This window comes from Shinella sp. GW835-FHT14H05, from assembly GCF_058793575.1.
Genome location: NZ_JBXAFY010000019.1, coordinates 54510 through 98027 on the forward strand (window position 1 = coordinate 54510; position 43518 = coordinate 98027).

The following is a 43518-nucleotide window of genomic DNA, read 5'->3' on the forward strand; positions in this document are numbered from 1 at the left end:
CCGGCGTCAGAACAGCCACGGTCGAACGGCAGAAAATCTCGCGTCGCGTGAGGGTTCCGGGCACAGTGCAGTTCGATGAGCGACGCGTCCAGTTCGTCTCAATGCGGACAGATGCATTCATAGACAACGTTGCGAACGTCACAACCGGTGACCGGATAAAGGCCGCTGACCACCTCTTCTCGTTCTACTCCGGCGATATCGCCCGGGCAGCTGCGGAGTATGCGGCATCCGTCCGAGCAGGTATCGGAGGTAAGGGCATCGATGGGGTGAGGCAACAGCTTCGCAACCTGGGGCTTCAGGACAGAACCATCGACATTATCGCCAAGGAAGGCGTCGTGCCTCGCTCCTTAGAGTATTACGCCCCTACCGATGGCGTCATTCTCGAACGACCAGCGCTCCCAGGCATGATGGCCGAAGCTGGTGATGCTCTATTCCGGATCGTCGACAACTCGGTGGTCTGGGTTATTGCCGATGTGCCGGAGTCTGACCTTGCTACCATCAAGGTCGGTCAACCCGTTTCGGTCAGATTCCCGAACTTCGCGGGCAAGGTCGTCCAAAGCACAGTCGCTCTTGTCTACCCGGACCTGCAAACACGGACCAGAACAGCAAAAGTTCGGATAGAGATTGCGAACCCTCAGGGCACGCTACTGGCAAACATGTTTGCCGAGGTAGAGGTGGAAACCGGTGCAGATGCACCGGTCGTCGCGATCCCAGGATCTGCGGTCGTTGATACCGGAAGTCGCCGGTTGGTGTTCGTAGATAAAGGGGAGGGACGGTTCGAAACGCGCGACGTGAAAATCGGTGCGCGCGGGAATGATACCGTCGAAATTACGGAAGGGGTTGACGTCGGAGACCGTGTCGTCACGGCAGCAAATTTCCTTTTGGACGCCGAAAGTAACCTGACGTCGGCTCTCAACTCTCTCGCAGCCACGGAAGGCAAGCCATGATCGCAAACCTGATCGCCTGGTCCGCTCGCAATCTCGTGCTGATTTTCGTTGGTGCGGGTCTCGCTGTTGCGGCAGGCGTCTACTCCCTCAGGACACTTCCCCTGGACGCGATACCCGATCTGTCGGATGTTCAGGTCATCGTCTACACCGATTACCCGGGGCAAGCGCCACAGGTCGTCGAAGATCAGGTCACCTATCCGCTGACGACGTCGATGTTGACCGTACCGCGCTCCAAGGTCGTGAGAGGCTTCTCCTTCTTTGGCGTTTCGTTTGTCTACGTCATTTTCGAGGATGGCACCGATCCTTATTGGGCGCGCAGCCGAGTCCTGGAATACCTGAACGCTGCCGCCAGCCGTCTTCCTGGCAACGTCGCGCCGAGCCTTGGTCCCGACGCGACCGGTGTGGGCTGGGTTTATCAGTATGCGTTAATTGCCAAGGAGCTGTCGCTCGCCGAGCTTCGCTCCCTGCAGGACTGGGTGGTCAAGTTCGGGTTGGCCAAAGCCGATGGCGTTTCCGAGGTGGCCAGTGTCGGTGGCTTCGTGAAGCAGTATTCGGTCGTCATTGATCCAATTCGTCTTCGGGCGCAAGGAATTACGCTCAAGCAGGTGACCGACGCTATTCGCGCCAGTAATCGCGATGTGGGTGGCCGGACGGTCGAACTGTCCGAATTCGAGTTTATGGTGCGAGGAAAAGGCTACCTGCAGGGCGGCTCTGACATCGAGAACATCGTTCTGGCGACTGAGATGGGTGCGCCACTTCGTCTAAGGGACGTTGCTCGCGTTGAAATTGTTCCGGACGAGCGGCGTGGCATTGCGGAGCTGAACGGGGAGGGCGAAGTTGCAAGCGGTATCGTTCTTCAGCGCTTCGGTTCGAATGCGTTGTCTGTGATCGAGGGCGTTAAGGAGAACCTCGCCGACATCAAGAAGAGTCTGCCGGAAGGCACTGACATCGTGCCCGTTTATGACCGGTCGCAACTGATTGAAGCCGCCATCGAGACGTTGAAAGTTACGTTGATCGAGGAATCGATAGTGGTCGCGCTGGTGACGATTGCCTTCCTGCTCCACGTGCGAAGTGCATTGGTCGCGATCATCATGCTGCCGGTCGGGATTCTCATGGCCTTTGTCGCCATGCGGGCGTTGGGCATTGGCGCAAACATCATGAGCCTGGGCGGTATCGCGATTGCCATCGGTGCCATGATCGATGCCGCCATCGTCATGATCGAAAACGCGCACAAGCATCTTGAACGTGCACCGCCTGACAGGAAGAGGACTGAGGTCCTGATCGCGGCGGCGAGCGAAGTCGGTCCGGCTCTATTCTTCAGCCTCCTCATCATCACGGTATCCTTCCTGCCGATCTTCACCCTGGAATCCCAGGAGGGCCGCCTCTTCGGTCCCTTGGCGTTCACGAAGACCTTCGCTATGGCAGCCGCAGCGCTGCTGTCGGTCACGCTCGTTCCGGCCCTGATGGTTGTTTTCGTCCGAGGAAAGATTGTTTCCGAACACCGAAATCCGCTAAACCGGTGCCTGATCTGGGTCTATCGCCCGATCATCACGGGAGTATTGAGGGCCAAGGTGGTCACCATTCTGTTGGCCGTCGTCGCATTGGCAGTCACGATCTGGCCTGCGCGCCAAATCGGAACCGAGTTCATGCCGAGCCTGAACGAGGGCACGCTGATGTACATGCCGACGACACTGCCCGGTCTGTCCGTCACCAAGGCAGCTGAACTGATGCAGACCCAGGACAGGATCATCAAGTCCTTTCCAGAAGTGGAAACCGTGTTCGGAAAGGCGGGGCGGGCACTGACCGCGACCGATCCGGCCCCGACCGAAATGTTCGAGACGATCATTGCGCTCAAGCCGAAATCGGGGTGGCGGCCTGGTGTGACTATAGACAGCCTTAAGCAGGAGATGGACGCGGCGCTCCAGTTCCCCGGCGTCTCCAATGCCTGGACCATGCCGATCCGGGCGCGTATCGACATGCTCTCGACGGGCATACGCACGCCTGTCGGGGTGAAAGTGTTCGGAACCGATCTCAAGGAAATGGAGCGTATCGCGCGCGACATTGAGACCGTCCTGAAGGCAGTTCCCGGAACATCGAGCGCATATGCGGAACGTGTAATCGGGGGATACTACCTCGACATCATTCCGGATCGCATAGCCCTCGGAAGATACGGGTTGACCGTGGGCGACGTTCAGGAGGTCATCGGCATTGCCCTTGGGGCCGAGGTCGTGACATCCACGGTCGAGGGGCGCGAGCGATATGGTGTGGCCGTCCGCTATCCACGGGCGTTCAGGAGCGATCCTCAAGCAATCGCGCGCGATGTTCAGGTCGATGTCCCCACTGGTGGGTCAGTCCCTCTTGGGCAGGTCGCAGAGGTGCGTCTGAGCCGTGGGGCAACAAGCATCAGGACGGAGAACGGTCAGCTCGCCGTTTACGTATTTGTCGACATCGCCGGGCGGGACCTTGGCGGCTACGTGCAAGAGGCACGAGAGGCGGTGGAAAAAAGCGTCGAGATGCCACCCGGTTATTCCGTCGCCTGGAGCGGCCAGTTCGAATATCTTGAACGGGCAAAGGATAGGCTTTCCATCGTCGTTCCGCTCACGCTCGCTCTAATTTTCCTTCTTCTCTACCTCAACTTCAGAGCGCTGACCGAAACGCTGATTGTCATGCTCTCGCTACCGTTCGCGCTCGTCGGGGGTATCTGGCTGATGTGGTGGCTCGGCTTCAATGCTTCCGTTGCGGTCGCCGTTGGGTTCATCGCTCTGGCTGGCGTTGCTGCAGAAACCGGGGTGATCATGCTGATCTACCTCGACCATGCTCTTCGTGAGAAACAGGAGGCCTGTCAGGTGCAGCGGCGTGCCTTGACCAAAGCGGATTTGCGGGACGCCATCATGGTCGGTGCGGTTGAGCGAGTGCGACCCAAGATGATGACCGTCGTCGCCATCATGGCTGGTCTGATCCCGATCCTTTGGAGCACCGGGGCTGGCTCAGAAATCATGCAACGCATCGCCGTTCCGATGATCGGCGGGATGGTGTCGTCGACCATCCTGACGCTGGTGGTCATTCCTGCCGTCTATGCGCTCGTGAAGGGATGGCAACTGCCTGCCTCGCCCGTCGAGCAAATCGAACAATCCAATCAAAATCTAGCCGAAGGAGTTCTCACATGAACAGGAGACAATTCGTCTGCACGGCAATGGCATCTGTAGTCGTTGCCAGCGCTCGCCCAGTAGGGGCGTCACAAACACGAATGACGGTATACAAGGACCCGAGCTGTGGCTGCTGTGGTGCCTGGGCGACCGCGATGGGCAATGCCGGTTTCCAAGTCGATCTGCGTGAGGTTGATGATCTCGACTCGATTAAAAGGAAGTACCGCGTACCCCAGACTGCAGAGGGTTGCCACACAGCTGTCCTCGGGCCGTATTTTATCGAAGGACATGTACCCCTCGATGCCGTTAAAAGGCTGCGGAACGAGGTTCCCGACATCCTTGGCATTGCAGTTCCAGCTATGCCGCTCGGCTCCCTTGGGATGGGTGATGATCCCTCAGTTGCCTCCTACGACGTTTTGAGCGTGAGCCGGAGTGGAGAAACCGCTGTCTACATGAGCGTTCGGCCGAAGAAAGTTTGACCTCGTTCATGGTCTCCAAAAGATGCTCGTCCCTTGCCGTGGGCGCTCGGCCCACGGTACTTCCGGCATAGCTTTTTGTGGGGACTGGGCATGGACAACACCGTTATCGTCGCAATCGCAATCGGTGTCGTCTCCGTCATTTACTCGGCAGCCGGTCAGGCCGGTGGAACTGCGTTCCTGGCGGTCATGGGACTGGCCGCATTTCCTTCTCTGGAAATGCGGCCGACAGCGCTCTTTCTAAATATTGTCGCGGCAGGATACGCCACCTGGCGACTGAATCGGCACGATCTAATCGACTGGCGCTTTCTGGCCAATCTCGCGGTTTCTTCCGTTGTGTTCTCGTTCATCGGTGGACTGATCGCGTTTGGGCAGGAGGCCTATTCAATGATTACGGGCTTGCTTCTTGTTGTGGCGGCAGTTCTCATGATCCGCCAACGCGTCGAGACCAGGGACGAACAGCGGCATCGATCCCAATGGGCAACTATCGGAGTGGGTGCGGTGACGGGCATTCTATCGGGGGTCTCAGGGATTGGGGGTGGTGTATTCCTCGTACCTCTTCTCATCACGTTGGGATGGTGCACGCCCAGGAAAGCCGCGATCTTGTCTCTACCATTTATTCTGATCAACTCGGCTTCTGGTCTGGCAGGCGCACTGTCGACCGGACAAGTGCTCGGAGCGAATGCCTTTTTTTTCGCAGTCGCCGCGCTTGCCGGAGCGGCCATTGGGACTACGGTCGGTCTAAAATTCATGTCTGATGGCATGACGCGTTACCTACTCGCGGCCATACTGATGGCTTCAGGCATGAAGCTGATTATCGGCGCGGAGGCTATCGGAGGTTTATGAACGATCCAGGTGCGTTCGGTGCCCGTCTGCCTGAAATTCAAACCGATTCAACATCTATCACGAGCATGAGCCCGCCACCCCCATCAATCTCGACGTTGTTGTTGGTGGTGTGATGGGAGATATGGCAATGAACCAGCCACTTACCCGGGCGTTGCGCTGTCCAAAGCACATCATATCGTTGGCCTGGAGCGACATTTACCGTGTCGGCTAGATATCGAGCGCTCGGCTGAAGCGTCTCACCATCAACTGCGGCAATCTCAAACGGGCCTCCGTGAATATGCATTGGGTGAATGGCGGTCGTATGCGAGCCAACGAAGCGAACCTTCAATTTCTGGCCGACCTTCATCTTAATCGTGTCGGTGGCGGGGAACGATTTGCCGTTAATCGTAAAGAAATTGGGAAGCGCCCCTTCCATGGGCATCGCAGGATAAGTTAACCATTCCCTCTTTACCCATTCCTGTAATTGCATCGTGTATTCGAGGTCGGCGGGAATAGCCTCCGCCGGGTCCTTCGGATCGATAATCAGCGCGCCGTACAAGCCAAGCGACTGCTGCCGATCCACATGGTCATGGGTGTGGTAGAAATAGGTGCCGGCCTGCTCAACCGTGTACTCGTATGTGAAGGTCTGTCCGGGCTGTATCGGCTCCTGGGTGATATGAGCCGGTCCATCCATTTCATTTGGCAGGATCAGACCATGCCAGTGGACGGTCGTGCTCTCCGGCAGGCGATTAGTGACGTTAATCCTGACTTTGTCGCCTTCGACAATCCGTAAAGTGGGACCGGGCACCTGATTGTTGTACGCGTAGGCTTCGACGGTTTCCCCTGGCAAGATCGACCAACTGATCACGGACGCCGTCAGGTCGAAGACCTTCACATCGCCCTCCATTCGCGGTTGAAGTACCTGACCGCCACTTGCGGTGGCGGGAGCGTTGAAGTCCACGAGCCGAGGGTCAATCGCCGCCATGTCACGCATCGCGTCGCCAGGTGTATCGAAGGTCATGATCATCCCGGGAGCCATTATCGCACCGCCCACATCATGGGCGCTCAGGTGCATGTTCACCTTCATAAAGGGGTAGGCGAAGCCAGCAATCAGCATGATCGAGGTGAACCCAGCCATTGCTCCGATCTGGATGCGGGTAGGGGCGAAAGCTCTGTTTGGCTGCGCGCCACCAGGTTCATGTTGCTGATGGCCCTTGTGCTGCTCATGGCAACCCGTCTGTCGCCCATACTGCGCATGGGATGCATGCCGCTGGTGTGCATCATGCGGGCGCTCGGTCATGAGCCCGTGCTTGAGGCCCTTCGCGACAAGCCAGACATTAAAGGGATATGCAACGGCAAAACCCACGCCAATACCCAGTGCCATGACGCCCCAGAACAACATTTCACCCGGCCACATCGCCCTCATGTCGCGTCCCATCATGAGGATTGCCATGACCGGAGCCATTCCCGCCATCATAGCATTCATGCTGATGAACTCGGGCACGAAGGAATTTTTGACGTTCTGCCAGTAGCTGCCGCCCATCATGTTTTTCATGAAGAGCGCTTGGAATACGAAGAGGCCTAGGGTGAAGCCCGCGATGTACTCGATGATGATGTCGATCCACATTGGGAGGCCGAGTACCGCCGTGATCGCGGCGGCAATTATGATGCCGGTGGCATCGCCTGCTACGCAGTGAATGGTGGACCCGATGCCCTGCTTCCACAGTGGCTTGATGAACTCTTCATGGGTTCCGGGCGCAGGCTCTTTGTCAGCCAGAACGTAAAGGAGCAGTCCAACTGGACCGAGGTAGAGCGTGACGAGGATGAAGCCCCACTTCATCACGGCCGGTTCTGGATTGTTCCTGAATTGATCCCAGGCAACATATGCCGTGCTCAAGCCTGAAAGGACGAACCAGATGAAAAGCAGGTAGTCGATGGGCTGAATAAACACAGTGCACTCCATGTCCGTGAGAATCATGACATGGAGCGCACCGTACCGATTCCTAGTGTTGGAAGGTCAAGGGCGGCGCCCCTATTTTGGACCCTCCATTTCTTGGACATCCCAACCCCGTCAAGCCAAAAGGAACCATAGGTACGCCGGTGGAGCGGGGGCAATAGCTTACCGAGGGCTATCAAAATGACAGAAACCGCTTCAAGCTCAAACCCGCCGACAGAATGTAAGGCGGCATAGCGAGTGAATAGTGACCACAGTTCAATTGCAAAATACTTGGTCTAGCGCCTGCGCAGGTCAGCCTCTGTATTAACCTCTCCGACAGCTCTGGCAACACCACTTTATCTCTCTTCGCCAGCACAACGTGAAGAATGAGATCCGGTCGTGCCAAACGATCCGCGTAATTCTCGATGTTAAGTTGCGCCCAGGCTCTCCTGAGATCAGTAAGCTCAATATCCGGTTCAAGGCTCTCTCGAATTGATCGCGTGGCACGGCCGGTCCAAACCATATCCGCGAGGCTTCCTGCCGCCAGAAACAGCGAGGCCTTAGAAACGGTCGCGTCGTGCGCCGCGATGAGGCCTGCGACCCAGGAGCCCAGGCTCATACCGAGAACAGAAATCTCTCTGTAGCCTTCACTCTTTAACCAACGAATGAGTTTGCGCCCATCCCATACCCCCTGCCTTATCGATTGGATCGTTCGACCGAGATTCGCGCTAAGCATGTAGTCGGCGTGCGTGGACCCCGGACGGCTGCGCTCGAGGTGATACGGCATAGCAATTTCCACAACCGTTATGCCTCCCTTGGAAAAGAACCTAGCAAGCTGATTATTCCGCGCACTTGCATTCCAATGGTGAAAAACCACCATCGCTCGGTCGAGCGATCCACTCTCGGTGATCCTCGCCCAAACGACATTATTCTCGTCGATGTCGGTCAGGGTGTCCGATGGAAACTTGAGCCATCCATCTCGCCGTTTAAAACCTTGATCGCTCCTAGTCGGCTCATCGAAGAAAGTCTGATCAGCCACGGCTTGGTCGGCGAGAAGACAAAACTCCTCGATACTCCCGATCTTCGCAGCGCCTGAAAAGGCCCGTTCCGCGTCGAGCGCGAAAACCGTTGCTTTCTTGCCTTCCTCACCGCGCTTTGCCCGCCGCTCATCCCAACGATCAAGCCAATTATGAAACATTCAGATTGGTCCCTACTTCACTCGCCCGCCAACGGCCGAACGCCGGATCAAACAGGCCGTAAAGCGCAAGAAGCACTCCAAGGCCCAAAAGGATCGAAAAACCAGAAAAAGCACCGATCAACAAGTAGCCTGCAACGAGCAACGCTACGACCGTCGACATCTTCCACAAAGGTACACGAAACCGGTTTCCGATACCCAAACCGATGGCGCCAAACAAAAAAACGATGCAGGTGGAAATAACGACAAGAAGGCTGCTGTAGTGCGTCGGCATTCTATAGCCGATCGTGCCGCTCAGATTGTCGAGCCCAAAAATAGCCGCTGACATATCTCTGATCAACCAAGCCGCAATATTCTCGCCGGCCGACGTCAGGTACGAGCTTTGGCCCTTCATGCATATGGCGACCAAAATCCCCAAAACAGTACACCTGAAAATTCCCCGGATCAGGGTCAGTCCGACTTCGTTGAGCTGGGATCGGCAATCCACCTCAGGTCGCGTTTCCAGTTTCTTTCTGATTTTGCAAAAATCATAAGCGATCGTGTAAAGCAAAATGAGGCCTGCAAAGAAAATATAGAAAGAGATCGCCATGTACAAATATGCAATCCCTGTGAATAGCATCGCCTCCGGCACTGATATGACATCAGGGCGCACGATCGCTAATTTTCCCCAGTCCATGGCATATTCGCCGCCGCCTTTCATTAGCGGGATCAAACACACTTCGATCCACTGAACAATCCCAGCGAATACAAAGCAAACCAGAAAAACCGCCCAATAGGTAGAGGAAGAGCTTTCTACGTTGCGCGCCCAAGCATCGTGGGAGTCCGTCCCGTCGGCCTGCGCGACAAGCTTCAGACGCCCCTCGAATTTCCAGAAGGCCAGAAGCTCTATCACGAACACGAAGAATAGTGGCAGGAACACCATGAAGACGAATGTCCAATTTGGCGCCCAGAGAAACCCGACCTGCTTAACGACCCCGTCCATTCGGTCGTAACTCGCGCTGTGAACCCCCGTAACATAGGACAAAAACCCAAGAGCGGTGGCGCCCGCAAACACCGCCGCTGGCAAATTCAAGGGAGAGCCGGAGCTAAAAAGCGCCTCTGATCTCATCGCCAAACCCAAACGCCGAACTGGCGTCTTGGCGTCCGCATCCCCTGCCAACCCTACCGAGGGCATCGTCTCATCAGGGGCGGTCGCATTTTGTGCTATATCTGGGGCTTCCGGTGCAACGCTGCTTCCGGCTTTCCTCCCGTCTCGCCTCTTGGCCGTTAATCGAGATTGGGCCTCACTCAACTCCATCTGCCATTCGCTGGTTGCGACCGGATCATCGCACCCAAAAATCCTTGCCAGCCAACGAATGTTGGCGGTGCTGATTCCCTTGTCGTTCTCTTGAAACCAAAGTTGCACCGTGCGCAGGTCGATCCCAATCCGGTTGGCATCAATCTGTGAAATCGCCTCTGCAAGTAGCTCCGGCGTCCATGGTCCTGCTGGAAATCCATCGCTGCCAAGCGGCCGTCCCGCTCCGGCCGCGGCCGTTCGTTTGAATAGTTCTTTGAAATCACTCCCGTCCTTCGGCGGAGGGAGAAAAAACTTTCCGTTGTTCAACAAAGACTTAGTGGCTCGCGTTTCGTTTCGTTTCGCTAGATTTCGTATCTTGTCGTGCCTTCGTTCCCAAATAGAGGCCTGTTCCCCCCGCAACAGATCCCACGATTACGCAGGCTGTTTTCGGTCGACGGTCATTTGTTTCGATGAACCCCCCTCAACCGATCATGCGGCGCGCCGCGGTACTTGGCAGCCGATTGTGTTTTCTCGTGGTCCAACGCGTGTGTGGAAATTCGAGAAGGTGTCATTATTATGGAACGAAATATGGGCAAGCCTTTGCGTGGTCAGACAGTCCTGGTCACCGGCGCGTCGGGCGGCATAGGGGCGGCAATCGTGGAGCGCCTCGCCTCGGAGGGTGCGCGGCCAATCATCCACTATTGCCAGGACGAGGATGCGGCGGAGACACTATTGGCCCGTATTGGTGGCGACGGCTTGATGGTGCAAGCCGATCTTTCGACTTCGGAGGGGCCATGCACATTGTGGCGGAAAGCGGTTGCTTTCGCGGGACGTATTCACGGTGTCATTAACAATGCGGGTATCCGTACCGAAATTCCGATAGAGAATTCAGCCGCGGCCTGGAAGGCCGCATGGCAAATGGAGTTTCAACTCAATCTCTTTGCTGCGGCCGATCTCTGTAGGGAGGCGATCAGGCATTTTCGAACCGAGGGTGGTGGGCGCATCATTAACATGGCAGGCCAAGCCGGTCAGCGTGGCTCCGCCGCCGACATACTGCCTCATGGCGCGACCAAGGCCGCGCTCATCAATCTCACCAAATCCATCGCCTCAAGCTTCGCTCGTGAGGGGGTGATAGCGGTGTCTATCGCACCTGGCCTCGTCCGAACGGAGATGGCAGAGAAATACATCGCCGCCCATGACAAGGGAGAAGCTGTAGGGGACATTCCAATAGGGGATATGGCCGAAGCATCCGAAATAGCTGAACTTGTCGCGTTTTTGTTGCGTCACTCTCAGGAGTCGCTCAACGGTGCCACCCTCGATGTCAATGGCGGCAGCTATATTCGCTAACCCGGGATAGCAACCAGAAGCAGTTTCAGCAAATCCGCGTGAAGCCGAAATCATTCATCGGCAAGCGCGAGCGTGACCTCTTTCCGGACCTTTTTCGCCGCCCGCTTCTTCGCGGGAGAGCTTTTGAATATGGTCAAGATCTTCTCGATAGATTGGTCTGCCCCGGCCTTTCGTAGAGCGCTTGCGTCCAACGCCGATTTAAAGTCCGGAGCTGGACTTGTGCAGGACGGGTCGCTGTTCTGGCCGGGGCGCGGGGTCTCATTGGCACCCTCGGGCAGTTCATGAAATTGCTCGGGTTGCAATTGACTCGGCGGCTTCCTGAGAACCGCCGAGCTATTCGCAGCAAATTTTGCTCCGGGTATCGATATGATCTGCGAAGCGCTGACAGGAGACGGCCCAGCCTCTGGTACTTCGAACTCGAAATTGCCAACGCCTTCAACCGACGTTTCCTTTGATGGCGCTCGCATCTGCAGCCATGCGCGCTTCGTAAGCTCCTTATCAGCATAATAGAAATTCCGTACGCCCAATATCGGCTGCTGATTTCGGAGCTTGATGATGCATCGTGTCTCGTTCATCGAACCCAATTCATCGGGGCGCATCAGGGGCCGCATCGCAGTCTTGTGGGACATCGTGGCACCCTTGCGATCGAACAGAGTCACGCCGGTCGAAACGGCCTTATCGACCGTAACTTCCTTCCGCTCGCCGAGAAGCTGGGACACATAGCGCTGATCCTCCGGGTCTTGCGCGCCGAGGAAGATCTGAGCGCGGGCGGAATTCACCAGCGTCTGCCGGCCTTCGCGGGTATAGACGTTGTCGATCGAGCGCAGCGACTGCACGAAGAACCAGCAAGGTATGCCATAGCCGCCAAGGACCGTCGCGACGGTCAATGCGTTTTCCAGCTTTCCCAGATTCTGGAACTCGTCGAGCAGGACCAGCACGCGGCGCTCGCCGCGCTTCATCATGTTGCGCGACATGTAGTCCATGAACTGGACCATCAGCACATTGAAGATCGGGCCGATTGAGGCGATCTGCTGGATACGGAAATCAAGATAGAGGCTCATGTTCTCGCGGCGCATGGCCCGGATGTCGAATGTCGATCGCGCCGTCGCGCGCAGGATTCGATTGTTCTTGAACGGTCGCACCGCTGCGGCGAGCGAACCATAGACACCGTCGAACTGCTTGCCGGCCATGACGGCGAAGCGGGCGAGGGTGGTATAGGTGAAGGGGCTGATCCAGGCCGCGCGAAGATCGGGATTGGCAACCTCCTCGAGCCATTCGCGAAGCGGCTGATCGCCGCCCTCGACGACATTGAGAACCGTTCCGAGGTTCTTGTCCTTGTCGAGAATATCCGGGTTTTCCAAGACCCAGGAGGTGACGCCGGCGAATAGGGCGCGGGCGTCGGAGATCCAGTAGGCATCGCCCTTCGGCGTCGGCAGCATCGCGGTGGCAATCGAATTGATATCGATATCGCGCTGGTCGGGATCGATGGCGACGAAGTCGAGCGGATTATAGCATTCGGTGTCGCCGTTTTCGTCGGCCGGCGAGAACCGCAGCACGCGCGAGAATTTTGAGCGAAAACCGGCCGTAGCCTCATAGGTCTCGCCGCGCATGTCGAGCACGACGATGCTGTCCGGCCAAAGCAGGCAATTCGGCACGATAAGCGAGGCGCCTTTGCCCGACCGGGGCGGGCCGATGACGAAACCGCCCACGTCATCGCCGTCGATCCAGAGCTTCTTGCCGCCGAACAGCATCGGCTTCAGGAACCGCCGCCGACCGGAGCCGCGCTGCGTGAAGCCGCCCGGAACCTTGATCAGGCTCCCGCCGATCCGGCCGACGAACACGCCACCGGTGCGCGTTAGGCCCAGGGCGCGCGCCTCCAGCGGGCTAAGAAACCGGGCGTCGGTCGACTTCTTCTTGCCCGTCATGGCGGCGACAAGCATGGCGCCGCCAGCAAGCAGACCAGCCGCGGCCGCTATCGCCGGCCGATGCCAGTCGCCGGCGGCGAGATCGAGGCGTGCTGCCTTGTAGGACGCCAGCATATCGTCCTGCAGGGCCCGCAACATCCAGGTTGAATTGTCGAAGGCATAATAGAGACCGGCATAGGCGAGGGACGCGACGAATGCGGCCGCAGCCCCAGCGATGACCAACCCGAACAGCAGGATCGCCGGATTCATAGCGTGTCGCCCTTGGTGAAGACGATTTCCGAAACGACGCGTCGGCCGTCCGGAAGGCGCGTCAGCTGGACGACTACGGGAATGACCTCCTTCAGGTAGTCGATGATCTCCTGCTTTTCGAGCACAACGCCGCTCTGCATCACCATCAGCGCCAGACGGTCATAGGCCGAACGCGCCGAGTTGGCGTGGACCGTCGTCAACGAGCCGGGGTGGCCGGTATTGATCGCCTGCAGGAAGGAAAACGCTTCGGCGCCGCGCAGCTCACCCAGCATCAACCGATCCGGCCGCATGCGCAGCGAGGCTTCGAGCAATTCTTGCGGCGTCACCTTGGCACGCCCCTGGTCGCCCTTGGAGGCCAACAGCGTGACCGTATTCGGCGTGATCGGCTTTAGCTCGCGGGTGTCCTCGATGGTGACGATGCGTTCCTCGTCCGGCACTTCCTTCAGGAGTGCATTGAGGAAGGTGGTCTTGCCGGTCGACGTGCCGCCGGAGACGGCGATCGAAACCCGCGATCGCACGGCCGTCCGAAGAAACAGCATCGCGTCGACATCGCCCTGCATCATCGCGGCAAGCTCTTCCTCGGCCGGCGAAAGCGTGAGCTGGCGTCCGACCTTGGTGTCCTCGAACGCACCGCGGTCTTTATAGACGTCCAGGCCAATGTCGTGGATCACCTGCTTGCGGATCGAGATGGCGCCACCATCGGGTGCAGCGGGCGGCAGGACGCATTGGAAGCGCTCCCCGGTCGGGAGCGACGCCGACAGGATGGGATGCTCGTCGTTGACGACCTGGTTGGTGGAGCCGGCGACGCGCTCGCTGAGCGTCCTTATCCATTCGGCAGAGAACTGCGCATCGACGACACGCTCCATGCCGCCGACGCCGAGACGTTCAACGAACAGCTCGCCCGGCCGGTTGACCGAGATTTCCGAGACGTGCTCGTCCGAGAGAAAAGGCTTCAGCCGCTCCAGCGCCTTGTCGAGAAACGGAAACTGCTTCATTTGTAAACCGGGGCCACCGGATAATAGGGCGTCGGATCGACGTTGCGGCGGATTTGCCCGCCGCGCTTCAGCCGCATCATCTCCTGCCGGATCGGATCGGAGTAGAAGACGGAGAAGTCGAGATCGCGGCGCAAATAGACGACGATCGACTCGCCTTGGGCGACATAGATCGTCGGCGGGATCTTCGAGCTTTCCTTGAACGCCTCATTGGCGATGTCCTGAAGGACCGCCGATGACTTCTCCGCGGCGATCGAGCGTGCCTCGGCGGCTGTGCGGCTGGGCTCGGTCGTGATCGTCGTGACCGCACCGGTGATCGGATCGACCGTCGAGATCGAACGGGCGCTTTCCGTCGCCGTGTCGCCGAGCGCCGAGACATATTCCGCCGCGCCGCCGATGACCGACAGCATGATCGCGGAACCGAAGCGCTCCCAGAAATGCGTGTCGATCTCGCCGGTCAGCCCGGCGCGGCCGAGACGGTCGGCGCCGGGCGACGCGATCTCGACGGAAAGGCCATCGGAGCGAATGACGCGGGACCAGACGACGAAGATGCGCTTCTGGCCGCGCGCCAGGCCGGACTTGTATTCCCCGATCAGCCGGGAACCTTTCGGTATGAGGACGCGAGCGCCGTCGAGCGACCGAACATCCTCGCGCACGACGGCGCGCACCATGCCCGGCAGGTCCGTGTTGATCGCTGTCTCCAGGAACCCTCGAATCATCGTGCCCTGTGCGACGAGCGCGTCGGTCCGGTCGAAGCGTGTTGCCTTGACGATGCCGGCGGTCTGCTTTTCCGACTGCGCGAGGAACGCCTTGTTGGCGTCGCTCTCCGCGCCGGGAACCGCGACAAGCTGACCCTCATCGGCGATCGTCACCGACTGGTCTCCGGCCGACAGGCTTTCGCGGCCGGAACCGTCGACGATGATCTGTTCAGAGCGCAGCCGTTCCCAGCGCGCCTTCTCTTCATCTTCCAGGCGTTTGGCCTCCAGCGCGGCAAGCCTCGCATCCTCTTCGGCACGCCGGCGCGCTTCTTCCGCCCGAAGCCGCTCCTCCTCGGCGCGACGACGCGCCTCTTCGATCTGGTGCAACTTTTCGAGATCGTCACCCTGATTGACGGTGACGTCGACAGTAGCGGAGTCCACCGGCTTCTTCTCTTCGACCGGAATCTGCACCAGGTTCGGATCGGCCGCCTGTTTCACCGGCTCGTCGGGGAAATCGCGGATGCTGGAGTTCGACGTCTCGAAGGTCTCGCCGGTGCCCTCAGTCAGATTGGAGGTCTGCGGGCCGGTCGGCCAGTTAACATAGGCGAGGATGCCGGCGCCGACGACAAGCAGGAGAGGGAGGGCGAGCTTGCCCAAGCGACCGTTGCGGTCGCTCGCCACGCTGCTTTGCCCGTCGAGGTGGTCGAAATCGATCTTGCTCATCGCTGGCGCTCCTCTTTGCTGCCGAGGCGCTTCGGCCCGTAGGCGTCTTCGATGAGATCGAAGGATTGGCGATTGGCCTGCCGATTATAGAGGCACAGCCACTTGTCGCCGGCGCGCAGCGTGAACTGCGCCGCGATCTTGTCGACCACCACGTACTTGCCCTGGGTGCGCAGGTTGACGAGCGATTCCTGACGCTTGCCCTCGACGACGAAAATGGCGGGGATTTCGTCGGGGAATTCCAGATACATATGCGTGCCGTCGTCGAAAGCGACACGCGGCTTCAGGCTGGTATCGCCCTTGAACACATAGTCGTAGTTCAGACGGCCTGGATCGAGATCCTTGAGCAGCGGATCCTTGGCGCTTTCCTGTGCGGCGGCCAGCAGCCGCGCGTTGACGTCCTCGTCCGGATATTTGAACCGCACCTGGAATGCCGCGCGCAGGTCGGCCGCCGCCGAGCCTTTCAGCAGCAAGGCATAAACGCGCTGGTTGGTGACGATGTTGACGTTCGTTTCGGCATTCTCGCGCAACGGCTTCACGAACAGGATGCCGGAGCCCTTCTTGGGGACGATCGACCAGCTGGCCGTGTCGCCGGCCGAGATCGTCTCGATCACCTCGGAGCTGCCGAGCTGGATCATCGTCGAGACGCCAAGCCCCGCCGGCACGGTCACGACGGAATTATTGTTGAAGGTGATGTAGCGGATGCGAGGATCGGCCGCCGTGGATGTGATCGCTGTGACGAGCAGCGCGAGCGTTGCGAGAGCAAGGAAGGATTTCCGCATCAGCGTGCCGCCTTGTCCGCCGGCAGGACTTCGGGCAGCGATTCCTGGTCGCGCCTGTATTCGACGACCTGAAAGCCGAGAGGATTGTCGAAGCGATATTCGTTCTTCAGCGGCGCCGTCGTATAGCGGAAGCGGACCACCGAGACCCAGTGCTCGCGGCGAAGGGTGTTGTCGCGCCGCGTCTCCGTCGAAAAGCGCACGGTCGCCGTGGAGGCGTTGAGGAACGAGACCGACTTGATGGTGACAGCGATGCGCGTGTCGCGGCCGAGCACCTTGTCCTTCGACTGCGGGTTCGACGGCTCGAACTCGTGTCGCAAGTCCGCCGAGGCCTGACCCGTCGAATAGAGTTGGGCGAGATCGTAATTGTCCTTCAGTGCCCGAGGATCGTAGGTCTCGCGCGCGCGGATGTAGCGCACGATGTTCGCCGTCTTGATCGCGTCGTTTTCGGAAAGCTTGCTCTCGTTCAGGGACCGGGCGACCTCGACGAAGCCGGTGGTCTTGTCGGCGATCACCACCACGGCCTCGAATTGCTTCAGAGGAACGAGAAGGTTGAGGGCCGAGAGGCTGAGCATCGTGGAGATGCCGGCGACTGTCGCAACCGTCCAGGCAATTTTCCGTGAGCGGCGCTCCTTGCGATAAAGCTCCGCCTCCCAAGAGGCGCCGGCTTTCCAGTAGGCGGTCAGGTCGATCGGCGGAGTTTGAGGTGTGTGTTCGGTTGGATCTGCGTTGCTCATTTGGGCTTCCGATAAACCGCCAAGACGACGGAATTAAATATAGTTTATTCGTCAGGCCGAGCGATCACCTCTACCGGCCAAATCGGTGCTGAGGTGAGGGCTGGTTTGCCTGGATTACTGGAGCGCGTTCAGCTCCGTGGCGCAGTCGTCCGAAGAGCTAGCTGCACCACTTCATCAGCGTTTTCTTCGACGCCGTATTGGAGAAGTAGAAAGAGCGATCATCCTTCACCTCGATGCGGACCGTGTCGGGGTCACCGTCTGATTCATCAGAGCCAGCCTCGACCCATAGGACATCGAGAACATAGGAATTGCCCTCGTTTTTGACGGATAGAACCTTCCCGGCGGTCTTGTTGGCGCCAATCCCCTTGTCCTCGATATAGATAAACGCGGCGGCCGCGGCTTCGCAGCCACCTTCGACCGGTGCATATGCGCCGGTCAGCACAGGCAGGATCGAGCTTGGCGATTGGGACCATGCCGTTCCGGGGAGCAGCAGGCCGACCGCAGTCATGGTCGAGGCGATTTTCTTCATGGAGAAGTTTCCCGCTCAGAATCCGAACATGCTGCCGACGCTTTGTGCATATCCGGCCAGCGTGTTGTAGAGGTCGATGCAATATTCGGCGAACGGTTTGAAGAAGATGACGGCGCCGATGAAAAGCAGGACGCCGAGACCTCCGCCCTTCTTGGCCTCGGCGCGATCGTTGTCTGCCATCTCTTCGTTGAGACGGTTTTGCGCGTCCATGGCGGCGAAGCGCCGACGGTCATCTTGCCAAGGGTGATCCACGGCTATTCTCCTTCGGATAAATTATAGTTACCAAGAATGCGCATAAGAGACTACCCTAAAGTTGCCCATTCTTTTCGGTTTCTCGCTGGATTGCGCGGGCTCGAGCTGCCTGAACATCCGTCGATGTGCGGCGACGACCAAGGCCGGCACGCAGGAGCCGAGCGCGTCCGCTGACCTGGCGTTCAGCATAGGCGACCGAACGCCGGCCGCCGATAAAGGCGGAATCGCCTTGCCCCAAAACACTGCCTCCAACGATGGATGCGGCGAAGGAGGGGATGAAGCGAAAAACGACGATCCCGAGCAGGCAGACGATCACGAACGGAGCGACATAGGAGAGCTTGCTTTCCGTAGCGGTATTGTTGGCCGTGTTGATCGCCAGTTCGATGAGTTGGTAGAGGAAGGCGAGGAACGCCATCATCAAGGTCTGCGTCACCATCAGGTTGACCATCAACAAGAGCCAGCCGTCGGTAAAGCGGAAGGTCCAGCGGTAGAGCGCCAGGATGATGAACACCGGCGCCAGTGCCAGGGTGATGAACAGCATCAGCTTGGCGGCGAGAATCGCGGCCGCCGCGACGGCGATGAAGATCATCGCGACGACAAAGACGATCGCACCGATGAGAGCGCCGACATATTCGAAGGTGCCGGTCGCCACCTGCTCATAAATCTTGCCTGCGGTCTCGAAGACGGCATCGAGGATCTTCACGACGCCCGTTGTGTCGCCCGTCCCGCCATCGAGCGCACCACCGGAACCAGCGATCGACTCGATGATCGTGTCGGAGATGAGGTTTGGCACCTCTTGGACGAGCTTGTAAAGCGTGGCGGAAAATGCCCCCCAGTTCGTCGCCATATAATAGATGAAGAAGGCGCGGCCGAGCCGCCAGGCCGCTTCCGGCACGGAGAAGCCGTCGCGACCGGCGAGGATCATGTAACCCCACCAGAGGACATAGAGGGTGAGCATCGACCCGAACAGGACGTTCACCTGTAGCGCGAGACCGTCATAGGCGTTCTTGATGAACGTCTCACCGATGGCGTCGAGCTTGGCAAAGATGTCCGAAATGATCGTGGTCGCCGCCATCCGCCTATTCCTTCAGGACGGGCGCGAAGACGTCATTGACCGGCATGGCCGGACCGCACAGGTCGTCGGCCTCGACATATCCCGAGATCGGCGGGCAGGGGGCTTTCTTCTCACCCTTGGTCTGGCAACCGGCGAGCACCGCCAGACCGGAGAGCATGATGGCAACGGGCAATCTCATACGGCCTCACTTGAACGGGTTGACATCTTTGTATTGCAGCATCTTGGCAGTCTCCGACTGCTGGGTCAGCCGCATCTGCATCTCGGTGTTCAGCGCCGAGACCGCGCCGTTGGAGACGCCGATCAGTTCGTTGATGGTGCGCGCCGTCTCCAGCTGCATGCGGGTGTTGGCGTCGACCGAACCTTTGACGTCCTCGGCCGAGCCGATCTGGCCGGTGGCCGACTGAAGCGATTGCTCACGCTGCGACACGCCCTTGGTTGCCTGCTGCGTCAGCGCCGAGAGCAGCGCCACCGTATTGACGGCGCCGGAAAAGGCGTTGTTCATCGCCCCGGCATCCTCGCCCTCGACGATCGCCTTGACCTGCTTCACCAGCTGCAGCCCGTTGATCAGCGTCGCAGCGATATTCTGGGCATCGGAGCCGAGGCCGCCGAAGGACAGCGTGCCGCCGTTCATGATCGAGGAAAAGGACGGTGCGGCCGAGACGGACATATTGCCGCCGAGGCCGGTCGAGGAAATGCCCATCGAGCCGTCACGGCTGCCGGAGAGCGCGCCGAGGATCTCCTTCGTCTTTTCCAGGATGTTGGTGTTGGTCTTCATGATCTCGCCGGTGTTCTCAGCATTCTTCTTGGCGATCGCGAGATTGGTGTTGTCGATCACCGGAATGTCGGCGAGCGCCGGCGTCGAGATGGCAATCGCAGCGGAGACGATAAGCAGCTTGTTCATGGGAATCCCCTTAATCGGCCGCGTTGGCGGCGTTCTGGATGGATAGAAGATTGTTGCCGATCGAGCGGTCCGTACCGCCGGACGAGAGAATTTCGGTATCGGCGTCGGCGGCCGCGACCACGGCGCAACGCGGCCAGTCCTCGCGCGGCACCTTCATCTCTTCGAGGATGACCGGGTCGCAGCTGTAGGGATTGACCTTGCTGTCGGATTTGAGGGTCTTGGCCGTCTCGGACGTTTTCGACAGGTTCATCTGCATGCGCGCCTGCAGCAGCTCGTTGAAGAGGTTGCGGGCGGTGATCAGATTGTTCAGAAGCTCGGCATTGACGGCCCGAGCCTGCGTGTTGTCGTCCCAGGCATCCTGATAAATCTCCGACGCGCCGACCGAAGCCCACAAAGAATTGATGCGGCGGCCCGCCTCCTGGACGCGCGCCGTGCTCGCGTCGATCCCCGAAACGGCACGGTCGACAGCGCCGGCCGCAGCACTGTTCGAGCTGCGGGTCGCACCGGAGCCGTAATCGACATAGGATTTATAGGAAGGCGAGGAGATGTCCTCGATGTTGGAGCCGCCGGCATAGGCGTTGAACCAGGTATGGTTCCGCCCGACCTTGCCGGCCCAGTTCTTTTGCTCGGCGGCGGTCGAGCCGTTGTACCAGGAGGCAAGGCAGGCATAATCGGTGCTGCCGCACTTGTTGACGCCCATTCCGAGATATTTGACGCCGCCTTCGATATTCTCCTCGTTGATGTCGCGGTCGAAGCCCATGCCCTTGCCGGTCCGCTTGGTCAGCTGCATCACGCCCTTCACGCCGGTCGGCGAGCCGGAGCAGGTCGAGATGCCCGATTCCGCATGCGCCACAGACAGGGCGAGGCCGACCGGCACATCGTACTTCTCCGCATAATGCTTGATCAGCTCGACGTTCTTCGCGTCTTCTTTCACCGCCTGCGCCGGTGAGCGATAGAGACGGCGGTTCTTCTCCTTCTGGGAGATATTGCAGTTCGTGACCGACTGTTCTTCGAGCTGGTCGGTCTGCGTTTCGGTGTCCTGTTTGGAGTGGGCCTCGTCCTCCGCACGCTTCTCCTTCACGTCATCGTCGATGACCGGAATGTCGGCCCAGGCCGAAGGTGCCGGCGCCCCGGCCATTGTCGCGGACACGAGAAGAATAATCGCCTTACGCATCAGTCGCCTCCGGGATCGTCCAGCCACAAAAATGCGGGAGCCAGGCGGCCGGCTCTTCGCCATATGTCTCGCGCAGCGTCTGGCACTCGCGCACCGTCTCCGGCCGCCCGGACAAGACCTTCACGACGTCGGGCATCGCCGACAGATCGAGCCGTGCGATCACCGAGTCCTGGGCGTGCTTGATGAGGAAGGTGCGGCTCGTCTTGTCCGCTTGCTTCACGAAGCGGAATTCCTTTTCGGACAGGCCGAACGCTTTGCGGTAGCTCTCCTCGTCGGCGGATGCATTCGGGAAGAAGATATTGGTCATCGTCTGTTCGATGATCGTGTTGCTCAGGTCGGAGCGCACCACGTCGGCCGCCGACTGTGTGCCGAAACCGACGATGCCGTTCATTTTTCGGATGGTCTTGAGCCAGTCCTTGATGAAGCCGGAAAAAACGTCGTCATCGAGCAGGCGCCAGCCTTCGTCGAGGAAGATCATCGAGGGACGGCCGTCGAGGATGTCCTGGATACGATGGAACATATAAAGCAGTGCCGCCGAGCGCGTGCGCTTGTCGGCGAGGATCTCCGTCATGTCGAAGCCGATCACCGAACCGGCGAAATCCAGCTTGTCGGTCGGGTTGTTGAACAGCCAGCCTTTGTCGCCTGTGGTCCATTCCTTCAGCCGGTCGGCGAGATCGCCAATGCCGGAACGCATGCGGCCGCGCAGGACTTCCGCCAGCATGTCGAGACGCCGCTGTGGCCGTTCGAAATCGGTGTAGATGCTGTCGACCGCATCCGAGATGACTGCCATCTCCTCGGCATTAAGGACCCGGTCCGACGGCGTGACGAGATAGGAGACCAGCGTCTTGCCGAAGCTGCGGTTGGCAGGCGTGTCTTTGAGCTGCAACGGCGCGAAGCCGGTCGGCTCGCCCGGTGATAGCTGCTCGTAGCGCCCGCCCATGGCGCGCACGAAGATCTCGCCGCCGCGATCCTTGTCGATGAAGACGCAGCGCGGCCGCGGCTCGACGCGCATGCCCTGGGCCAGCAGGAAGGACAGCGCAACCGTCTTACCCGAGCCGGTCGGGCCGATGACGGTGAAGTTGCCGACATCAGCCTCATGGAAATTGAAGAAATAGGCCGTCTGGCTGGTGGTCTCCAGAAGCGCGATCGGCAGGCCCCAATGGACCTTGTGCGTCTGCCCGGACGGAAAATTATGCGCGGAGAATAGGCCGGCGAAGTTGACCGACGAGATGAGCCCTTGCCGGGCGATATAGGAAAAGTTGGTCGGCAGCTGCGCCCACCATGCCGCTTCCTGATTGAGATCTTCGCGCACGGCGACGACGCCCATGCGCGCCAGTTCGGCGGTGACGTCGGCAACGGCGCGGTTCAGCCGCGACAGATCGCGCTCAAGCACAGCCACCGTCATGTGGTGTTTTCCGAACACGACCTCACCCGAGGCCAGCCGGTCCCGCGCTGTCTCAATATCGTCCTCGACGGCCGTGCCGCCGTCGTCGGAATTGGAAATCTGCCGGCTGATGGTGGCGATCGCTTCCGTGACCGTCGTCCGGTCCTCCGGGGCGAATGAATGGGTGACGATGAACTCGTAGGGCAGGCGCAACAGCCCGTCGAGCTGGCCGGGCGTCGTCATCGGCGGGTATTCCTTGATCGACACCATGGCGGCGACCTTTGAGGTCGCGCCGTCCGCCGACCAGATTTCCGTGGCCTTGCGACCGAACATGATCCGACCGGTCCCGACGTAGTCGGCGAGGGACATGCGGGGCAGGGGCATCGTCCGCTCGTCGCCGGCGGCGAGGATCTTGGCGAAGAACTCGGCCGGTTCGGAATAGAGGCCGCCATCGCGGCTGGCGCAGGTGAGGATTTCCGGGCGGTAGGAGCGGAAATCGCCGACGATGCCCGAAACCATGTCCTTCAGGTCGCGCAGCGCCTCGCCGCTGGCTTCGACCTCGTTGTCGGCCATGCGGAAGACATCGAACATGCGGTCGACCTTGCCGGCGCGCCCGGTCATCGGCCGGCGGATCACGGTCAGATACAGCTCGTTGATGAACATCGTCCGATGCTGCAGCCCATCCATGTAACGGGCGTTCAGCTCGTCGGCGAAGGGATTGTCGAACTCGCCGTCGATTGTCGGCTTGATCTGCCGGCGGATGATGGTGGCATAGAGTGCGAAGCGTGACGATCCGAGCGAGCGCACCGTCATGTTGCGGTTGGCGAGGCGGGCGTTGATCTCCGCCTGGTCCATGGTTTGGTAGGGCAGGCCGGAGAGCCGGATGACCTGTAGCAGGAGGCCGGACTTGGTGACGATCGTCTCCTCGTCGACATGGCGGAGATAGGGGACGTGCGTGCCGATCCCGAGATCGCGGGCACGTTCGCGGCCGAACTTGAGATCATGATTGACGATGTTCATTGGGCGTAGCTCCCCGCTTTCCAGAAGCGCCTGTTGCGGATCGCCCGCCGCATCGACAGGAACACCTGGACCACGCGGACGATGTGGATGTCCCGCTGGCAAAGGTACAGCGCGATGAAATGGACGGGCAGGACGATCAGCGGCGCCAGGAAATTCGACGAGGCGATGAAGACGACGATCCCGAAAATGCCGTTCACCACGAACACGATGATATCGACCCCGAAATACATCGGCGGCTTGGTCAGCGGCTGGATGAGCGGCTCGACATCGGGAACGTCGTCACGCATGTCAGACACCCCCGGCCGCCTTCATGGCGTCGACCAGTTCGGCGGCGCCGAAGATGATCGCAATACCGATGACGATGGAGATGGCGCCCTGCCAAGCCATGCGCCCGGTCAGGAACAGGAAGCCGAGGAAGCAAACGGCGATGATCGCGAGTGACCGGGCGACGCTGCCCTGTAGCACGCCAGTGAACCATTCGAGGATGCCTTCGACCGGCGCGGCCGACTGCGCATAGGCCAGTTCCGGAATCAGCGCGAGGGAAGTCGCAAGGACCGCCAGCGACAGGAAAGTCTTGCCGCGCAGGCGCGGCGTCATCGTTGAAATTGTCATGCGGATGTCCTTCTGATCTTGGGAGGATGAAGTTGAGGGGGACCGGCGCTAATCGGCCGTCCAGACGTGTTGGTCGCGCCAGGGGGAGGGTGCGAGCGCGACCGTCTCCTTGCGGGCGTCGCGGTTCCCGCGGCGCTTTTCCTCGGCCGCCGATGCCTTGGCGTTCAGCGTCCAGCGGTTCATCACCTTGACGATGTACTGGGCTGTCTCGTTGAACTCGGGGATGCCGCCCTTCTGGTAGACGCGCTCCGGACCGGCATTGTAGGCGGCCAACATCAGCAGGGGATCGTCGAACTCGCCATAGAGCTTCTTGAGGTAGCGGACGCCGGCGCGAATGTTCGATTCCGGATCGCAGCGGTCGGTGACGCCATAGTCGGAGGCGGTCTCGGGCATCAGCTGCATGATACCGACGGCGCCGGCGTCTGAGACCTGGTGCCTGCCGCCGGAACTCTCGACATCAACCACCGCGAGCGCCAGGTCGGGGTCCAGTTCTTCCTCTGTGGCGATGGTCCGCACCAGTTCCAGCACCCGGTCGCTATCGACAGAACCGCACGCTTGCGCGGTCGTAGCCGACGTCGAGAGGAGGAGAAAAATCAGGGTGGTTTTCAATTCGTTTATCCGGGTTGTCGCATCGAATAGTAAACTATAGTTAATTCGTATGGGATTCCTCTGTCAATTCGGAAATGGCATGGCTGCTATGCGACAACAACTCAAAGTAATCGGATTCGCCCTCATATCCCTCACGGGAGACGCCGCCACAGTCACCATGGCGCAGGGCGAAAATCCCTACGGGGAACCGCCTCCGGAATACCTCCGCCAATTTGTGGAGCAGGGGACGAAGGCATTCGTGCTGGAGCGTTTCGACGCCGATGGAAACCTGGTGGCGAGGTCGATCGAGAAGCTGAATGGGAGTGTCGAGATCGACGGCCCGGTCGAGCGAAGCATAGCGGGGCAAAGGATCAGTTTGCGTGGGCTGACCGCCTGCCCAACCGAAAACGTCGTTTATAATCGCGTGCAGACATGGCGTTGCACCGACGCGGCGCGCGACTACGCCGAGACGGTCTATAACAGGCGTGCCAAGGTCATTCTCTGCAAGACCCTGGTGCTGACCCCGGCTGAAAACGAGACGACCCCGGCGTCATGCTTCGTTCTCGTTGGTGGCGAAGGGGAGCCCTTCAAGACGGTCAATGACGATGACAGCATGGTGTTTCTCGGACTGGCGTCCATCGGACGAACACAGGACGGGCGCAGCCGTCGGCCTGACCTCGAAGCGTCGCAATCTCTCTCACGATCGATGGGGTTCCAGAATGCGGATTGAATTTTCGATGGTCATCGCCATGTTGGTCGCGTCCACAGCCGTTGCGCAGGACAAGGCCATTTCATTTCCGTCTGACGTAAGCTTTGAGACTGGCGATACCTGGGCTTACGAAGGCCGAAAATACAGGGTTTTCGGCGTTCAGGCATGTCTGCGCGGCACGACTTTTCGTTCCCCTGACGGTGACGAGGTCGACTGCGGGATGCGTTCGATTGCATCGATAGCGGCCCTGTTCTCGACGGGTTCGATCGGTTGTCAGCCTGTCGGCAACGCCAAGGATGGCGCCACGTTCGTCGTCTGCGCAGCCGAGATCGATGGGATGACGGTCGATGTCGGAACGGCGCTCATATCGTCGGGTGGGGCATTTGCGGCCGTGTTCCCTTCGGGCGCTCCGGTATCGGCATCCTACGCGATCGCGGAGAAAGACGCCAAAGACAGCCGCGCCGGCCTATGGGCGGGGCGCTTCGTTCATCCCGTCTCCCTGCTTCTGGGCCAGCAATGACCAGACCTCCGAAAGATCGATGTAAAGGCATTCCGTAATCATGGCGACTTCCCGCAGGGTCATGAGCTGCCATGCGCCTTCCTGCAGAAGCTCCAATCGCTCTTCAGCAATGCCGGTCAGTTCGGCAAATTCATGAGGTTTGGTGTCGCGGCGCCTTAGTTCGTCTGCGAGGAATTGCACAAGCTCTGCAGCACTTTCACTGGCCATTTGCGGTCATCCTTTCCGGTCACCGACGCAACGGTTTCGCGTCGTTGAGGTGCGGGGTTTGCTTTGCCTGCGTGCGCGCTTGCCAGTGCGAAGTCCGGCAAGGCGATGTCGGAACGGACGAGAGTGATTCCGCCGGCCGAATGTCTCGCTCAACCTTTCCACGAGTGAAAAGCGGCGTTTTCGCGGCGACCGCTGATTATGTTTGTTCGTGGAGTAAATTATAATTAACTTGGTGACTCGCCTTGTGGGCGAATGAGCCAGGGAGGTTTCATGCCGTAGACAAAATAAAACCCGCCTCGGAGAGACGGGTTCAGTGACACACGGAAATGTGCGCAAAAGTCTTATAGCCACTGATTTTTTCGCACATTGATGAGGCCGGTGCAAGTTAATTCTTGCCACGAATACGTGCGTCCTGCGCCCTGGATTTCTCTCCGCTGACCATAACGAGGAGAGAATATGCTTGTTGCATCACCAGCGGCCTACGGGCCGAACCTATTGTCGCGCCTACTCGCCGCGCGCACCCTCCAGCAGATTGACGACTGCGCGAAATCCGCCTGGATACTGAATGGGGAGGGCCTCGTAGACGACCGCGAGATGGCATATCTTGCCCCGGTCATCGAGCATCAGCGGCAGGCGATCCGCGCGCGACCTTGGCTTCAGGGCCATCCGATTGGTCATATCAGGCCGACGACAACCAAGCCGGTCCACCGACGCCCGTCAATTCCCGCAGACAGGCGAGCTGCATCCTGGGTGCGCCGCCGCTCGCTCGCCAAAAACTGCATCATCCCGACTTGCATCGCCGGAAGGTTGACAATCAGCAAGCTTGCCGTGCTTTCGGTCATTGCCCGAGCGGTGATGGACCGTGGAAAATCGAATATGTCTCTCCCTGAGATCGCCGCGCGTGCCGGCGTCGGATGCACGACGGCGCGGTATGCCATTCGGGATGCCTTGCGAATGGGGCTGATCAGCGTGTCCGAGAACCGGATCAACGGATTTTGGAGCCGCCCCAACACGATCAGGATCGTCTGTGGTCGTTGGCTTCGATGGCTGAAGGAGCATGCAGGGTTTTCGCCACGGAGAAAATCGGACGACGGAATTGCTGTCGATTGCGTCGGCACCCCCCTCAGAAATCTGATCCCCACGATTGAAATTATTTCATTCTCGCTGCGAGGCGCGGTTCATCATCGATGGGGAGCGCGTGCAAATGTGCCTTACTGGCGCGGGGATACATGCCTTGATAGGGGAGTGAGGGCTTTGGAATAGCATTGCGCTGGTTTCACGGAACCTCTGGTCATCGAACTTCCGGCTAGTGGAAGTGGAGCACCGCTCGCAATACATGATGCTGAAGCCCACCTTGCCGAAGCCGTCCGCGATGATCATTCCGTTCCGTCATGTCGAGACTCCATTCGAGTTCAGCTGGGAAGAATGGTCCTCGGTGTAGTGCTCGTTGAGGCGAAACGCCGGCTTGATCAGTTCCAGCCCGTCGGCTTTACGATCGGATGGAATGTCGGAGCCACCGGCGGCCAGCACATCTTCCATGCCCATATGCATGTGGTGTGTCGCTACGAAAGAGACGCCAAGGCTGGTCTCGGCATCCGCGACTTTCTGCGATCCTAGAAGGCGCGACCGTCAGGCGCAGCACTTTGAGCCGCCCGTTGCCGGCGCGCAGCAAGAGTTCGTTGCGGTCGCCTGCTCCGCCAGCCATCGGTCGCGCGGCTTGCAGCTCGACGGCCGCGCCGCCAGCGCCACCTCTAACCTGCCGTCTGCCAAGCGCGGCGACGATGCGCAATAGAGCGCCATCGGCCGCTTCCCATCGCTGACCTCAAAGGTGAGCTTGGCCGCCGGATCGAGCCGAACGTGATCAGAAACCTTGCGGATGATCGCGGAGAACTTTCCTGCAGGCATGTGGCTCCTGCCGTCCTCGTAGATATCCCAGAGCTGGACGAACATCTCCGACCAGGCTTCCGGATTGGCACCGCAGTCGAGCGCCGAGAATGCACCCGCCTTGACCTCGGTGACATGATAGCCTGCCTTCACCGGCTGACCATCGTAGAGAAACACCAGCGACGCCTCGGGCGCAGCCGCAAGGCCGTCAAGAAGCTGGCCAAGCGTGATATCGGACGAAACAGCCTTGTCGATCGCATTCATGTGCGATACTCCTATTGTTCAATGATTCAAGGATTATTGAAATATGAATGAGTGTCAAGCCCTCACATCATTCGCGGCCCTGTCGCAGGAAACCCGCCTCGCCATCGTCCGCACGCTGGTCGTCGCCGGACCGGATGGGTTGGCCGCCGGGCTGATCGCCGAGCGCATGGGCGTCTCGCCCTCAAATGTGTCGTTCCATCTGAAAGAGCTGGAGCGATCGGGCCTTATCGCGCAGCGGCGAGAATCTCGCTCGATCGTCTATAGCGCCAGCTACGATGCGCTGGCCGATCTCGTAAAATTCCTGATGGAGGACTGCTGCGCTGGCCATCCGATGGTCCGAGAGGGTGTCGAGCGATCCGATGGCTGCTGCAAGACGGATGTTGCCCGGAGCGAGGGCGACGTCATTGCGTGATCGGAAGGTACCTGTCGGCATTGTTGCCGCACTCGGCCTGACCCAGATCATCGGCTACGGCACCCTCTACTACAGCTTCAGCATCCTGGCGCCTGGCATGGCCGCGGATCTCGGCATCACCGTCGCGCAGGTTTTTGCGGTCTTCTCGACCTCGCTGTTCGTTGGCGGCCTGTCAGCGCCCTATATCGGCCGGCAGATGGATCGCATCGGCGCCGCGACGGTCATGGCGATCGGCTCGGCATTGTCCGCACTGACCTTGATCTTGTGCGCCTGGTCGCCATCGGTGGCAGTCTTCGCGCTGGCCATCGTCCTGTTGGAGATATCGTCCGGCATGGTCCAGTACCAAGCCGCTTTCGCGGCACTGGTCGAGGCCGATCCCCGGTCAGCGTCACGCAGCATCACTTATCTCACCCTGATCGCGGGATTTGCCTCGACGATCTTCTGGCCGATTGCCACGGCGCTGCTCGGCTATCTCTCGTGGCGGGAAATCTACCTCGTCTATGCCGTGCTCAATCTTGCTGTCTGTATGCCGTTCCATGTCTGGATCATGCGGAAGGGAAAGGTAGCGGCAGCCGGCGGGCAAAGACCTATGCGCGAGCCTGTCGTCGGAGCTGTTCCGCGCGAGCGTCGGCGCGGTACGGTGGTCGTCGTGTCGGCTGCATTCGCGCTGCTGAGCTTCACCCTTGGCGCGATGCTGGCGCATATGGTGCCGATGCTCGGGTCGCTTGGCTTCGGAAGTGCCGCCGTCGGCATCGGCTCCCTGTTCGGTCCGGCGCAGGTTCTTAGCCGCCTGATCAACATGATCTTTGGAACGCGCCTCGCGCCGCCGGGCCTCGCGGTTCTCTCCGCAGTCTTCATGGTGCTGAGCGTCGTTATTCTGGCGCTGTCCGGCAACTGGCTCCCCGGCGCGGTCGCCTTCTCGATCTGCCTCGGCCTCGGATCGGGCATCAACAGCATCGCGCAGGGAAGCTTACCGCTCTACCTGTTCGGCTCGGATGGCTATGGTGCGCTCACCGGCAAGATGGCCGCCTCGCGGCTGGCTGCCGGCGCAGCAGCGCCGTTTGCCTTCGCGGCGACGATGGAGCAGTTCGGCATAGGCGCATCGCTCGTCCTGAGCGCCGCGCTTGGCTCGATCGGTATTGCGGCGTTTGTCGCGGTAGCGATGGCGACGAAGCGGAGCCTCGTCACCTCGCCAAGCCCGTCAAATTGACCGCAGCGATACCCGCTTCTCAAGCTCGGCCGCCTGTTCCTTGCGCTCGCTGTAGCGGTCGGTGAGATAGGCCGAAGCATCGCGCGTGAGAATGGTGAACTTCACCAGTTCTTCGCAGACGTCCACGACCCGGTCGTAATAGGACGAGGGCTTCATCCGGCCGTCGGCGTCGAATTCCTGATAGGCCTTGGCGACGGAGGACTGGTTGGGGATGGTGATCATCCGCATCCAGCGGCCGAGAATGCGCATCTGGTTCACTGCATTGAAGGACTGGCTACCGCCCGACACCTCCATAACGGCAAGCGTTTTGCCCTGCGTCGGCCGGACCGATCCGACCGAGAGCGGAATCCAGTCGATCTGGGACTTCATTATCCCGGTCATCGCGCCGTGGCGTTCCGGGCTCACCCAGACCTGCCCTTCCGACCATTGCGAAAGATCGCGCAATTCTTGCACCTTCGGATGGCTCGCCGGCGCTTCGTCAGGGAGCGGCAGGCCCTTCGGGTCAAAGATACGAACCTCGCATCCAAGGCGTTCGAGCAGCCGGCGGACCTCGAATGCGAGCAGGCGGCTATACGACACCTCACGCAGCGAGCCGTAGAGGATCAGGATGCGCGGCTTATGCGTTGAGAACGCCGGACGCAGGGCATCGAGATCTGTCGAATATAGGTGATCGCCCTGCAGTGCTGGGAAAGTGTCAGGCAATGCGCTTTCCTTCCTGGTCGAGGATCTGTTCACCGTCCTCCTTGAAGAACGGTCCCCTGAAGGTGTCGGGCAGGATGTCGAGCACCGCCTCGGACGGACGGGCGAGCCGGGTGCCGAGCGGTGTCACGACGAAGGGGCGATTGATCAGGATCGGCGTTGCGATCATCGCGTCGAGCAACTGCTCGTCAGTCAGGTCTGGGTTGTCCAGACCGAGTTCGGCATAAGGCGTGCCTTTCTCGCGAATGGCTTCCCGAACGTTCAAGCCAGCGTCCGCGATCATCGTCGCAAGCTGCTCGCGCGTCGGCGGGTGCTGCAAATACTCGATGACAACAGGTTTGATCCCGGCAGCGCGGATCAGCGCCAGCGTGTTGCGGGACGTCCCGCAGGCGGGGTTGTGATAGATGGTCGCGTCCATGGTCAGTGCCTTTCGGTGGCGGTGGTTCTGGAAACAGCGGGGGCGGCCTCGTACCAATCTTTCGAGCGGTTCACGATCCACACGACCGAGAGCATGACCGGAACCTCGATGAGAACGCCAACGACGGTGGCGAGTGCTGCGCCGGACTGGAAGCCGAACAGGCTGATGGCTGCGGCAACTGCAAGCTCGAAGAAATTGCTGGCGCCGATCAGGGCTGACGGGCCGGCAATGCAATGCCGCTCACCGGTCATCCGGTTGAGTAGATAAGCCAGCCCGGAGTTCAGATAGACTTGGATCAGGATCGGCACGGCGAGCAAGCCGATGACGGCTGGCTGGGCGATGATCTGTTCACCCTGAAAGGCGAAGAGCAGAACCAGCGTCGCAAGTAGCGCCACCAGTGAGATCGGCTGCAACCTTGCCAGCACGCCATCCAGTGCCCGGGCCTTACCGCCAACCGTGAGGCGGCGGCGGATGACCTGCGCGATAATGACGGGCACGACGATATAGAGGGCGACGGAAAGAACGAGCGTATCCCAAGGCACGGTGATCGCGGAGAGGCCGAGCAGCAAGCCAACGATCGGAGCAAATGCGACGACCATGATGGCATCGTTCAACGCGACCTGAGACAGCGTGAACAATGGCTCCCCGCGCGTCAGGTTGCTCCAGACGAACACCATAGCGGTGCAGGGAGCCGCGGCGAGAATGATCAGTCCGGCGATATAGGAGTCGATCTGGTCGGCAGGCAGGTATGGGCGGAACAGCCAACCGATGAACAGCCAACCGAGGACGGCCATGGAGAACGGCTTGACGGCCCAGTTGATGAACAAGGTCACGCCGATACCGCGCCAGTAGGTGCCGACCTGCGCCAGAGACCGGAAATCGATCTTAAGCAGCATCGGAATGATCATCAGCCAGATCAGGATCGCGACGGGAATGTTCACCTTGGCGACCTCGGCCGCGCCGATGATCTGAAAGAGACCGGGCATGAGATGGCCGAGGGCGACACCGGCGATGATGCACAGGAACACCCAGATGGTCAGATAACGCTCGAACGTGGACATCAGGCGGACTTTCCTTGCGGCGACGTCGAACCTTCCATCGCACCGATCTGGCGAAGCTTGGTCTCAAGCGCCATGTGATCGAAGGATGCCAGCGGCAGGCTGACGAACGCCGCGATCCGGTTCTTGAGGAAACGCGCGGCCTGAGCGAAGGCGCGCTGGATCTCGATGTCCGAGCCAGCGACGGCGGCGGGGTCTTCGACACCCCAATGGGCGGTCATCGGATGGCCGATCCAGACCGGGCAGGCTTCGCCGGCGGCGCTGTCGCAGACGGTGAAGATGAAATCCATCTGCGGCGCGCCGGGCTCCGCGAACACATCCCAGCTCTTCGACGAGAAGCCCGTCGATGGATAGCCCAGCGCTTCCAGCTCCTTCAGGGCATGCGGATTGACTTCGCCCTTCGGCTGGCTGCCGGCGGAGAAGGCTTTGAATCGTCCGCCGCCCTCCTTGTTGAGAATGGATTCGGCGAGAATAGAACGAGCGGAATTGCCCGTGCAGAGGAACAGCACGTTGTAGGTCTTGTCGGTCATGGTCGTGGTCCGTGGTTAGGCCGGCGGCCGGGTGAGCCTCATGATGGTCGCCGACGATGGGCAGATGGAGGAAAGCTGACGGGTCGCCAGCACGGCTGCGGGAACGCTGTCCCGCTGGAATTCAGAAAATCCGATGCGCGTGAAGAACGGCGCTGCACTCGTCGTGGCAAGGAAGACGTCGCCGGCCTGATCGAGACCCGCCACCGCCCGCTCGACCAAAACGCTTCCCAGTCCTTGCCCCCGATGATCGGGAAGCACGACGACCGAACGGAGGAGAAAATCGTCGCCGCAGCGCTCAACACCGATGAAACCGACAGCCCTGCCGTCCGATGACTGCGCCCTGAAGAAGGTGCGACCATGATCCTCGATGTCGTCGGTGGGCAGATGCGCTTCCGTCAAGGCTGCCTTGAGGCCAGCGTCGTTGCCCTCAATCTGCTCCAACCTGATCGCGCTCATAACACCTTCGCCTCCGGGGCGCAGCACGGCGTCAACTCGGCGATGAGCGGAGCGCAAAGCTCCGTCGATCCGCCGCAGCAGTCTTTGAGGAGGAACAGCGTCAGCTCGCGCAAGCCATTGAGGTCGGCCCGGTAGATGATCGATCTGCTCTGCCGCTCGCTCGTCACCAAGCCTGCCCGCGAAAGCGTTGCGAGATGCGCCGACATGGTGTTTTGCGGTACATCGATAAGGCGGGCGAGTTCGCCGGCCGGGATGCCATCGGGTTCGTGCCGCACCAGAAGCCGGAAGGTCTCCAGTCGCGTGGTCTGTGCCAAGGCGCCGAGCGCTGCGATTGCTGTGATATTATCCATATATCCAGAATATCGGATATGTTTTCGATGTCAAGACGAATCCGGGCCTCGACGTCCGGCGGATAAAGGTCGAGAACGGCTGCTACGAGGTCTATGCGATCGATGCCAAGGGCGCCAAGGTCGAGACGATCTTCAATCCGCAGACCGGTGAACCGGTCGGCTCGGAAGGAGCGGAATGATGGCGCCACTCTCCCGAACCAGCGGGGCGGGGGAAAGCGTCAAGGTGTGGGACCCGCTCGTGCGGATCTTTCACTGGTCGCTTGTCTGCCTCTTCGTTTTTTCCTTCGTTACCGGCGACGAATGGAAGAAGGCTCATATCCTCTCCGGCTATGCCATCGCAGGGCTGATCGCCCTGCGCCTGGTCTGGGGGCTGCTCGGGCCGCATCACGCCCGCTTCGCCAACTTCCTCTATTCTCCTCCGACGATCCTAGCGTTCCTCCGTGACAGCCTCGCCTTCCGCGCCAAGCGGTATCTCGGCCACAATCCGGCGGGGGGCGCGATGGTCGTCCTGCTGCTCGTTGCGGTGTCCGGTATCGTGACCACCGGCTACATGATGACCACGGATGCCTATTGGGGTGTCGGCTGCGTGGAGGATACGCATAAGCTCCTGGTCTATTCGACCATCGGGCTGATTGCCCTGCACATCGCCGGCGTCGTCTTCGCCAGCGTCGAGCACCGGGAAAACCTCGTGCGCGCCATGGTGACGGGAAGGAAGCGCCGCGAAGGTTGATGTGCGGCTGTCTATATGGCATGTATTTAGAATTATTCTAAATACATGCCTGACGTCATAATGCAACCACAGTAGATCTGCTGAAATCGGAGATGTTATGCGCGCCGTTCACAAGGAAAGCCACCTCATCGAACGTATCGGCTGGCTCCGCGCGGCGGTGCTGGGCGCCAATGACGGGCTGATCTCGACGTCGAGCCTCATCGTCGGTGTCGCGGCGGCGACCGCGGCATCGCAGGAAATCCTCGTCGCCGGTGTCGCCGGTTTGGTGGCCGGCGCGATGTCGATGGCGGCGGGGGAATATGTCTCCGTCAGCTCGCAAGCCGATACGGAACAGGCCGACATGGCGCGCGAGCGCCACGAGCTGGCCACCCAGCCGGAGGCGGAGCTGGCCGAGCTTACCGCGATCTACGAGCAGCGTGGCGTCTCACCGGATCTTGCCCGCCAGGTTGCCGAACAAATGATGGTGAAGGACGCCTTCGAAGCCCATGCACGGGACGAACTCGGCCTGTCGAGCCAAGTAATGGCGCGGCCTGTCCAGGCGGCGCTGACATCGGCGGTGACCTTCGCGACGGGCGCGGCCCTGCCGCTGGCGGTCGCCCTGCTGGCGCCGTCGGGAACGGTCGTCTGGGCTGTGTCCGTTGCCTGTCTCATCGGGCTTGCCGTCCTCGGCGCGATCGGCGCGCGTGCCGGTGGTGCTGGCATCTGGAAGCCGACCGTCCGGGTCGTCTTCTGGGGCGCGGTCGCCATGGCGTCGACCGCAGCCATCGGCGCGCTTGTCGGCCGGGCGGTCTGATCATGAAACGCCTGTCGTTCGATACGCCCACGGTGATGTCGCTGCTGACGGTGCTGGGCATGGTCCTCGCCACGGCTGGAACCTGGCCGCCGGCCGAGGGGCTTGCCGTCCTGCGCTGGCCGGGGCTGGCGCTCGTCTATCTCGCCGGCGGACTGCCGGCGACGGGGAGCGCGCTTCTGGCCCTGTGGCGGCAGCATGTCCTCGATATCGACCTCCTGATGGTGGTTGCCGCGGTTGCCGCGGCCGTCGTCGGAGCGCCGTTCGAAGGTGCGGTGCTACTGACGCTGTTCAGCGTGTCGACAACGCTCGAGCATCAGGCGCTCGGCCGCGCGCGCCGCGCCGTCGAGGCGCTAATGGCGCTTCGTCCCGAAACGGCGTTCCGCAGGCAGGCCGATGGCTCGGTGCTGGAGGTTCCCGCAGCGGAGCTTGCCGTCGGGGATGTCGTGATCCTGCGGCCCGGCGCCCGCGTGCCGGCCGATGGCGTCATCCTGCTGGGACGTGGTGGCATCGACGAGGCCAATATCACCGGCGAATCCATGCCCGTTTCCAAGGAGCCGGGCCAGCAGGTGTTCGAGGCCACCGTCAATCTGGACGGCATTCTGGAGGTGGAGGTCGCAAGAACGATCGGCGATAGCACGATCGCCCGCATGATCCGGCTGGTCACGGAGGCCCAGGAGGCCAAGGCCCCCTCCGAGCGTTTCAGCGCCTGGTTCGGACAGCGTTATACCGTCGCGGTTCTCCTCGGCGCCGCTCTCGCCTTCGCCGTTTTCTATGGGGTCGGGCGCGATTGGGAGCAGGCGCTTTATCGGGCCGCGACGCTGCTGGTCGCCGCCAGCCCCTGCGCGATTGTCATATCGGTACCGGCGGCGATCCTGTCGGCGCTTTCGGCGGCCGCGCGCGGCGGCGTTCTGTTCAAGGGCGGCGGCGCGCTCGAAACGCTGGCCGCCGTCAATATCTTCGCCTTCGACAAGACCGGCACCCTCACCAACGGCCGGGCGGCCGTGACGCGGATCGTCGCGCTGGACGCGGACGAATGCGGCTTCCTGTCGTTGCTCGCCGGGCTCGAAGCCCATTCCGAGCATCATGTCGCGGCGGCCATCCGCCGGGAGGCGGCTGCACGTGGCATCGCGCCGGCGCATGTCGTGGATGTCAGCGCGCGCCCAAGCGCAGGGATCGTCGGGTCGGATGCGCTTGGTGTCCTCTGGGCCGGCAATCTTCATCTCGTTCGGGACATGGGGGCGTCGGTTGATCACGCCCGGCTTCGGGAACTGACCGACAGCGCCGAGACCGTCGTCTATCTGGGACGAGGACCGGCTGTCCTCGGCGCCGTCGGAGTGGCGGACGAGGCGAGGGCGAGCTCGGCCCCGGCGCTCGCCGCGCTGCGGGCCGGCGGCGTGCGCCGCATCGTCATGATGACCGGAGACCGCCGGCCGGTGGCCCTGCGGATTGGCGGGCAGCTCGGCCTTGCTCCCGACGAGATCCACGCCGAAATGCTGCCGCAAGACAAGGTGCGCCATGTGGGGGACCTGGCGAGCGGCGGCACGGTGGCCTTCGTCGGCGACGGCGTCAATGACGCGGCCGCTCTTGCCCGCGCCGATGTCGGCATCGCCATGGGCGCGGCCGGCTCGGATGTCGCCCTTCAGGCCGCCGATGTCGCCCTATTGTCGGAAGACATGAAGAAGCTGGCCGATGCGCAGCGTCTGGCACGACGGACCGCCGCGATCATCCGGCAGAACCTCGTCGTCGCGATCGGCGCCATGCTGGTGCTGGTAACGGGCGGGTTGTTCTTCGATCTGCCGCTGCCGCTGGCGGTGGTCGGACATGAAGGCGGGACCGTGCTCGTGGTCCTCAACGGCTTGCGGCTGTTGTCGGATCCGATCCGGCGGCCAGTGGACAGGGCCGCATCCGTCCGTGCGCTGGAGGACGGGTTGGCGACGTCGCCACCGGTTGCGGCCACGTCGCCGGCCGACACGCCGGTATAGGCGCCGGCCGCGTTCTGCGGATCAACAGGACAGGAAGCGGGTGCGCGTGTTCTCTTCGAGAAGCAGACCCGTGATTCCGCCGAACACCCATTCCCGCAGGCGGCTGTGACCATAGGCGCCGGTGACGACGATATCGGCGTCGCTTTCGTCGACGAATTGCAGAAAGCCGATCGTTTCGTCGGCGCTTTTGATCATCTGCGGCCTGGCTTTTACATTGTGCCGGGCGAGATAGGAAACGATATCGGCGAGGCTCTGCCTCTCGGCCGGTGCGGGCTCCGGGGAAACGGAAACGACGGCGACGTCATAGGCGACCGATAGCAGGGGAAGTGCATCGGCAATCGCGCGGCGGGCCTCACGGGTGTCCTTCCAGCCGATGACGATCTTTCTTGTCGCAATCGCGTCCCGGTCCCTCCCGACCACCAGCAGCGGCCGGCCGGCGCGCAGGACGATGGCCGCCGGGTCCGCGCGCTCTTCGGCCGCCATCAATACGAGATCGGCGATACGGGCGGCGGCCACGACCGCCTCGGTCGGCGCCATTGTTTCGCCGCGCCATTCCGCCTCGATCCTGTTTGCCGCCAGATGGAGGAACGCGGCGCGGGCCTCCTCCATGCGCTCTGCGAGCGTTTCGGCGGCGCAAAGCCCGACGAGCCGCGCGCCCGAGCGGGATGCCAAATCGATGGCGGCCTCCGTTATCGGCTCGAACGGCCGGTCGATATCGAGATTGACGAGAATGGATCGATAAACCACGCGTAGATTCCTTCCGGTCCAGGTAAGCGGTCGGAAGCATAGCGCCGATAGCGCGGTAGATATTGATCCTGGTCAAGTATCGCGTAGGGCCTGCCAAAGGGCCGGGTCAGCCGCCCCGTTCCGCCTCCGGAGGCCTTACCTCGGATTGCGAGCATGCGCTCCACGTTCGCCGAGAGGATCGGGGGCAGGAACGGCCGCAGAAGTTCCAGCCGGGCGACGATTGCACCGTGAGCGGGTCCAGCAATTTCCCCGACGCCCCGGTGAAGACGGACACGTTTTAACGGGCCATTGCAAAGATTTTGGGCGCTCCTATCTCTTGCTAGAGATCGTTGGAGACACCCGCGATGAAGACCATCCCTATCGAAACTCTCATTTCCGACGCGGCTGAAATTATGTTGCCGCGGCGGTGCGCCAAGGCAACCCGACCGGCTGTGGCCTGTATCTGCTGCGGAAACGCTGATCGGGCAATGGACGACGACGGGTGCGGCATCTGCGATGCTTGCCTCGATGCGCCGCTGCAGGCGATTTGTAATCTGGAAGGATTTGATTTGCCGGAAGTCTTTCCTCATTTATCGCGGCGACGGTAGCCGTCGCGCGTTCGCAACCATACGGTTCGGAAGGGCGCTCTCCGAATGGGTCGAGCGCCCTTCGGCATTACTGGAAGGTGCGCCCGGCGGATCATGCGGGTCGCCGCGAGCGTTCCATCTGATTACCTCTCGCCTATCATTTCGATACCGCCGCGAAGCTCCACCACGAATATGTCCGGCGGCTCGGTGTCTTCGACGCGGACCTCGCGGGCGGGATAGGCATGGCTAAGCGGGAAGGACAGGCACATCAGCCGACGTGCTGCACGGACAGGGCACGGGCGGAAGCGGCCTGATCAGCGATTTTGCGGAGACGGAAGGGTCGAGCCAGTCCGCCCAGGTGTTTCGCTCAAGGATCACGATTTGCCGATCGTGGTAGGGAGCGATATCGGGGCCGGGCGGCATGGTGAAGGCCTCACCGACCTAATCGGTGGCCCGCCAGATGCCGACAATAGCAAAGATCAGCTCCGCGATCTTGCGAAATAGCCACTAATCCTTGCGTTTTTTTTGCCTTTCTCGGCCGGTTCGGTGAACTCAGTTATGCGGACCCCCTTTGTTTTTCCCGCGGCGTTTTTGGCGAGGTCCGCCTTGCGAAGCCTTCAATTCTACCTCAGCGCGGCGGGCCTCGATAGCAAACCATCGCAATTTTGGCGCCCGCGAGCCACTAATGCCGCCACACCTTCACTGCGGAGATCAGCAAGATGATCGCTAGGGCTGGCAGCAGTACCGCGTTCGGAACGATCCCGAGAAGCAAGCCGCCGACAAAGGTGCCGACAATCGAACCGGCAGCCATGATCAAGAGAAAGGCCTTGTTGCGGCTGATAACAGAGAAGCTCCGATCACGGCTATAGCGAGTGAACCCGACCAGCATGGTTGGCAGGCTTATGGCAAGCGAAAGGCTGCCACCGAGCTTGATGTCCGCTCCAAAGAGGAGAACCAGTGTCGGGATCAGTAGTTCGCCGCCCGCTACTCCCAGCAGTGATGCGACGATGCCTATGATGAAGCCGGCGAAAACACCCGCGATGAGCTGGCTGACGCCGGTCAACATCGGTTGGCCGGCTGTCGCGTCGTGCCCGAACACCAGGACGATCGCGATTGCCACGAGCATGATGGCGATAACCTTGTAGAGCGTCTCCGACCGCAGCTTTGTCGCCCAGCCTGCGCCGAACCAGGCGCCGATCAGGCTTCCGGCGAGAAGATTGAGGACGATCGGCCAATTGTCGGCGACGGCGCTGAACGGAACGGTTCCTGCCCGAAAAGGAAGCGCGGTCGCAACGACCACGAGGCTCATCGCTTTGTTGAGGATGACAGCCTCAAGCGCTGCAAAGTTGAAGAGCCCGATCAGGATTGGGAGGCGGAACTCCGCGCCGCCGAGCCCGATGAGTCCTCCAAGAGCGCCAATAATCGCGCCAATTGTGAATTAGCCCCGAAAGGCTCTCGTGTCGCCCCCCAATTTGAACGGACAGTTGGCATAAGCAGAAAGGCATAGCGTCTGAACGCTGCAACCTGCGTATGTCGGAGCGTTGGACCCAAGGTAGCACCTTGTCTGTAGCGCCCATTATTCCCGGCGTCGTGAGTGGAACGCCACGCACAGAGGCACCGTGGCGGACATTGTGATCAAGCCATCGTCGGCCCCCAGCTTCGGTAGAAGATGTAGCCAGCGACGACGAAGATGAGCGCCGCGAACAGACGGTTGAGTGTGTTCTTGTAGCCACTCAGTCGAGTTGCCAGCCTCATTCCGAGGATGCCGCCTGCGATGCCTCCACCGATGAACTCCGTTGCAAGCCACCAGTCCACCAGCCCGGATGCCGCATAGTTCAGCGCGGTCGCCAGTCCGAAGGCGCCGACGGACAGAAGCGACGTGCCGATCGCATTGATCATCGGCATGCCGGTTGCCAGCATCAGACCTGGCACAATCAGGAACCCCCCGCCGATCCCGAAGAAGCCTGACGCCGCTCCGGCGGCCAGCGCCACGGCTGCTGTGACAAAGCACATCTTAAGGTCGATCGGCCGGCTTTCGACCGACGGCGGCTTCCTGGGCTTAAGCATCAGGGCGCCGACGACGACCATCAGAATGCCGAACAGGAGAATCAGTCGGTCTCCGTCCATCGCCTTTCCGAGGCTGGAGCCTGCTAGCGCGCCGAGGACGCCGAGCGCTGCAAACACCGCGGCGCACCGCCACCAGACGTGTCCCTTGATTGCGTGGCTCGTAAAGTTCGCGAAAGCGTTGACCGAAACTGCAAGCGCACCGGTTCCAATCGCGACATGAGGCTGCGCGACTCCGACGACGTAGAGGAGGAGCGGGGTCGCCAGGATCGAGCCGCCGCCGCCGAGAAGGCCGAGCATGAAGCCGACGATCCCGCCGGAGCCGACAGCCGCTAGAACGGAACCAATCATGTTCTTCTGCTCCACGCTCTGTCGTAGACTGCCATACCGATTAACATGGCGGCGACGAACAACACCGTTTGTGGGATGCCAACCGATAGGGAGGCGACTGCAGGGCCGGGACAGAAGCCGCCGATCCCCCAGCCAATTCCGAACAAGGCCGATCCGATGAGCAGCGGCGCGTCGATCTTCCGGGTCGTGGGCACATGGAAACTGTCGTCGAAGGTGGGATGGCGCATCTTCTTCATCACCTGAACGCCGATGAAGGCGACAGCGACGGCGCCGCCGAGGACGAAGGCAAGACTTGGATCCCAGTTGCCGAAGACGTCAAGGAAGCCTCGGACGCGAACCGGATTGAGCATGCCCGAAAGCGACAGGCCGAAGCCGAAGACGATGCCGGATAAGAGGGCGGCGCCGAACTGATAGATGGTCCTGTTCATAGTCCGAAACCTCGTAGAATGGCGACCGCGACCACGCCCGCGGACAGGAATGTGGCAACGGCCACCATCGATCGCGGCGACAGGCGGGCAAGCCCGAGCACGCCGTGTCCGCTGGTGCAGCCGGATCCCATCCGCGAGCCGAAGCCGACCAGCAGTCCGGCCACGATGATCAGCGGCCAGGCTGTGATGATCTCAACAGTCGGCCAGCCACCAATGACCAGCAGGTAGACGAGCGGCCCGAGCAGGAGGCCAAGAACGAACGCAAGATTGGTGGTCAGGCCGACGCCTTGAGCCAGACGCCCGACAATGCCGCTGATGCCGGCAATCCGGCCGTTCAAGAGCAGGAGCATGACCGCGGAGGCGCCGATCAACATGCCGCCGCTCAGCGACTGGAAATAGATGCTCATGTCTCTTCCTTTACGCAGAAGATGTCATAGAGGGCGGAGACCAGCTGTGCGGCTTTCTCCTCGGTCAGGCGGTAGAAGATCTGCTTTCCCTCCCGCCGGGTTTCGACGATGCCAGAGCTCCGCAGCACGGTCAGATGCTGCGAAAGATGCGGCTGATGGACGTCAAGCTTTTCCTCGAGTTCGCCGACCGAGAACTCGCCCTCGACCAGCGTGCATACGATCATCAGACGCGCCTGGTGGGACAACGTCTTCAGAAGATCGGCGACGGCTCCGGCTCGGCCCGCCATCTCGGCGGGAGAGAGCCGCGCCTTCATCATTTTCTCTGAGTCGGTGCTCATTCCCATGCGGCTCCCTGCAATGCGTCGAGCGGAAACTTCAGGTAGCGCTTGCCGTTCGCTTCCGGCTCCGGCAGTCGCCCACCGCGGATGTTCACCTGCAGGGCATGCAGGATGAGCTTCGGCATGGGCAGCGTCTTGTCACGCTTCGTCCGGAGCGTCACGAACTGTTCTTCTGTCACGCCAGCAAGATGCTCGTTGAATTTCTTCTGCTCGGCCACGGTGCTTTCCCAGCGCGGAGCACGGCCGTCCGGCTGGTAGTCGTGTCCGGTGAAGATGCGTGTCTCGTCCGGGAGAGCGAGGATATCCTGAATCGACTTCCATAGGATGCGGACATCACCGCCGGGGAAGTCGGCGCGCGCCGTGCCGCTGTCGGGCATAAACAGCGTGTCATGAACGAAGGCCGCGTCGCCGACCACATAGGTGATCGAGGCAAGTGTATGCCCTGGCGAGAACATCACCTTGGTGTCGATGGAGCCGACCTTGAACGTCTCACCATGTGCGAAAAGCCGGTCCCATTGCGAGCCGTCGATCGCTAGCTCAGGCCAGTTGTAGATCTCCTTCCAGAGCTTCTGAACATCGACAACGCGTTCGCCGATCGCGGTTCTGCCACCGGTCTTCTCCTTCAAATACTGGGCCGCGGAGAAATGGTCGGCATGTGGGTGGGTATCGAGGATCCACTCCACCGTCAGGCCATTCTCCCGGACATAGTCGAGGATCGCGTCGGCGTTTATGGTGCCAGTGGCTCCGGCCTTCTCGTCGAAATCGAGCACTGGATCGATGATGGCGCACTTGCCCGTCGCTGGATCGGACACAACATACTGGACGCTCCAGGTGCGCCTGTCGAAGAAGCCCATCACCTTCGGGCGACGCGTTGCGTTCTGCTCGAGCCATGCCGCAGCTGCACTAGTGTCGAAGCCGTTGGCTCGTCCGAATTCGACGACGTCCTCAGCAGCCATCCGGCCGTCGAGGACCTCCCCGATCAGGTACAGGCTGAGAGATCTCGTGCCGGACTTGCAGTGTGCGAAAACCGGTCCGCCGGAGTCGTCGAGCGCCTTCTGGAACGACCGCACGTCCGCTTCGGTGATCGTGCCGAGCGTGACAGGAACGAAAGAGTAGGACAGGCCGCAATGCTCGCCCGCCTGTTTTTCGGCGTCCGTTCCCGGCTGGAGAGCGTCTTCGGCGTCCGGTCGGTTGTTGATCAGCGTCGTGAACCCCAAGCTGCGCAGGGACCGAATGACGTCGACGCTCGGCTGCGGCGAGACCGATAGCTTCTCAGAAATCTTGATGGCAGACATGCCTGACTCCATGTTTCGATACATTATACAATATAATATAATATATAATGAAGAAATTACAACGGGGTTCGATGACCAGATTGTCGCAGCGGGTTGTCGAGAATGTGCACCGGCCTACACCTGACGGCGTTGTGAGTTGCTCCGACTACTATGAGGCCTGCAGCACGCTGAAAATGCTGTCATTGTTTCGCGAGCGATATAAGCCGCGGTTCCATAATAGAACTTATGCAATATGTTATATGTAGCCGCAAAGTTAGAATGTCCTGTTTCTGCAAAGTTGGAATGTCACACTCCCCGGGTCTGAATGACGTCTGGGA

General features: G+C 60.7%; 50 protein-coding genes and 1 pseudogene (1 of these 51 cut by a window edge). 16 read left to right on the plus strand and 35 right to left on the minus strand.

Features of this window, described 5'->3' with window-relative positions:
* The 4 genes from AC1Q6Z_RS31200 to AC1Q6Z_RS31215 form a co-directional block, all read left to right on the plus strand.
* Nucleotides 1-947, plus strand: partial view of an efflux RND transporter periplasmic adaptor subunit gene (locus tag AC1Q6Z_RS31200; RefSeq protein WP_050746975.1) — the 3' portion only. 469 nt of this gene lie to the left of the window's left edge; 947 of the gene's 1416 nt are visible here — the last part of the coding sequence; its start codon lies beyond the left edge, outside the window; the stop codon is at nt 945-947.
* Entirely contained in the window at nt 944-4114 is a 3171-nt protein-coding gene (locus AC1Q6Z_RS31205) for an efflux RND transporter permease subunit (RefSeq protein ID WP_050746974.1), read from the plus strand. The genes AC1Q6Z_RS31200 and AC1Q6Z_RS31205 overlap by 4 nt, the downstream gene beginning before the upstream one ends.
* Entirely contained in the window at nt 4111-4572 is a 462-nt protein-coding gene (locus tag AC1Q6Z_RS31210; protein WP_082342935.1) for a DUF411 domain-containing protein, read from the plus strand. The genes AC1Q6Z_RS31205 and AC1Q6Z_RS31210 overlap by 4 nt, the downstream gene beginning before the upstream one ends.
* Nucleotides 4573-4662: 90 nt before the next feature.
* A complete protein-coding gene (locus AC1Q6Z_RS31215) occupies nt 4663-5415 on the plus strand; it encodes a sulfite exporter TauE/SafE family protein (RefSeq protein WP_492650224.1) in 753 nt (250 codons plus the stop codon).
* Nucleotides 5416-5452: 37 nt separating this feature from the next.
* Here AC1Q6Z_RS31215 and AC1Q6Z_RS31220 read toward each other — a convergent pair whose 3' ends face one another.
* From AC1Q6Z_RS31220 to AC1Q6Z_RS31230, 3 genes are all read right to left on the minus strand, one after another.
* Entirely contained in the window at nt 5453-7372 is a 1920-nt protein-coding gene (locus AC1Q6Z_RS31220; RefSeq protein WP_492650225.1) for a multicopper oxidase domain-containing protein, read from the minus strand.
* Nucleotides 7373-7526: 154 nt separating this feature from the next.
* A complete protein-coding gene (locus AC1Q6Z_RS31225; RefSeq protein ID WP_492650226.1) occupies nt 7527-8528 on the minus strand; it encodes an alpha/beta hydrolase family protein in 1002 nt (333 codons plus the stop codon).
* The gene (locus AC1Q6Z_RS31230) at nt 8518-10131 is read right to left on the minus strand and encodes an RcgA family putative transporter (RefSeq protein ID WP_226923697.1); all 1614 of its coding nucleotides are present in this window, start codon (nt 10129-10131) and stop codon (nt 8518-8520) included. The genes AC1Q6Z_RS31225 and AC1Q6Z_RS31230 overlap by 11 nt, the downstream gene beginning before the upstream one ends.
* Nucleotides 10132-10389: 258 nt before the next feature.
* Here AC1Q6Z_RS31230 and AC1Q6Z_RS31235 point away from each other — a divergent pair, with 258 nt between their 5' ends.
* Nucleotides 10390-11148, plus strand: coding sequence for an SDR family NAD(P)-dependent oxidoreductase (locus AC1Q6Z_RS31235; RefSeq protein ID WP_298103138.1), 759 nt, complete (start codon nt 10390-10392; stop codon nt 11146-11148).
* Between the two features lie 50 nt (nt 11149-11198).
* On the opposite strand, the gene AC1Q6Z_RS31240 is transcribed toward AC1Q6Z_RS31235, so the two are convergent.
* The 15 genes from AC1Q6Z_RS31240 to AC1Q6Z_RS31310 all read right to left on the minus strand — a co-directional run bounded on the left by AC1Q6Z_RS31240 (nt 11199) and on the right by AC1Q6Z_RS31310 (nt 24804).
* Nucleotides 11199-13088 carry a type IV secretory system conjugative DNA transfer family protein gene (locus AC1Q6Z_RS31240; protein WP_492650227.1) on the minus strand — a complete coding sequence of 630 codons (1890 nt, stop codon included), beginning with the start codon at nt 13086-13088 and terminating at the stop codon, nt 11199-11201.
* Nucleotides 13089-13318: 230 nt separating this feature from the next.
* Nucleotides 13319-14317, minus strand: coding sequence for a P-type DNA transfer ATPase VirB11 (gene virB11, locus AC1Q6Z_RS31245; RefSeq protein WP_226923690.1), 999 nt, complete (start codon nt 14315-14317; stop codon nt 13319-13321).
* Nucleotides 14314-15735, minus strand: coding sequence for a type IV secretion system protein VirB10 (gene virB10, locus AC1Q6Z_RS31250; RefSeq protein ID WP_226923688.1), 1422 nt, complete (start codon nt 15733-15735; stop codon nt 14314-14316). The genes virB11 and virB10 overlap by 4 nt, the downstream gene beginning before the upstream one ends.
* On the minus strand, nt 15732-16514 hold the full coding sequence (locus tag AC1Q6Z_RS31255) for a TrbG/VirB9 family P-type conjugative transfer protein (protein ID WP_226923687.1): 783 nt from the start codon (nt 16512-16514) through the stop codon (nt 15732-15734). The genes virB10 and AC1Q6Z_RS31255 overlap by 4 nt, the downstream gene beginning before the upstream one ends.
* The gene (locus AC1Q6Z_RS31260; RefSeq protein WP_226923685.1) at nt 16514-17248 is read right to left on the minus strand and encodes a VirB8 family type IV secretion system protein; all 735 of its coding nucleotides are present in this window, start codon (nt 17246-17248) and stop codon (nt 16514-16516) included. Before AC1Q6Z_RS31260 ends, AC1Q6Z_RS31255 begins: the two co-directional genes overlap by 1 nt.
* A 157-nt stretch (nt 17249-17405) precedes the next feature.
* Nucleotides 17406-17777: a hypothetical protein gene (locus AC1Q6Z_RS31265; RefSeq protein WP_226923682.1), complete on the minus strand. Its 372-nt coding sequence runs from the start codon at nt 17775-17777 to the stop codon at nt 17406-17408.
* Nucleotides 17778-17792: 15 nt separating this feature from the next.
* Nucleotides 17793-18029 (minus strand): hypothetical protein, encoded by a 237-nt coding sequence (locus AC1Q6Z_RS31270; RefSeq protein ID WP_226923680.1) that lies wholly within the window; start codon nt 18027-18029, stop codon nt 17793-17795.
* A 55-nt stretch (nt 18030-18084) separates the two neighbouring features.
* Entirely contained in the window at nt 18085-19104 is a 1020-nt protein-coding gene (locus AC1Q6Z_RS31275; protein WP_492650228.1) for a TrbL/VirB6 family protein, read from the minus strand.
* Nucleotides 19105-19108: 4 nt separating this feature from the next.
* Complete coding sequence (locus AC1Q6Z_RS31280) at nt 19109-19282, minus strand: hypothetical protein (protein WP_272792073.1); 174 nt, start codon at nt 19280-19282, stop codon at nt 19109-19111.
* Nucleotides 19283-19288: 6 nt separating this feature from the next.
* A complete protein-coding gene (locus AC1Q6Z_RS31285; RefSeq protein WP_272792074.1) occupies nt 19289-20005 on the minus strand; it encodes a type IV secretion system protein in 717 nt (238 codons plus the stop codon).
* 10 nt (nt 20006-20015) lie between these two features.
* The gene (locus AC1Q6Z_RS31290; RefSeq protein WP_492650229.1) at nt 20016-21179 is read right to left on the minus strand and encodes a transglycosylase SLT domain-containing protein; all 1164 of its coding nucleotides are present in this window, start codon (nt 21177-21179) and stop codon (nt 20016-20018) included.
* Nucleotides 21172-23583 carry a VirB4 family type IV secretion/conjugal transfer ATPase gene (locus AC1Q6Z_RS31295; RefSeq protein ID WP_492650230.1) on the minus strand — a complete coding sequence of 804 codons (2412 nt, stop codon included), beginning with the start codon at nt 23581-23583 and terminating at the stop codon, nt 21172-21174. The genes AC1Q6Z_RS31290 and AC1Q6Z_RS31295 overlap by 8 nt, the downstream gene beginning before the upstream one ends.
* Nucleotides 23580-23870, minus strand: a complete 291-nt coding sequence (locus tag AC1Q6Z_RS31300; RefSeq protein WP_492650231.1) for a VirB3 family type IV secretion system protein — start codon at nt 23868-23870, stop codon at nt 23580-23582. The genes AC1Q6Z_RS31295 and AC1Q6Z_RS31300 overlap by 4 nt, the downstream gene beginning before the upstream one ends.
* A gap of 1 nt (nt 23871) precedes the next feature.
* Entirely contained in the window at nt 23872-24195 is a 324-nt protein-coding gene (locus tag AC1Q6Z_RS31305) for a TrbC/VirB2 family type IV secretion system protein (RefSeq protein ID WP_492650232.1), read from the minus strand.
* A 48-nt stretch (nt 24196-24243) separates the two neighbouring features.
* Nucleotides 24244-24804, minus strand: coding sequence for a lytic transglycosylase domain-containing protein (locus AC1Q6Z_RS31310; protein ID WP_492650233.1), 561 nt, complete (start codon nt 24802-24804; stop codon nt 24244-24246).
* Between the two features lie 79 nt (nt 24805-24883).
* Between AC1Q6Z_RS31310 and AC1Q6Z_RS31315 the strand changes: the two genes are divergently transcribed.
* Together AC1Q6Z_RS31315 and AC1Q6Z_RS31320 are read left to right on the plus strand one after the other, a co-directional pair.
* Entirely contained in the window at nt 24884-25513 is a 630-nt protein-coding gene (locus AC1Q6Z_RS31315) for a hypothetical protein (RefSeq protein ID WP_050746480.1), read from the plus strand.
* On the plus strand, nt 25503-26012 hold the full coding sequence (locus tag AC1Q6Z_RS31320) for a thermonuclease family protein (protein WP_492650234.1): 510 nt from the start codon (nt 25503-25505) through the stop codon (nt 26010-26012). Before AC1Q6Z_RS31315 ends, AC1Q6Z_RS31320 begins: the two co-directional genes overlap by 11 nt.
* On the opposite strand, the gene AC1Q6Z_RS31325 is transcribed toward AC1Q6Z_RS31320, so the two are convergent.
* On the minus strand, nt 25959-26219 hold the full coding sequence (locus AC1Q6Z_RS31325; RefSeq protein ID WP_492650235.1) for a hypothetical protein: 261 nt from the start codon (nt 26217-26219) through the stop codon (nt 25959-25961). The genes AC1Q6Z_RS31320 and AC1Q6Z_RS31325 overlap by 54 nt on opposite strands.
* Nucleotides 26220-26675: 456 nt before the next feature.
* Here AC1Q6Z_RS31325 and AC1Q6Z_RS31330 point away from each other — a divergent pair, with 456 nt between their 5' ends.
* Complete coding sequence (locus AC1Q6Z_RS31330; protein WP_492650236.1) at nt 26676-27482, plus strand: hypothetical protein; 807 nt, start codon at nt 26676-26678, stop codon at nt 27480-27482.
* A gap of 126 nt (nt 27483-27608) precedes the next feature.
* On the opposite strand, the gene AC1Q6Z_RS31335 is transcribed toward AC1Q6Z_RS31330, so the two are convergent.
* A complete protein-coding gene (locus AC1Q6Z_RS31335; RefSeq protein WP_226923758.1) occupies nt 27609-27758 on the minus strand; it encodes a hypothetical protein in 150 nt (49 codons plus the stop codon).
* On the opposite strand from AC1Q6Z_RS31335, the gene AC1Q6Z_RS31340 reads away from it, so the two are divergent.
* Nucleotides 27714-27836 carry an HIT family protein gene (locus AC1Q6Z_RS31340; RefSeq protein ID WP_226923756.1) on the plus strand — a complete coding sequence of 41 codons (123 nt, stop codon included), beginning with the start codon at nt 27714-27716 and terminating at the stop codon, nt 27834-27836. The two genes, AC1Q6Z_RS31335 and AC1Q6Z_RS31340, sit on opposite strands and share 45 nt — an antisense overlap.
* 12 nt (nt 27837-27848) lie before the next feature.
* Here AC1Q6Z_RS31340 and AC1Q6Z_RS31345 read toward each other — a convergent pair whose 3' ends face one another.
* Nucleotides 27849-28367, minus strand: coding sequence for a DUF6428 family protein (locus tag AC1Q6Z_RS31345; RefSeq protein ID WP_050746477.1), 519 nt, complete (start codon nt 28365-28367; stop codon nt 27849-27851).
* A 43-nt stretch (nt 28368-28410) separates the two neighbouring features.
* Here AC1Q6Z_RS31345 and AC1Q6Z_RS31350 point away from each other — a divergent pair, with 43 nt between their 5' ends.
* The gene (locus tag AC1Q6Z_RS31350) at nt 28411-28779 is read left to right on the plus strand and encodes an ArsR/SmtB family transcription factor (protein ID WP_050746476.1); all 369 of its coding nucleotides are present in this window, start codon (nt 28411-28413) and stop codon (nt 28777-28779) included.
* Entirely contained in the window at nt 28745-29989 is a 1245-nt protein-coding gene (arsK, locus tag AC1Q6Z_RS31355; protein WP_088016577.1) for an arsenite efflux MFS transporter ArsK, read from the plus strand. Before AC1Q6Z_RS31350 ends, arsK begins: the two co-directional genes overlap by 35 nt.
* Here the strand turns inward: arsK and arsH are convergent.
* The 6 genes from arsH to AC1Q6Z_RS31385 are packed head-to-tail and all read right to left on the minus strand — an operon-like array spanning nt 29981 to nt 33500.
* Nucleotides 29981-30691, minus strand: coding sequence for an arsenical resistance protein ArsH (gene arsH / locus AC1Q6Z_RS31360; protein WP_278026467.1), 711 nt, complete (start codon nt 30689-30691; stop codon nt 29981-29983). The genes arsK and arsH overlap by 9 nt on opposite strands.
* Nucleotides 30684-31106 carry an arsenate reductase (glutaredoxin) gene (gene arsC, locus AC1Q6Z_RS31365; RefSeq protein ID WP_050746474.1) on the minus strand — a complete coding sequence of 141 codons (423 nt, stop codon included), beginning with the start codon at nt 31104-31106 and terminating at the stop codon, nt 30684-30686. Before arsC ends, arsH begins: the two co-directional genes overlap by 8 nt.
* Before the next feature lie 2 nt (nt 31107-31108).
* The gene (arsB, locus tag AC1Q6Z_RS31370) at nt 31109-32167 is read right to left on the minus strand and encodes an ACR3 family arsenite efflux transporter (protein WP_050746473.1); all 1059 of its coding nucleotides are present in this window, start codon (nt 32165-32167) and stop codon (nt 31109-31111) included.
* On the minus strand, nt 32167-32694 hold the full coding sequence (locus AC1Q6Z_RS31375) for an arsenate reductase ArsC (RefSeq protein ID WP_050746472.1): 528 nt from the start codon (nt 32692-32694) through the stop codon (nt 32167-32169). The genes arsB and AC1Q6Z_RS31375 overlap by 1 nt, the downstream gene beginning before the upstream one ends.
* 15 nt (nt 32695-32709) lie before the next feature.
* On the minus strand, nt 32710-33150 hold the full coding sequence (gene arsN2 / locus AC1Q6Z_RS31380; protein WP_050746471.1) for an arsenic resistance N-acetyltransferase ArsN2: 441 nt from the start codon (nt 33148-33150) through the stop codon (nt 32710-32712).
* Nucleotides 33147-33500: an ArsR/SmtB family transcription factor gene (locus tag AC1Q6Z_RS31385; protein ID WP_050746470.1), complete on the minus strand. Its 354-nt coding sequence runs from the start codon at nt 33498-33500 to the stop codon at nt 33147-33149. Before AC1Q6Z_RS31385 ends, arsN2 begins: the two co-directional genes overlap by 4 nt.
* Nucleotides 33501-33511: 11 nt before the next feature.
* Here AC1Q6Z_RS31385 and AC1Q6Z_RS31390 point away from each other — a divergent pair, with 11 nt between their 5' ends.
* The 4 genes from AC1Q6Z_RS31390 (at nt 33512) to AC1Q6Z_RS31405 (ending at nt 37005) form a co-directional block, all read left to right on the plus strand.
* Nucleotides 33512-33679, plus strand: a complete 168-nt coding sequence (locus AC1Q6Z_RS31390; RefSeq protein ID WP_256364427.1) for a PepSY domain-containing protein — start codon at nt 33512-33514, stop codon at nt 33677-33679.
* Nucleotides 33676-34230: a cytochrome b/b6 domain-containing protein gene (locus AC1Q6Z_RS31395; protein WP_492650237.1), complete on the plus strand. Its 555-nt coding sequence runs from the start codon at nt 33676-33678 to the stop codon at nt 34228-34230. Before AC1Q6Z_RS31390 ends, AC1Q6Z_RS31395 begins: the two co-directional genes overlap by 4 nt.
* Before the next feature lie 97 nt (nt 34231-34327).
* Nucleotides 34328-35023 carry a VIT1/CCC1 transporter family protein gene (locus tag AC1Q6Z_RS31400; protein WP_050746469.1) on the plus strand — a complete coding sequence of 232 codons (696 nt, stop codon included), beginning with the start codon at nt 34328-34330 and terminating at the stop codon, nt 35021-35023.
* A gap of 2 nt (nt 35024-35025) precedes the next feature.
* On the plus strand, nt 35026-37005 hold the full coding sequence (locus AC1Q6Z_RS31405; protein WP_082342770.1) for a heavy metal translocating P-type ATPase: 1980 nt from the start codon (nt 35026-35028) through the stop codon (nt 37003-37005).
* 21 nt (nt 37006-37026) lie between these two features.
* On the opposite strand, the gene AC1Q6Z_RS31410 is transcribed toward AC1Q6Z_RS31405, so the two are convergent.
* Nucleotides 37027-37752 carry a universal stress protein gene (locus AC1Q6Z_RS31410; protein WP_050746467.1) on the minus strand — a complete coding sequence of 242 codons (726 nt, stop codon included), beginning with the start codon at nt 37750-37752 and terminating at the stop codon, nt 37027-37029.
* Between the two features lie 344 nt (nt 37753-38096).
* Here AC1Q6Z_RS31410 and AC1Q6Z_RS31415 point away from each other — a divergent pair, with 344 nt between their 5' ends.
* Nucleotides 38097-38339 (plus strand): hypothetical protein, encoded by a 243-nt coding sequence (locus AC1Q6Z_RS31415; protein ID WP_082342768.1) that lies wholly within the window; start codon nt 38097-38099, stop codon nt 38337-38339.
* A 247-nt stretch (nt 38340-38586) separates the two neighbouring features.
* Here the strand turns inward: AC1Q6Z_RS31415 and AC1Q6Z_RS31420 are convergent.
* The 7 genes and pseudogenes from AC1Q6Z_RS31420 to blh all read right to left on the minus strand — a co-directional run.
* Nucleotides 38587-38872, minus strand: a pseudogene (locus AC1Q6Z_RS31420) (SOS response-associated peptidase family protein); the annotation flags it as partial.
* Nucleotides 38873-39000: 128 nt separating this feature from the next.
* Complete coding sequence (locus AC1Q6Z_RS31425; protein WP_082342766.1) at nt 39001-39750, minus strand: sulfite exporter TauE/SafE family protein; 750 nt, start codon at nt 39748-39750, stop codon at nt 39001-39003.
* A 203-nt stretch (nt 39751-39953) separates the two neighbouring features.
* A complete protein-coding gene (locus tag AC1Q6Z_RS31430) occupies nt 39954-40733 on the minus strand; it encodes a sulfite exporter TauE/SafE family protein (RefSeq protein ID WP_197284035.1) in 780 nt (259 codons plus the stop codon).
* Nucleotides 40730-41161, minus strand: a complete 432-nt coding sequence (locus AC1Q6Z_RS31435) for a YeeE/YedE family protein (protein ID WP_050746464.1) — start codon at nt 41159-41161, stop codon at nt 40730-40732. The genes AC1Q6Z_RS31430 and AC1Q6Z_RS31435 overlap by 4 nt, the downstream gene beginning before the upstream one ends.
* Nucleotides 41158-41568: a YeeE/YedE family protein gene (locus AC1Q6Z_RS31440; protein ID WP_050746463.1), complete on the minus strand. Its 411-nt coding sequence runs from the start codon at nt 41566-41568 to the stop codon at nt 41158-41160. The genes AC1Q6Z_RS31435 and AC1Q6Z_RS31440 overlap by 4 nt, the downstream gene beginning before the upstream one ends.
* Nucleotides 41565-41912: a sulfite-sensing transcriptional repressor BigR gene (gene bigR, locus AC1Q6Z_RS31445; RefSeq protein WP_088016576.1), complete on the minus strand. Its 348-nt coding sequence runs from the start codon at nt 41910-41912 to the stop codon at nt 41565-41567. Before bigR ends, AC1Q6Z_RS31440 begins: the two co-directional genes overlap by 4 nt.
* The gene (gene blh / locus AC1Q6Z_RS31450; RefSeq protein ID WP_050746461.1) at nt 41903-43201 is read right to left on the minus strand and encodes a bifunctional sulfur transferase/dioxygenase Blh; all 1299 of its coding nucleotides are present in this window, start codon (nt 43199-43201) and stop codon (nt 41903-41905) included. Before blh ends, bigR begins: the two co-directional genes overlap by 10 nt.
* Nucleotides 43202-43518 lie beyond the last annotated feature (317 nt).

Excerpts from the sequence above, each read along its gene's own strand:
- AC1Q6Z_RS31400 (WP_050746469.1), top strand. The coding sequence starts at position 34,328 with ATGCGCGCCGTTCACAAGGAAAGCCACCTCATCGAACGTATCGGCTGG.
- AC1Q6Z_RS31220 (WP_492650225.1), bottom strand. The coding sequence starts at position 7,372 with ATGATTCTCACGGACATGGAGTGCACTGTGTTTATTCAGCCCATCGAC.
- AC1Q6Z_RS31435 (WP_050746464.1), bottom strand. The coding sequence starts at position 41,161 with ATGAACAGGACCATCTATCAGTTCGGCGCCGCCCTCTTATCCGGCATC.
- AC1Q6Z_RS31215 (WP_492650224.1), top strand. The coding sequence starts at position 4,663 with ATGGACAACACCGTTATCGTCGCAATCGCAATCGGTGTCGTCTCCGTC.
- blh (WP_050746461.1), bottom strand. The coding sequence starts at position 43,201 with ATGTCTGCCATCAAGATTTCTGAGAAGCTATCGGTCTCGCCGCAGCCG.
- arsB (WP_050746473.1), bottom strand. The coding sequence starts at position 32,167 with ATGTCCACGTTCGAGCGTTATCTGACCATCTGGGTGTTCCTGTGCATC.
- bigR (WP_088016576.1), bottom strand. The coding sequence starts at position 41,912 with ATGGGAATGAGCACCGACTCAGAGAAAATGATGAAGGCGCGGCTCTCT.
- AC1Q6Z_RS31295 (WP_492650230.1), bottom strand. The coding sequence starts at position 23,583 with ATGAACATCGTCAATCATGATCTCAAGTTCGGCCGCGAACGTGCCCGC.
- AC1Q6Z_RS31415 (WP_082342768.1), top strand. The coding sequence starts at position 38,097 with ATGAAGACCATCCCTATCGAAACTCTCATTTCCGACGCGGCTGAAATT.
- AC1Q6Z_RS31320 (WP_492650234.1), top strand. The coding sequence starts at position 25,503 with ATGCGGATTGAATTTTCGATGGTCATCGCCATGTTGGTCGCGTCCACA.
- AC1Q6Z_RS31385 (WP_050746470.1), bottom strand. The coding sequence starts at position 33,500 with ATGGATAATATCACAGCAATCGCAGCGCTCGGCGCCTTGGCACAGACC.
- AC1Q6Z_RS31335 (WP_226923758.1), bottom strand. The coding sequence starts at position 27,758 with ATGGAAGATGTGCTGGCCGCCGGTGGCTCCGACATTCCATCCGATCGT.
- AC1Q6Z_RS31210 (WP_082342935.1), top strand. The coding sequence starts at position 4,111 with ATGAACAGGAGACAATTCGTCTGCACGGCAATGGCATCTGTAGTCGTT.
- AC1Q6Z_RS31265 (WP_226923682.1), bottom strand. The coding sequence starts at position 17,777 with ATGAAGAAAATCGCCTCGACCATGACTGCGGTCGGCCTGCTGCTCCCC.
- AC1Q6Z_RS31225 (WP_492650226.1), bottom strand. The coding sequence starts at position 8,528 with ATGTTTCATAATTGGCTTGATCGTTGGGATGAGCGGCGGGCAAAGCGC.
- AC1Q6Z_RS31240 (WP_492650227.1), bottom strand. The coding sequence starts at position 13,088 with ATGCTTGTCGCCGCCATGACGGGCAAGAAGAAGTCGACCGACGCCCGG.
- AC1Q6Z_RS31395 (WP_492650237.1), top strand. The coding sequence starts at position 33,676 with ATGATGGCGCCACTCTCCCGAACCAGCGGGGCGGGGGAAAGCGTCAAG.
- AC1Q6Z_RS31315 (WP_050746480.1), top strand. The coding sequence starts at position 24,884 with ATGGCTGCTATGCGACAACAACTCAAAGTAATCGGATTCGCCCTCATA.
- AC1Q6Z_RS31330 (WP_492650236.1), top strand. The coding sequence starts at position 26,676 with ATGCTTGTTGCATCACCAGCGGCCTACGGGCCGAACCTATTGTCGCGC.
- AC1Q6Z_RS31350 (WP_050746476.1), top strand. The coding sequence starts at position 28,411 with ATGAATGAGTGTCAAGCCCTCACATCATTCGCGGCCCTGTCGCAGGAA.
- AC1Q6Z_RS31325 (WP_492650235.1), bottom strand. The coding sequence starts at position 26,219 with ATGGCCAGTGAAAGTGCTGCAGAGCTTGTGCAATTCCTCGCAGACGAA.
- AC1Q6Z_RS31280 (WP_272792073.1), bottom strand. The coding sequence starts at position 19,282 with ATGAGATTGCCCGTTGCCATCATGCTCTCCGGTCTGGCGGTGCTCGCC.
- arsN2 (WP_050746471.1), bottom strand. The coding sequence starts at position 33,150 with ATGAGCGCGATCAGGTTGGAGCAGATTGAGGGCAACGACGCTGGCCTC.
- AC1Q6Z_RS31205 (WP_050746974.1), top strand. The coding sequence starts at position 944 with ATGATCGCAAACCTGATCGCCTGGTCCGCTCGCAATCTCGTGCTGATT.
- AC1Q6Z_RS31255 (WP_226923687.1), bottom strand. The coding sequence starts at position 16,514 with ATGCGGAAATCCTTCCTTGCTCTCGCAACGCTCGCGCTGCTCGTCACA.
- arsK (WP_088016577.1), top strand. The coding sequence starts at position 28,745 with ATGTTGCCCGGAGCGAGGGCGACGTCATTGCGTGATCGGAAGGTACCT.
- AC1Q6Z_RS31275 (WP_492650228.1), bottom strand. The coding sequence starts at position 19,104 with ATGGCGGCGACCACGATCATTTCGGACATCTTTGCCAAGCTCGACGCC.
- AC1Q6Z_RS31235 (WP_298103138.1), top strand. The coding sequence starts at position 10,390 with ATGGGCAAGCCTTTGCGTGGTCAGACAGTCCTGGTCACCGGCGCGTCG.
- AC1Q6Z_RS31285 (WP_272792074.1), bottom strand. The coding sequence starts at position 20,005 with ATGAACAAGCTGCTTATCGTCTCCGCTGCGATTGCCATCTCGACGCCG.
- AC1Q6Z_RS31440 (WP_050746463.1), bottom strand. The coding sequence starts at position 41,568 with ATGAGCATCTATTTCCAGTCGCTGAGCGGCGGCATGTTGATCGGCGCC.
- AC1Q6Z_RS31430 (WP_197284035.1), bottom strand. The coding sequence starts at position 40,733 with ATGATTGGTTCCGTTCTAGCGGCTGTCGGCTCCGGCGGGATCGTCGGC.
- AC1Q6Z_RS31300 (WP_492650231.1), bottom strand. The coding sequence starts at position 23,870 with ATGCGTGACGACGTTCCCGATGTCGAGCCGCTCATCCAGCCGCTGACC.
- AC1Q6Z_RS31290 (WP_492650229.1), bottom strand. The coding sequence starts at position 21,179 with ATGCGTAAGGCGATTATTCTTCTCGTGTCCGCGACAATGGCCGGGGCG.
- AC1Q6Z_RS31405 (WP_082342770.1), top strand. The coding sequence starts at position 35,026 with ATGAAACGCCTGTCGTTCGATACGCCCACGGTGATGTCGCTGCTGACG.
- virB10 (WP_226923688.1), bottom strand. The coding sequence starts at position 15,735 with ATGAGCAAGATCGATTTCGACCACCTCGACGGGCAAAGCAGCGTGGCG.
- AC1Q6Z_RS31345 (WP_050746477.1), bottom strand. The coding sequence starts at position 28,367 with ATGAATGCGATCGACAAGGCTGTTTCGTCCGATATCACGCTTGGCCAG.
- AC1Q6Z_RS31260 (WP_226923685.1), bottom strand. The coding sequence starts at position 17,248 with ATGAGCAACGCAGATCCAACCGAACACACACCTCAAACTCCGCCGATC.
- virB11 (WP_226923690.1), bottom strand. The coding sequence starts at position 14,317 with ATGAAGCAGTTTCCGTTTCTCGACAAGGCGCTGGAGCGGCTGAAGCCT.
- AC1Q6Z_RS31305 (WP_492650232.1), bottom strand. The coding sequence starts at position 24,195 with ATGACAATTTCAACGATGACGCCGCGCCTGCGCGGCAAGACTTTCCTG.
- AC1Q6Z_RS31375 (WP_050746472.1), bottom strand. The coding sequence starts at position 32,694 with ATGACCGACAAGACCTACAACGTGCTGTTCCTCTGCACGGGCAATTCC.
- arsC (WP_050746474.1), bottom strand. The coding sequence starts at position 31,106 with ATGGACGCGACCATCTATCACAACCCCGCCTGCGGGACGTCCCGCAAC.